The following is a 41,803-nucleotide window of genomic DNA, read 5'->3' as shown; positions in this document are numbered from 1 at the left end:
TCGTTGACGGCGCGTTCATAGGGGCCGACCATGGCCGAGGCACCGGTGGCGAGGGCGATGGTGGTGGCGAGTGCTGTGAGTGCGAGTTTCATGTCGTTTCCTTTCGGGTTGAAGTGATCGTGTTGGCGATCTGTTTTGATCTGTCCCCAAGATGCGCCTTGCCGGGGGCGAATTCAAAACACCTGCGATCACCGCGCCGTGCGCGGATGCGAGAGCGGCGCAGGATTGCGCCCTTGGCGGCCGGGAGTGTCGTTTTATGGTTTGGTATCAGGGGTTTGGCTGGCATCTGAAAGACGCCCTCTGAAACATCACTCACGGATCACGGCGCCGTTGGCGAAAACCATGCGAAACGTGATCGCCACGAGGTCGTGCGACCCCTCGTGCATGGCCGCCGTGGCCCGCCACGCTGTCCGGGGCGTGATCGGTGTTACAGGTTTCAGCGCCGAATCCGGGGTGGATTGTCGCCGCGGCGTGCTGCGCAAATCACCGGATGCGCGTTCGGATCGGTCGTGCATTTTTCCGTGCTATTCGAAAATGACCCGGCTCAAAAGCAAACCGGCTTTCGCGTGTCTGCGAAAGCCGGTTCCAATTCTCTCAAGGTATCTTTTCGGGCGCGCTTCAGGCGGCCTCGGCCTGTTCGGCGGCGGCGGCATGGCGGCGCTCGCTTTCCTCGCGCGAGAGTGCGACCGAGGTGCGCACCCCTTTGGACACGAACTCCATCAGACCCTTCACAACGCGCTCGTTGGGGTCGATCCCGGCACAGCTCAGCACCTCGCGGCCATCGCGCGAGCGGGCCCAGCGGGCGATTTGTTCCGGGCCGTTGCCATATTTCTTGTCATCGGCAATAGCATCATCCAGAGCAGCCAACACAACGGCTGCAAACAGTTTACGTGCACGGTTGCCTTGCTCGTTATTGAAGGCCGTGCCGTCAACGAAATCCTTCATGTTTCGTCCTTTTTATTGGTCTTGCAATTTTGGCGTGAGGCCCCTTATGACGGGTTTTTCTCGATTCGGATAGGCCGCAATCGCATACCTTCCATGTGAAATTTGCATGTCTCTTGCGCATACCACACGATATTTCGTCGCCTTGCCCTTCGCACCAGCCCCAGATATAGGTGCGGCCAAATTCCGATCAACCTTTTACCATGGTTTTGAAACAATGCCGAAGATCAACGGAAACGAGATTCGCCCGGGAAATGTTCTGGAACATAACGGTGGCCTTTGGGCCGCTGTGAAAGTGGACCATGTGAAACCGGGCAAGGGCGGTGCCTTTGCCCAGGTCGAGATGCGCAACCTGCGCAACGGGTCCAAGCTCAACGAGCGGTTCCGCAGTGCCGACAAGGTCGAACGTGTGCGGCTGGAACAAAAGGACCAACAGTTCCTTTATGAGAGCGACGGGATGCTGGTCTTCATGGATGCCGAGACCTATGAGCAGATCGAGCTTCCGGCCGAGATTCTGGGTGAGCGCCGACCGTTCCTGCAAGACGGGATGACCATTCAGGTCGAATTCTATGAGAACGAGGCGTTGAACGCCACGTTGCCGCAGAAAGTGACCTGCACGATCGAAGAGACCGAGCCGGTTGTGAAAGGTCAGACCGCGGCCAACAGCTTCAAGCCCGCGATCCTCGACAACGGTGTGAAGGTGATGGTGCCGCCATTCGTCGGGCAGGGCGAGGCCATCATCGTCAATACCGAGACGATGGAATATTCCGAACGGGCCTGAGCGACAGACCTGATTTGACAAGCCCCCGGGTAGCACAGGTGCCCGGGGGCTTTTTTATGGCCGGATGGTGAGTGGGCGGGAAAGAGTGCATGCTTTTCCCCTGACCTTTCGGTGGGAAAAACCGCAGTCTCGGATCAGTCCAACCGCCGGTTTCAACGTGTAGCAAGGAACGCGGTTTTCCAGTGTGACCGGGGTTGGCATGCGAACATGTCCCGGGTTTGATCGGGAACGCTAGGCTTCGTGGAAGAGGGTAGTGAGTATCTGGTTGTGTTCCACGAAGGCGGGGCCGGGGTGACCCGGTCCCGTTTTCGTGTCGCGGCGCACCGGGTTCAGGGGATGCCGACCCAAGGGTATGCACATGCCCGGGGCAGGCACATGCCCGGGCCGTGAACGAACCGGACGGATTGAACTCGATCAGTCGAGACTGGCCAAGATGTCAGTCCTTTATCCAAGTGACGGCGGTATCACCTGCCATGAGTCCGTCACCCGCCCGGTCAAAGCGCAGATAGGCAATCGCCTGATCGCCCGAAACGCTGTGAAGCTCTCCGGCGGGTTTGCCGTCGCGGGTGAGTGGCGTGCCGGGCTCGGCCGGGCCCGAGAGGCGCACACGGGCAAGGCCCTTGCGCAACTGGGTCTTGTGCTTCATCCGGGCGGTGACCTCTTGCCCGACATAGCAGCCCTTGCGGAAATCGACACCGTTCAGGCGTTCGAAACCGGCCTCGAGGATGAAGCTGTCCGGGGTAAGCTCGATCCCGGTTTCGGGGATGCAATGGGCGACGCGGCGGGCAGTCCAGTCGGTGTCATCATCCGTTTGCGGCGTGTCGCGATAGGCCCGCCAGCCCATGTCGGGATGGCGTGGATCGGCGAAGCCGTCCGGTGGGGGGGGGCCGGTGCCCCGATGCAGGTGCAGCGCGGTTTCCTCGATCTGCACGTCGGCGCGCAGGCGATACATCGACAGCCGCTGGATCGTCGGGGCGGCGATCGAGGCGTCGACGTCGAGAAGGACGGCGTTATCTGCCGGAATCAGGAAAAAATCGGCGATGTATTTTCCCTGTGGCGTGAGAAAGGCCGCATAGACCATGCCATCAGCGAGCTTCGCCACATCACTGGTGACGAGCCCTTGCAGAAAACTCTCCCGATCCGGTCCGGTGATGCGATAGATCGCGCGGGTCATGTTCCATCTCCTGTCCGTTCGTCCCCGCAATATATGCGCCGGCAGGTCGCTGAACAGGGGTCAATGCGAGAAGAGTCGTGCAAGTCGCCCGATCAGCCCCCGCTGCGGCGAGGTGAGGGCGGGTTTCCCGGCGCTTGATCTGGCCAGTTTGGCCTGGGCGACACTGTCGGCGGTGGGGCCGTCGGTCTTGAACTGGAGCGCGTGAAGCCGGGCATATATACCCCCGCGGGCAAGCAATTCGTCATGCGTGCCCTGATCAACGACGCGGCCCCGGTCCATCACCACGATCCGGTCGGCGTCGCGCACGGTCGAGAGCCTGTGGGCGATGACGATCGTGGTGCGCCCTTTGGCGAGTTTTTCCAGGGCTTCCTGAACCACGCTCTCGGATTCGGCATCGAGGGCCGATGTGGCCTCGTCCAGCAGCAGAATCGGCGTATCGCGCAGGAGCGCGCGGGCAATCGCCACGCGCTGGCGCTGGCCGCCCGAGAGATTCGAGCCGCGCGGGCCGACCGGCGAATCAAGCCCGTGGGCCAGCTTGGGCAGGAAATCCGAGACATGGGCGGCCTTGAGCACCTTGTCGAGCTGTGCGTCGGAGACATCGGTGCGGCCAAGAAGGATGTTTTCGCGCAGGGATTCGTCGAACAGCGCCGCGTCCTGGCTGACCACCGAGAAAAGATCGCGCAGGTCGCCAAGGGTCATGGCCGAGGCATCGACATTGCCGATCCGGACCTTGCCCTTCTGCGGGTCGACAAGCCGGGTGAGAATGTTGAACACGGTCGATTTCCCCGCGCCCGAGGCCCCCACGAGCGCGGTGGTCTTGCCCGGCTCGGCCATCAGGTCGAGCCCGCCCAGAACCGTGGTGTCGCCATAGGACAGGTGCACATCCGACAGGGCGATCCCGGGAACGCCGCTGGGCGGGGGCACCGGGTTTGCGGGCGAGACGAGCGTTGGCCTGGCGTCGTAGAGGTCTTTCACCCGTTCCAGCCCCGAGGCCGCGACCTGCCAGAGCCCGGCCATGGCGCCGATGCGGCGCAGCGGTTCGAAGGCAAGGCCGATGGCGGTGAAAAAGGACATGAATTCGCCGACCGTCTTTTGGCCTTCGATGATTTCGCGCCCGCCGAAATAGAGCACGCCGAAAAACCCGACCCCGGCCATGACATCGACAAGGCCGGGGATGGCGGCCGAGCCTGCCGTGGTGCGGACCTCGGTGCGGATGAGATCGCGCGACAGCGACTTGTAACGGTTGGATTGATAGGCTTCGAGGCGGTTCAGCTTCACCGGGATGATCCCGTGAAACACCTCGTCCAGCCGCGTGGCAAGTCGTGCGCCCAGATCGCGGGCCTCGCGCGCGCGGGCGCGCACGAAGCGTTGCACAAGCTGGCTCGGCGCGATCAGCAGGGGCGCGCCGATCATGGCCACGAGCGTCCATTTCCAATCGACCGAGAGCGCCACCCCGATCAGCACGACAAGCGAGATGAGATCACGCCCCAGCCCGGTCATGAGCTTGGGCCAGACGTTGTTGACGGTGGTCACGTCGGTCTGCACCCGCTGGATCAGGAAGCCGGGCGGGTGGGATTGGTGAAAGCCGCCGTCCTGCGTCATGATCCCGTCAAGCAGGTTGCAGCGCATGTCGGCGGCCGTATGCTGGGCGATGTAGGACAGGGCGGTTTTCTGGCCCACGCCCGCCACGGCACGGACGGTGAAGATGCCCAGCACCGCAAAGCCGACCCAGATGAGCGCGCCCTGATCGCCGGCAACGAAGACATCGTCGAACATCGGCCGCATCATCAGGGCGAGCGCCCCCTGCATCGCGCCTTCGAGGGCCATGAAGCAGAAGGCCAGGAAGATCACGGCCCAATGCCGGCGCAGGAAATCGCGCCAGATCCACGTGATCAATTCGCGGCTGCGCGTGCCGCTTGGCAGGGCGGAGTCGTGTTCCTGGGGGGACGCGTGATCGCTCATCTCGGGGTCACCTTGTTGTCGAACCCGGCCTGAAGGGCGTCGGCGTCATACTCGGTGGCCACCCACTCGGCGAAGCCGATCGGCGCGCGGGCGGTGCGCGCCTCATAAGTGTCGAGCATGTAATCGAGAATTCCCGTTTTCGTCCATTTGAAATGAATGAAACGGGGGCTGAGCATCTTGCGGGCCTGCGCGATGCTCGCCCCCTCCTGGGTCAGAAGCCAGATGACCGAGGCGAGGCTGGCCCGGTCGGCGCCGGATTTGCAATGCATGAGAAAGGGTTTTTCCAGCGTTGGAAAGGTCTCGATCAGGTCCATGAGCCTTTCGCGCTTGGGGGCCGAGCGGGCCGAGAGGCTGCGCTCGACCAGAGTGAGGCCGAGTGCCGCGCAGTTTTCCCTGGCAAAGAGATAAGGCGGGACGGGCGATGTGGCGCGCAGGAACAGGATCGTCTTGATGCCGCGCGCCGCGTATCTTTCGAGCCGCGCGCGGGTCGGTTGGTTCGAACGATAGACGCCGGGTGCGACCTGCGCAAAGTTGGCCCAGGGGATGCGCAGGATCTCGTGGTCGATCCAGAGCATGTAGCGGTGGGCCTTGCGGCGGTCTTCGGCGGTGGCGAGGGTATTGACCTTGAGACCATCGCGCAGGTTTCGACGCCAGGTGTGGAATTTTGCGATCGGCGTCATGCGCGGCGTTCCGTCCATTCATTGGCCAAGTGTCGGCCCCGGTCAGGCCCCATGTAGACAAGGGGCGGCGATGTGGCAAGGCAGGCCGTCGCGACGATGGATCGGGGGTGGATCGGGATTGACGCCGGTCGGGCAGCGGCTAATGTCGCGCGGCATATCAGGAGAATCCCAAGATGTCAGATACTGGTGGTCGTGAATACCTTGCCATTCCAGGGCCTTCGGTGATGCCTGACAGGGTGCTTGCCGCGATGCACCGTCCGGCGCCGAACATCTATGAGGGCGCGCTGCACGAGATGACGGCCACGCTTATCCCCGATCTGAAATACGTGGCGCGGACCGAAGGCCACGCGGCGATCTATATCTCGAACGGCCATGGCGCGTGGGAGGCGGCGTTGGCCAATGTGCTCAATCCGGGCGACCGGGTGCTGATGCCTGCGACCGGGCGTTTTGGCCATGGTTGGGCCGAAATGGCCGAGGGGCTGGGTGCCGGGGTCGAGATGATTGATTTTGGAACCTCTCGCCCGCTTGATCCGAACCGGGTGGAAGAGGCGCTGCGCGCCGATCATGAGGGCCGGATCAAGGCGGTGATCGCGACCCACGTGGACACTTCGTCAAGCGTTCGCAACGACATGGCGGGTTTGCGCGCAGCGATTGACGCGGCGGGGCATGGTGCGATCCTGATGGCCGATTGTATCGCCTCGATGGGGTGTGACCGGTTCGAGATGGACGACTGGGGCGTCGATGTGGCCGTGACAGCGAGCCAGAAGGGGCTGATGGTGCCGCCGGGACTGGGGTTCGTGTTCTTCAATGACCGCGCCATCAAGGCGCGGGCGCGGGTCGAGCGGGTCAGCCGGTATTGGGATTGGGGGCCACGGGCGAATCCCGAGATCTATTACCAGTATTTCGGCGGCACCGCGCCGACGCATCACCTCTTTGCATTGCGCGAGGCGCTGAACATGATTCGCGAGGAGGGGATCGAGGCGATCTGGGCCCGGCATGCGCGCAATGCGCGCGCGATCTGGGCGGCCTGTGAAGCCTGGGGGCAGGAGGGGCCGCTCACCCTCAACATCCGTGACCGGGCGCATCGGTCGCATGCGGTCACGGCCTTGCGTATCGGCCTGCCACACGGGCCGCGCTTGCGCCGATGGGTTCAGGATCATGCGGGGCTGACGCTGGGCATTGGTCTGGGCATGTCGGAGCCGGGGGACGAGAAGGGCGAGGGCTTTTTCCGGATGGGCCATATGGGCCATGTGAATACGCAGATGATCATGGGCCTTTTGGGCGGGGTCGAGGCTGGTTTTGCGGCGCTGGACATTCCGCGCGGCGGCGGGGCGCTTGCGGCGGCGGCGGCGGAATTGGCACGGGTGGAGGGCTGACTCCGCTTTGGTCCTGCGCGCAGGGGGGCGGGGATTCGAGTATTTTTCCCAAGAAAGAGGCGTGGTCAGTTCGTGGGATCGTCAGCCCGTCGCGTGCGATGATGGCCCAGCCGGGAAATCAGGTAGTTCAGCAGCACCGCAAGAACGAGCACGGCGGGCAAGCCGAGGCTGGCCCAGATCAGCATGAAGGACCACAGGAGATTGACCAGCGCCATGACGAGCGCGGGGGTGGAGTAGTCCGGTGCTGCGCGGTTGGCGTTCTGCATCGCGATTCCTTTCCCGGGCAGTGTAGCGCGGAAAAGACAAACAGGCGGTAAAGATCGTGTCAGCCCCGGGCGGCGGCGAGGGCCTTGGGCAGGGTTTCTTCGAGCAGGGCCAGGTCGGCGGGGCGGCCGCAGCTTATCCGGATGCAGCGGTTGCCGGGGGCGGCGAAGGGCATGCGCACGAAGATGCCCCGCGCGACGAGCTGATCCAGAACCGATTTGGCGAAGGCACCGTCGGCGCCGCAATCGACGGCCACGAAATTGGTGGCCGAGGGCAACGCGGTGAGCCCGTTCGCGGTGGCGATACGGGTGATTTCATCCCGGGCATGGGCCACGTCGGCAATGGTCTGGGCGAGGTATTGCGGATCGTCGAGCGCGGCCAGCGCGCCCGCCTGTGCGGTGCGGTTCATGCCGAAATGATTGCGGATCTTGTTGAAGGAATTGATCAAGGGGGCAGCCCCCATCGCATAGCCAACGCGCGCCCCGGCCATGCCGTAAGCCTTTGAAAAGGTGCGCATCCGCACGACGCGCGGATCGTCGATGTCGATCCGTGGCGCGATTCCGGCGGGGGCGAATTCGACATAGGCCTCGTCGAGGATCAGGAGCGTGCCCTCGGGGGTCGAATCGAGCGCGGCCTCGATCTCGGCCCCCTCGGTCCAGGTGCCCATCGGGTTGTCGGGATTGGCGAAATAGACCAGTTTCGCCTGTGTCTCGGCGGCCTTTTCGAGCAGGGCGGGCAGGTCTTCGCGATCGTCGCGATAGGGGAGTTTGACAAGCTCACCACCGAAACCTGCAACGTGGTAGTTGAACGTGGGGTAGGCGCCGTCGGAGGTGATGACGCGGTCGCCGGACTCAATCGTGAGGCGGGCGAGATAGCCCAGAAGCCCGTCAATGCCTTCGCCGACCATGATGTTTTCGGGTGTCACGCCGTGGTGACGGGCGAGTGCTGCGCGCAGGTCATGGCTTTCGGGATCGCCATACATCCAGATTTCACTGGCTGTACGCTGCATGGCTTTGATCGCCTTGGGTGAGGGGCCGAAAACGTTTTCATTGGCACCGATGCGCGCGGCGAATGCGGCACCGCGGGTGCGTTCCTGCGCCTCGGGGCCAACAAAGGGCACAGTGGCGGGCAGGGATTGGGCAAGGCGGGTCAGGCGCGGTCCATGTGTCATGGCGCGAGTTAACCCGGATGCGCCGGGCACGGCAAGATGGGGAATGCGGCCCGGGTGGCGCAGAGTATGGCGCCAAGGTGTTACCAAAGGCTTGACGGGTGGGGCGGACGGGGTGTGCCGCAGGGTCAGGGGTTCTCAGCCGGGGGCGGGCGGGGCAATCTGGCGCGGAAATCCAGGGAGGAATGCCGATGGCTCGCGTGACAACGGAAATCAGGGATCATGTCGCCCATGTGACGCTCACGCGGGGGGAGAAGATGAACGGGGTTGATGCCGCGATGGCCGAGGCGATCGTGGCGGCGGGTGAGGCGCTGTGTGATGACGCGGATATCCGTGCCGTGGTGCTGTCGGGCGAGGGTCGGGCGTTCTGTGCCGGGCTCGATGTGGCGAGCTTTGCGGCACTTGCTGGAGGTGACCCGGAAGCCGCGATCATGCCGCGGCTGGAGGGGAAAAACACCAATCTTTATCAGGAGGTTGCACTGGTCTGGCGGCGGGTGCCGGTGCCGGTGATCGCGGCGCTTCACGGGGTGGTTTTCGGGGCCGGGTTGCAACTGGCGTTGGGGGCGGATTTGCGGGTGGCGCATCCGGGGACGCGGTTGTCGGTGATGGAGATGAAATGGGGGCTGGTGCCGGATATGGGGGGCATGGTGTTGATGCCGCGCCTGATGCGCTCGGACGTGATCCGGCGGCTGACCTATACCGGCGAGGAGGTGACGGCGGATCAGGCATTGGGCTGGGGAATGGTCAGCGAGATTGCCGATGATCCGTTGACGCAGGCGCGGCAAATGGCTGAACTGATTGCGAAAAAGAGCCCGAGCGCGATCCGCGCGGCCAAGCGGTTGATCGCCGTGGCCGAGGGGGATGCGGGCGAGGATGCGGTGCTTCTGGCCGAGAGCCGGGAGCAGGCGGACCTGATCGGCAAGCCGCACCAGATGGAGGTGATCGCGGCCAACATGGCCCGGCGCGACCCGAAATTCACCTGACCGCGCGGTGGGGTTAACGCGGGGTTTCACCCGGAAAATCGGGGGGTGAATCCCGGCTGTTGTCCGGCTGCCAGGCGTGCACCCCCTGTGGGCGGTGCCGGGGGGCCCGGAAATCCGTTAACGCACCGTGCGTTGCGTGACCGGTCGGGCAGGACCGGGGGTTTCACACCCCCGGACCCCCGTGGAGTATTTCCGGCAAGATGAAGCCCGGGTGTCAGTCCAGTTCCGCGAGCCGCTGCATGGCCGATTTGAGGGTCGCCTCTTCCTCCTGCCTTGCGCGGAGGTTGTCGCGGGCTTCCTCGACCACCTCTTCGGGGGCGTTCTCGGCGAATTTGGGGTTGTTGAGCCGCCCCTGAAGGCCGCCGATTTCCTTGGCGAGCTTGTCGAGCGTCTTTTGCAGCCGGGCCTTTTCCGCGTCCACGTCGATGATGTCGGCGAGCGGCAGGCCGAACTCGCCGCCCTCGACCGGAATCGTGATGGTGCCCTTGGGGAAATCATCCGCCTCGCTGAGGCTTTCGATACGGGCGAGGCGCTTGATCATCACCTCGTTGCGCGCCCATGCGGTGCGGCCCGCGTCGTCGAGCGTGCGTTGCAGCATCGGCAGGTGCAGACCGGCGGGGACGTGCATCTGTTGGCGGGCGCTGCGGATCTCCTCGATCAGGGCGATCACCCAGTTCATTTCGCGGTCGGCGGCGGGGTCGATGAGGCTCGCGCCGTAATCGGGCCAGTCGGTGAGCATCAGCTGGCCGTCGCGTTTGGCGGTCTGTTGCCAGAGTTCCTCGGTGATGAAGGGCATGATCGGGTGCAGCAGGATCAGTGTCTGGTCGATCACCCAGCGCATGGTGGCGCGGGTTTCATCCCGGGCGGTGGCGTCGTCGCCTTGCAGGAGGGGTTTGGAAAACTCGACATACCAGTCGCAAAGCTTGCCCCATGTGAAGGCATAGAGCGCGTTGGCGGCGTCGTTGAAGCGATAGTCGGCGAGCGCCGCATCGACGGTTTCACGGGTGCGCGCGACCTCGCCCACGATCCACGTGTTGACCGTGGCCTGCGGGGTGGGGATGCCGTCCGGGGCGGGGATTTCGTAAACCCCGTTCATCTCGGCGAAGCGGACGGCGTTCCAGATCTTGGTGCCGAAATTGCGATAGCCCTTGATCCGGTCGGTCGAGAGCTTGAGCACGCCGCCGAGGGCTGCCATCTGCGCCATGGTGAAGCGCAGCGCGTCGGCGCCGTATTCGCCCACGATTTCGAGCGGGTCGACCACGTTGCCACGGGTTTTCGCCATTTTCTGGCCCTTCTCGTCGCGGACCAGTTGATGCAGGTAGACGGTGTGGAAGGGTTCGCGCTCGACCACGGCGAGTTGCATCATCATCATCCGCGCGACCCAGAAGAAGAGGATGTCGAAACCGGTGACCAGCACATCGGTGGGGAAGTATTTCTTCAACTCGTCGGTGTCGTCCGGCCAGCCCAGCGTGCCGATGGGCCAGAGGCCCGAGGAAAACCACGTGTCGAGCACATCCGCGTCGCGCCAGAGCGGGTAGACCAGCTTGGTCGGGTCCCGCGTCGCCTCGTATTCGGCAAAACCTTCGGCCATTTCGTGAATGGCACTGGCGCGGTCCGCGACCTCGATGATGCGCATGTGGTTGAGCGGTGTGGGCAGGGTGGCGAGCACGTCCTGGAAGCCCGCCTTGACGTGGTCGAAATCGGGGGCGGCGTGGTGGCGTTCCTCGCCGATGAGCATGTGCTGGCGCGACAGGAAGCGCGACATTTCCACGAGGTCGAGCGCGCCGTCGCCTTCATCGTCCTTGAACCCGTGCGACGAGAGGTCGAGCCCGTACCAGACCGGGATCTGGTGACCCCACCAGAGTTGGCGGCTGATGCACCATGGTTCGATGTTTTCGAGCCAGTGGTAATAGGTCTTCTCGCCCGCTTCGGGGATGATCTTGGTGCGCCCTTCGCGCACCGCGTCGAGCGCGGGGCCGACGATCTTTTGGGCATCGACGAACCACTGGTCGGTGAGCATCGGTTCGATCACGACCTGCGAGCGGTCGCCGAAGGGCTGCATGATGGGTTTGGATTCGACGAGGGGCACGATCTTGTCGGCGCCTTCGGTGTCGGGTTTGAGCGCGGTGGTGCCAAGGCGCGGATCATCCGCGCGGGTCATCACGGCAAGGCCCTCGGCGGTGATTTCCTCGATCACTTTTTCCCGCGCCTCGAACCGGTTGAGCCCACGCAGGTGGTCGGGGACGAGGTTGATCGCGTCGATCTCGGTCTCGGTGAAGGGGGTGCCGCGGGCATAATCCTGTGCCGCCGCGGCCTCGTCTGCGTAGGGGCGGCCATCGGCGCGCATGTGGCCCCTGGTGTCCATCAGACGGTAGCAGGGGATGGCGCCGCGTTTGGCCACGGCGTAGTCGTTGAAATCATGCGCACCGGTGATCTTGACCGCGCCCGAGCCGAAATCGGGATCGGGATAGTCGTCGGTGATGATCGGGATCTGGCGGCGGTGGTCCTTGGGCCCCACGGGAATCTCGCACAGCTTGCCCACGATGGGGGCATAGCGGGTGTCGGAGGGATGAACCGCGACCGCGCCGTCGCCCAGCATGGTTTCGGGCCGGGTGGTGGCGATCGAGATATAGTCGCGTTCCTCCTCGAGGATCACGTTGCCGTCTTCGTCTTTTTCCACGTAGGTATAGGTTTCGCCCCCCGCGAGCGGGTATTTGAAGTGCCACATGTGGCCCGGGGTCTCGATATTCTCGACTTCGAGGTCGGAAATGGCGGTCTCGAAATGCGGGTCCCAGTTCACCAGCCGCTTGCCGCGGTAGATGTAGCCCTGGTTGTACATCTCGACGAAGACCTTGATGACCGCGTCGTGAAAATTCGGCGAATTTTCGTGGCCCGTTCGCGGATCGCCCGGGGCGCCGGCCATGGTGAAGGCGTTGCGCGACCAGTCGCAGGAGCAGCCGAGGCGTTTCAGCTGGTCGATGATGGTGTAGGCGTATTCGCTCTTCCACTCCCAGACCTTTTCGAGGAACTTCTCGCGCCCCAACTCGCGGCGGCCGGGTTGCTGGGTCTGCATCAGCATCTTTTCGACCTGAAGCTGGGTGGCGATGCCGGCATGGTCCTGGCCGGGCTGCCAGAGCGTGTCGAAGCCGCGCATCCGGTGCCAGCGGATCAGCACGTCCTGAAGCGTGTTGTTGAAGGCGTGGCCGACATGCAGCGCGCCGGTCACGTTGGGCGGCGGGATCATGATGCAGAAGGTTTCACTGCGCGAGGCATTGGCGCCCGCCTTGAAGGCGCCGGCGTCGTCCCATGCCTGGTAGATGCGGGCTTCGGCCTCGGCGGCGTTGAATGTCTTGTCCATTGCCATGATGAATGGTCCTGCTTGATCCGGGTGCGGTTTCGGTTTCCTCTATCTAATGAGGGCGCAAAGGGAAAGCGGGAAGGGCCTTTTTGCCCGCGGAAAGGAAGGCAGGCGATGAGCGACAGAGTGGCACTCCGGCTCGACGGGCGGGGCGGGGCGGAGGAGATCGCCTTTCCCGAGGTTATCGCGGATGCGGCTGGTGAGGGGGTTCTGTGGCTGCACCTTTCGGGGCTGGCGGGCGAGATCGACGGTTGGGTCAAGGCGTCGGGGCTTGACCCGCTGGCGGTGGCGGCGCTGACCGCCGAGGAGACGCGGCCGCGCTGCACGGTGCACGAGGATACGATCCTTTTGAACCTGCGGGGGGTGAATCTCACGCCCGGGGCGGAGCCCGAGGACATGGTGTCGCTGCGCAGCTACCTGTCGGAGCGGCTTGTCGTCACGCTTCAGCGTCGCCCGCTTTACGCGATGCGCGACATCGTGACGGAGCACCAGGGTGGACAGGCGGCGGACAGCCCCGGCGAATTGATCGCGCGGATCGCGCTGCGGCTGGCCGACCGGGCCGAGCCGGTGGTGATGGCGCTCAATGAGCGGATCGACGACCTGGAGGATCAGGTGCTCGTGGGGCAGGACCACGTGCAACGCGGCGACCTGGCCGATGTGCGGCGGATGGCGATCGTGCTCCGCCGCTACATGTTCCCGCAGCGCGATGCCTTGACCACGCTCGAGATCGAGGATGCGCCGTGGCTGCACCGGGCCGGGCGGGGGCGGCTGCGCGAGGCGACCGAGCGGGTGACCCGGCTGGCCGAGGAACTCGACGCGATTCGCGACCGGGCGCAGGTGGTGCATGACCAGATCATGGACGCGCGCGCCGAGGCGATGAACCGGCAGATGCTGATCCTGTCGGTGGTGGCGGCGCTTTTCCTGCCGCTGGGGCTGATTACCGGGCTGTTGGGGATCAACGTGGGCGGCATTCCGGGGGCGGAAACCGGCTGGGCCTTCTGGGCGGTGTGCGGGTTCCTGGGCGTGGTCGTGGCGTTCCAGTTGTGGCTGTTCCGGCGGATGGGGTTGATCGGGAAGGGCCGGGGGAAGGCGTCCGGTTTGCCGTGACGTTCCGCCGGGGGCGCGTGACTAGATGTTTACGGTTCGGGGAGGGGCATGCTTAGCTATGCCCAACCGAAGGGAGAGCGACATGGACGAGATCATCAGGTGGAGTGCGGTGGAGACCGCGAAGGCGCTGGCCAAGGGCGATGTGAAGGTGGCCGAGGTGACGCGGGCGCATCTGGACCGGGTGGCGGACTGCGAGCCGGGGCTGCGCGCGGTTGTCGATCCGCTGGACGAGGCGGCGATGGCGCAGGCCGAGGAGATGGACGCCAACCGGCCAAAGGACTTGCCCGCGCTCTGGGGGCTGCCGGTGACGATCAAGACCAATGTCGATTTCGAGGGGCACACCAACCCCAACGGGATTCCGGCGCTGAACGAGGCGATTTGCGAACGCGATGCGCCGGTGGTGCGCAACATGCGTGCGGGCGGCGCGGTGGTGATCGGGCGGACATCGACGCCGGAATTCAGCCTGCGGTTCTTTACCTCCAACCCGATCTGGGGGCGCACGCTCAACCCGTGGGACAAGGGGCTGACCTCGGGCGGATCGTCCGGCGGGGCCTCGTCGGCGGTGGCCTGTGGCATGGGGGTGATGGCGCACGGCAACGACCTGGGCGGGAGCCTGCGTTATCCGGCCTATTGCGTGGGGGGTGCAACGCTGCGCCCGTCGATGGGGCGGGTGCCCGCGTTCAACCCGTCGGCCCCGGCCGAGCGCCCGCCGCTGTTGCAGTCGATGAGCGTTCAGGGCGTGATCGCGCGCAGCATGGGTGATGTGCGCCTTTCGTATGACGTGTTGCGGCGGCGCTCATCGGATGATCCGCTGTGGAACGCGGCCCCCGACAGCGGGCGGGCGCGCGAGGACAGCCCGCGGCGGGTCGGCTGGTGTGTCGATCCGTTCGGCGACGGGGTTGATTCCGATGTGGCCCGCGCGGTCGAGGCCGCGGTGGGCGCGGCGAAACAGGCAGGATACGAGCCGGTCGAGGTCACGCCGCCGATGGCCGCCGAGGCCGCTCAGACCTGGGGCCTGCTGCTCAACACCGAGATCAAGGTGATGATGCTTGAGAGCATCCGCAAGATGGGGTCCGAGGCGGTCAACGGGTTGATCGACACGATGCTGGAGCTTTATCCGCCGCAGGATGTTGCGGGGCTTTTGCAGGCGCAGGCGCGGCGGTTGACCATTCAGCGCGAATGGGCGCGGATGTTCGATTATGTCGATGCGTTGATCATGCCGGTTTCGAGCCTGCCGCCGATGCGGGCGGACCAGGATTTCGAGGAGCCCGAATCCGTGCCCGGGATCATGAAGGCGCAGCGGTTCATGCATGTCGGCAACCTCCTGGGTCTGCCCGCGGCGACGGTGCGCACGCTGGACGCGGCGCCGATCCCGCTCGGGGTGCAGGTGGTCGGCGACCGGATGGATGACGTGATCTGCCTCGATGTGGCCGAAGCGATCGAGCGGGAGCTGGCGCTTGATCTTGGGCCGATTGATCCGCGCTAAAACGGGCCTTGCCTTGTCGAACCTATCCCGTCCGGGGCGCATTGCGGCCCGGGCAGCGCAGACGCGAACCCGGAAAAGAACCGCAAATACTAACGCCGCCGGTCGATCTTGGTCGAAAGGTGAACGAGGCTTTCGGAGCCACGCACGCCCTTGGCTTCGGCGATGCGGTCGAGCGTGTCATCAAGCTCTTCCGTGGTGGTGGCGGTGAGCGTCGCGATGAGGTCGAACCGGCCTGACGTGGTGTGGACCTCGATCACCGCCGGAAGCGATCTGAGCCGTGCCAGCACCTCGGGCTGGCGGCGTGGCTCGATCATGATGAGGGCCGTGGCGCGGATCATCGGGCGGGCCTCGCGTCCGCGGCGCAGGGTGTAACCCGCGATCACGCCCGCATTTTCCAGCCGGTCGAGCCGGGCCTGAACGGTGGTGCGCGCGATCCCGAGGCGGCGCGCGAGCATGGCCACGGGCAGGCGGGCATTGTCGGCAAGCAGCGCAAGAAGCGCTTCGTCTGTTTCGTCAGTTTGCATGAGATGATTGTCGATATGACGAAAGAAAGAGTCAATCCCGCCGTATTGACGCGCGATTCCGGGTTGGCGCCTGCACATACTGGGTGAAAACAACCCATGAGGCGCGCGATGTATCCACAGGCTTCCCATAGCGATCCGGCATTGTACCTGGCCCGCACCCGGCCCGACCACCCGGTGATGTTCTTCGATCCGGCGCGGCTTGGAGCCACGGCGCGGCGGTTTCTGCGCGGCTTTCCCGGGATGGTGACCTATGCGGTCAAGGCCAACCCGTCGCGCGAGGTTCTGGATAACCTGGTGGCTTCGGGTGTGCGCGGGTTCGACGTGGCGAGCCCGGCCGAGATCGCATTGGTGCGCGATGCGGGTGCGGGCCTTGATCTGCATTACAACAACCCGGTGCGTTCGCGTGGCGAGGTGGCCGAGGGGGTGCGCGCGGGCGTGGCCTCGTGGTCGGTCGATTGCCTGTCGGAACTGGACAAGCTCGGCGCGCCGCGGGTCGCGGGCGAAGAGGTGGCGGTGCGCCTGGCCCTGCCGGTGAAGGGCGCGCATTACGATTTCGGTGAGAAGTTCGGGCTCGCCCCCGCGCCGGCCGCGGCGCTGTTGGCCGAGGTGGCGCGGCGCGGTTTTCAGCCCGCGATCTGCTTTCACCCGGGCACGCAATGCGCCGATCCCGAGGCCTGGGCCGCCTATATCGGCGCGGCGGCGGATGTGGCGCGACAGGCGGGTGTGCGCCTTGCCCGGCTCAACGTGGGTGGCGGATTCGCGTCGCATCGCGACGGGGCGGCGCCGGACCTTGAGGCGATTTTCGCGCGGATCGGGGGGATGGCCGATGCGGCCTTTGATGTGCCGCCGGGCCTTGTTTGCGAGCCGGGGCGGGCGATGGTGGCCGAGAGTTTCACGCTTGGTCTGCGGATCAAGGCGATTCGCGGGGACGGATCGGTGTTTCTCAATGACGGGCTTTATGGCGGGCTGGCCGAGCTGCGCGATATCGGGCCGAACACGCGGTTGCGGGTTCTCGCGCCGGACGGGCAGCCCCGTGAGGCTGCGCCGTGCCCGCGCGTGGGGTTTGGCCCGACCTGTGACAGTCTCGACCGGTTGCCCGAGCCGCTGAACCTGCCGGGGGATGTGCAGGAGGGCGATTTCGTGCTGATCGAGGGCATGGGGGCCTATTCGCTGGCCATTGCGACACGGTTCAACGGCTATGGCGTGGGGGAGGTGGTGACGCTTGCCACGCCGGGGGCGCAAGGCTGACGCGGCGCGCATTTGGGCAACGTTGCGTTTTTGAGTATTTTTCCCAAGAAAGAACCGGGGGTTGCTTGTCTGTCTGCCTTTGGCCGCTAGGGTGTGCCGCGCGAGATACGAGGCGGAGGCAGCCATGGAAAAGTTTGGACGCAGTCAATCGGTGCGGCGGGTCGAGGACCTGCGGTTTCTGACCGGGGAGGGGCGCTATGTCGATGACATCGCGCCCGAGGGGGCGCTTCACTTGCATTTCCTGCGCTCGGACGTGGCGCATGGGGTGTTGGCGCCGATCGACCTTGCCGAGGCGCGGGCGGTGCCGGGGGTTCATCTGGTGCTCGATGCCGCGGCGCTGACCGAGGCGGGGGTGAGTCGCGGCCTGCCGGCGGTGACGGTGAAGAACCGCGATGGCAGCGACGGTGCCGCGCCCAAGCGGCCGCTTCTGGCCGAGGGACGGGTGCGATACGTGGGCGAGCCGATCGCGATGATCGTGGCCGAGAGCATCGAGGCGGCGCGCGATGCGGCCGAAATGATCTGGCCCGAGATCGAGGACCTGCCCGCGATGATGGCGCGTGGGCCGGGCGAGATCGACCTGCACGAAGGGGTGCCGGACAACCGCGCCTATGACTGGGGCATCGGCGATCAGGACGCGACCGAGGCGGCCTTTGCCGAGGCGGCGCATGTGGTCGAGATGGAGGTCGAGGACAACCGGATCATCGTCGCCTCGATGGAGCCGCGCGGCGCCTATGCCGAGATGGAAGGCGAACGGCTGCACCTCGCGGTCAATGCGCAGGGCGTCTGGGTGCCCAAACGGGTGCTGGCCGAGATCCTGGAAATGGATGCGGACATGATCCGGGTGACCAACCCCGATACCGGCGGCGGTTTTGGCATGAAGGGCCAGCCGCATCCCGAACAGGTGCTGGTGGCGCAGGCGGCGCGGATGCTCAACCGGCCGGTGCGCTGGATGTCGACGCGCAGCGAGGCGATGGTTTCGGATGCGGGCGGGCGCGATCTGCGCCACCGCGCGGCACTGGCCTTTGACGGTGATCTGCGGATCACGGGATACCGGGTGGAGAGTGATTGCAACCTTGGCGCCTATAATTCGCAGTTCGGGCAGATCATCCAGTCGACACTGTTTTCGCGGGTGCTGACCGGGGTTTATGACATCGGGGCGGCGTGGCTCAACACGCGGGCGTGGTACAGCAACACCACGCCGGTCGATGCCTATCGCGGCGCGGGGCGTCCCGAGGCGATTTACCTGATCGAGAGGTTGATGGACCGGGCGGCGCGGGAACTCGGGGTCGATCCTCTGGAGCTGCGGCGGCGCAATTTCATCGCGGTCGAGAAGTTCCCCTATTCCAGCCTCACCGGCGAGACGATTGATGTGGGCGATTTCGCCCGGGTTCTGGCGCGGGGCGAGGATTTTGCCGATCTTGCGGGGTTCGAGGCGCGGCGTGCGGCGAGCGAAAAGCGCGGCAAGTTGCGCGGCTTGGGCCTGTGTTACTATATCGAAAGCATTCTGGGCGATCCTAGTGAAGGTGCGAAGGTTGTGTTTGACGAGGATGGCACGGTGACGATTTACGTCGGGACGCAGTCGAACGGGCAGGGGCATGAGACGGTTTATGCCGTCTTCCTGTCCGATCAGACCGGCATCCCGATGGAGCGTATCAGGGTTGTGCAGGGTGATAGTGACCTTATCGCGCAGGGTGGTGGCACCGGGGGCTCTCGGTCTGTCACCACCCAATCGCATGCCACGCTGGCCACGGTCGAGGCGATGATCGCCGCCTTCAAGCCCTATCTGGCCGAGAAGATGGGGGTTGATGAGGACGAGGTGTCGTTCGATGACGAGCGGTTCCGCGCGCCGGGGTCGAACCTGACGCCGACCCTGATCGAGGCGGCGGAGATGGCGCGGGCCGAGGGCCGCAGGGATCTTCTGACCCATGAAAAGCGCGCCAAGCTGCCGGGGCGGTCCTTTCCCAACGGGGCGCATTTCGCCGAGGTCGAGGTCGACCCCGAGACCGGCAAGACCGACCTGGTGCGGTATCGGGTGGTGGATGACTTCGGCAATCTCATCAACCCGATGCTGGCCGAGGGGCAGGTGCATGGCGGCGTGGCGCAGGGTGCCGGGCAGGCGCTGATGGAGCGGGTCGTGCATGACGAGAGCGGTCAGATTCTCACGGCGAGTTTCATGGACTACGCGCTTCCGAGGGCCGATGATTTGCCCATGATCGGATTCGAGACCGAGCCGGTGCCGTCAACCGCCAACCCGATGGGGATGAAGGGCTGTGGCGAGGCCGGGACCGTGGGTGCGATGGCGGCGGTGAGCAACGCCGTGGGTGATGCGCTTTGGCAAAAGGGCGTGCGGCAGGCCGATATGCCGTTCACGCCGGAACGTGTGTGGAAGATGATGCAGGATGTGGAGGCAGGGGTTTAAGACATTCGCCGGGCTGTTTCGGCCCGGTTTTGGCAGGGGACACTCGGCCAAGACCCGGCACCGTGGGCCGGTCGATCACGTGATCATCCTTGATGGCACCATGTCCTCGCTCGCGCCGGGGTGCGAATCGAATGCCGGGCTGACCTACAAGCTTTTGTCGCGGACGGGCATGTCGGTCTTTTACGAGGCGGGGGCGCAATGGGCCGAATGGCGCTCGGTCTGGGGGGTGGTGATGGGGCGCGGCATCAACAGCCAGATCCGGCGCGCCTATGGCTATCTCGCCTCGCGTTATCGGCCCGGCGACCGGATTTTCCTTCTGGGCTATTCGCGCGGGGCCTTCGCGGTACGCTCGCTGGCCGGGGTGATCGACCGGATCGGGCTGCTTCGGCCCGAATGCGCGACCGAGCGCAATGTCACCACCGCCTATCGCCATTACCGCAACCCGCCGGGGAGTGCCGCCGCGCGCGCCTTTCGGGCGCATCATTGCCATGACTGGGTCGAGATCGAGATGCTGGGCGTCTGGGACACGGTCAAGGCGCTGGGCATGCACCTGCCGCTGCTGTGGCGTTGGACCGGGGCCGCGCACGAGTTTCACAATCATCAACCGAGTGCGATCGTGCGGCACGGGTTTCATGCGCTGGCCCGTGACGAGACGCGGCGTGCCTTTGCGCCCGAGATGTGGGAGGTGCCCGAGGAGCTGGCCGGGCGGGTCGAACAGGTCTGGTTCCCCGGTGCGCATGGCGATGTCGGGGGCCATCTGGCCGGGTTCGAGCCGGCCCGGCCGCTGGCCAATATCCCGCTGGTGTGGATGTTGGAAAAGCTCGAGGAACGCGGGGTTGTGCTGCCCGAGGATTGGCGGGCGGCGTTTCCCACCGATCCGCATGCACCGGCGGTGGGCACGTGGCATGGGCTGGGAAAGCTGTTCCTGATTCGCAGGCCAAGGGTGATCGGACGTGATCGCACCGAGCGCCTGCATGAAAGTGTGCACCTGCGGGCGCAGGGGCGGAGCAGCGGCCAGATGCCCGAGCCCGCCGGGTCGGCGGTCGGTCAGTCGGTCAATTCGCGCGGCACGATGAAATCGACCACCTCGCCCGAGTGAAAGGCGGCGTCTTCCCAGCTCTCGACCGGCAGGTCCACCACCAGCGTTGCGCCGGTGGGATAGTCGAAAAACGCATCGTGGTCATGCGGCGAGGTGACGATCCGGTCGGCGAAATCGGCACAGCCGGGGTTGTGGGTCAGCAAGAGCACGCATTTGCCCGCGCCATGCTGGTGCAGCGTGTCGAGAATCACCCCGGTCGACGCGTGATAGAGCGCGTCGGGATATTTCACCGGCAGGACGCCGAGCTTGAGCCCTTCGAAGGTCTCGCGGGTGCGCGTGGCCGGGGAGCAGAGCACGGTATCGGGCAAATACTCCTTTTCGGCCAGCCACTTGCCGAGCGCACGGGCGGACCGGATGCCGCGCGTGTTGAGCGGGCGGTCACGGTCGGGCAGCGTGGGGTCGTCCCAGCTCGATTTCGCGTGGCGCATCAGGATCAGGCGTCGGGTCAATGAAAGGCCCTCATGTGAAAGGCGGATTGCGCGTCGAGCCTGCCATAGCTTTGACTGACCGGGCAAGCGCGGCGCGCGGCACAGCCCTGCGACATGCAATCCTGCCCGGGGGCGCTGGACAGGAACGCGCGGCAGGCGGGCACGTCATAGCCCGTGGGCGAGAGCGCGCTGACCGGGCAGGCCGAGCGGCAGGGTTGCTCCTTGCAGGTCAGGCAGGGGTTGGCGGCGGGGGCGGGCAGGGGCAGGTGGCCGGGCAGCCGCACCGCGCCGCGAAAGCTGATCATCAGCCCAGCATGGTCATGCACCAGCATCCCCACCGGCGAGACGAAGGCCCGCCCCGAGCGCAGGGCCCAATCCTGAAACGGGGGATAGGGCGGGCCGTCCGAGGGAAAGACCGCCATGCCGCCCCAGGCGGAGGCCAGCGCGCCGATCGCCCGTTTCGACCAGCGGTCGAGCGGATCGGACAAGCCGTCGGCATATTCGGGCTGGGCGGTGAAATGCGCCCAGAACCCCGGCTCGTGGGGCCCGAGCAGGAGCACCGTGTCGGCCCCGTCATGCAGCATGCCCATGATGGCCAGCGCGTGGGTTTCCGGGTCCGGGTTCATTTGCGCCCGAAGGGCAGCCACAGGCTCCAACCCAGCCGCGAGGGGCGATCATCCTGCCATTCAAGGCCGATGGTCATGCCGTCATGGCCTTCGCCGGGCTGGGCAACATAGGTGCGAAACATCCGGTCCCAGATCGAGAGCGAGAAGCCATAATTGCTGTCATGCTCGTGGCGATGGACCGAATGATGCACCCGGTGCATGTCGGGCGTGACCAGCACCAGTCGCAGCCAGCGGTCAAGCCAGAGCGGCATGCGCAGGTTGGCGTGGTTGAACATGGCGGTGCCGTTCAAGATGATCTCGAACAGCACCACGGCCAGCGCCGCTGGCCCCATGAGATAGACAAGCCCGATCTTGAACAGCATGGAAAGCGCGATCTCGACCGGGTGAAAGCGGATCGCGGTGGTCACGTCGAAATCGCGGTCGGCGTGATGCACCCGGTGCAGCCGCCACAGGATCGGCACCTTGTGGGTGATGAGATGCTGCGCCCAGATCGCGAAATCGAGGATCAGCACGGCCAGCGTGATCTCGATCCAGGTTGGCCAGTCGAGATGGTTGAAGAGGCCCCAGCCGTTCGCGCCCGCATCGACCGCCGCGCCCACCGCCAGCAATGGCAGGAACACCGCCAGCGCGCGCAGGGTCAGCGTGTCGATCAGGACGATCCCCCAGTTGGTGAACCAGCGGGTGCTGCGCGGCTGGCTGCGCGGGCGGCGCGGTGCCCATGCTTCGAGCGTGGCGAAGAACGCGAAGAGGCCGAGAAAGACCGAAAGGCGGATGAGGGCTTCGTTTTCCATATGGCATTACATAAAGCGTTTCACGCACGCGCCAAGTCACGAAACCGCAACCGGACCGGCGGGCGCGCAAATGCCGCGCCCGCCGGTCCAAGGCATGCTTCAGATCCAGCTTATGTATTTCGAGTTGCGTGCGATGGCGACCTGCCAGGATCGAAGCCGGATGCCGCCGCAGGTCGGATTGGCGAGGTTGGTGCCGTCGCAGCAATGCCAGAGCCCGACCTTGTGACCCACCTCGTGCGGGATGCAGACCGGGTTGCGGCCCTCGACCGTGAGGTAATCGGTCAGCGGCCCAAGCGCGCACCCCGCCGTGGTGCCCGGGATGTCGCGCACGGCAAAGACCACGATCTGCGGTCGCACCGGGCCTATTCGCGACGTCGATCCGAGCGAGCAGTTGAACAGCGCGGCCCTCTGGAAATAGCTGCCGGTCAACCACAGGTCTTCGAGAACGGCGGCGCCGTCGCAATTCACATCGAGCGCATAGGTCGGCGACGGCGCGGCCACGGTATGGATGCCCGACACATGAACATGGACATTCGCCTCGCGCCGGAAGGTGGCCACGGTCTCGTCGAGAAAGGGTTGCAGGGTCGGTTGATCCGAAACCGGGTTGCCCTCTTCGTCGCGCAGGATGATGACGCAAAGCTCCATCCGCTTGAGCGGTCGGATTCCGATCAGGTCGAGCACCGCCGTGGGCAGATCGATAATCCTCTTGACGATGGTCACGATCAGGTTGCCCAGCATGTCGATGATGCGCCCGATCACCGGGATCGACTGGACCAGTTCGACCAGCCACGCGATCGGCAACAGGATGATTTCGACCAGCGCCCAGACAAGGCAGACCGTGGTGGTGATCACGGTCCAGGCCACGCAAACGAGGTTCGACACCCAGACCCAGGCTACGCAGACCATGTTCGACACCCAGACCCAGCCGACGCAGACCCATGAAATGAGCTTGCAACCCCAGGAGCAGGGCCACCAGTCGCAACAGCGGTCATCCCAATCGTCGCAGGCCTCGTATCCCTGGTCTTCCCAGCGGTCACAGGCCTCGTAGCCCTGATCCTCGTATTCGGCGCATTCCTGGAATTGTTCGGTGGCGGTTTCAAGACAGAGTCGCATCGTCTCGCCTCCTTACGCGCCGTGCACCGCGCAGCGCGCGGTGGGTTTTTCGGGGGGGAGTTCCTCGGGGCCGAAATGCTGTCGCAATTCGCCCACGGCCCGGCCGAGCCTGATCGCGGCGAAGCGTTTCCCGATGAGTTTTCCAAGGCTCGTGCCGATGGCGAACCCACCCAGCGCCCAAGCCGCGGCCCGCGCCGCACCGGCCCATCCCGCGTCCGCGCCGAGATGGGTGCTCCAGCCATGGGCGGCCCCGGCAATCAGCCCGACGATGCCCAGCACGGTCGCGGTTGCACAGCCGCAGGCGAAATATCCCCGGTTGATCTCGAGCGCGAGACGGTTTTGCCGTTCGCTGTCCATGCCCTTGATATCGAGCCTGAGTTGTCCGACCTGCCGACGCTTGTGCGTGCGCAGATCGCGTTCCAACGCGGCGACATCGTCGGATGTCGAGACGATGGTTGTTTTCCTGTCTTTTTTCATGGTTTTGTCCTGAAATTGAATATCTGAAAAAGGGCCCGCCGCCGCCGCGGCCGGGCATGCGTAATAGGCAAGTGGCAGGCGGCCTGCGCTCGCCGTCTGCATGTATTCATCCTAGCAGATTTCTTCTTATGGGTGAGGTCTGGTATTCCACCGCCCCGGTTGGGGGCGCGGGCCGGGGATCAGATCTCTTCGCGGATCAGGCTGCCTGCCCCGTGCTCGGTGTAAAGTTCGAGCAGCACTGCGTTGGGCACGCGACCATCGAGGATGACCACCCCGCGCACCCCGCCCTCGATCGCGGCTAGCGCGGTTTCGGTCTTGGGGATCATGCCGCCCGCGATGATGCCCTCGGCGGTCATTTCGCGAATCTGGTCGGCGGAAAGCGCGGTCAGAACCTCGCCCTCGGCGTTCTTGACGCCCTCGACATCGGTCAGAAGGAGCAGCCGGTCGGCCTTGAGCGCGCTTGCGATGGCGCCAGCGACGGTGTCACCGTTGATGTTGAAGGTTTCGCCCGCATCGCCCGCGCCCAGGGGGGCGATGACCGGGATCATGCCCGCCTCGAACATGGTGTGCAGGATCGCCGGGTCGACCTCTGACGGCGTGCCGACAAGGCCCAGCGCCGGATCGGTCCGGGTGCAGGTGATCAGGCCCGCATCCTTGCCCGACAGCCCCACGGCGCGCCCGCCCTGGCCGTTGATCGCCTGCACGATACGCTTGTTCACCCGGCCCGAGAGCACCATTTCGACCACGTCCATCGTGGCCGCGTCGGTCACCCGCTTGCCACCGACGAACGTGCTTTGGATGCCGAGCTTTTCCAGCATGGCATTGATCATCGGCCCGCCGCCATGGACGATCACCGGGTTGACGCCGACCTGCCGCATCAGCACCACGTCGCGGGCGAAAAGTTCCATCCCCTCGTCGCTGCCCATGGCGTGGCCGCCCAGCTTGATCACCACGATCGCGCCGGTATAGCGTTGCAGGTAGGGCAGGGCCTCGGAGAGGGTCCGGGCGGTGGCGATCCAGTCGCGGTTCATGGTCTGCTTTCTCATCGGGTTTCTTTCCTTGGCGCCCCTGATTAAGCGTTTCGTGCCCCGGTGCCAAGTCTTTGCATGCCGGGGAGGAATCGGGGTTGGCGCTGCGCCCCATTGCCGCCGCCGCGCGAGTTGATAGAGTTGCGCGGATCGAGCAGCAGGGGATAGGAACGATGACGCAGAAAACCATGCTTCTGACCGGAGCGAGCCGCGGGATCGGGCATTCCACGGTGCGGCAGTTCAACCGCGAAGGCTGGCGGGTGATCACCTGTTCACGTCAGCCCTTTCCGGCCGAATGCCCATGGGGCGGCGGGGCCGAGAACCATGTCGAGATCGACCTGGCAGATCCGAACGACACGATCCGCGCGGTCGAGGTGATCCGCGAGAAACTGGGCGGGCGGCTTGATGCGCTGGTCAACAATGCGGGGATTTCGCCCAAGGGCGCGGAGGGCGAGCGGCTCAACACGCTCGACACCGATCTCAAGACATGGGGGCATGTCTTTCACGTCAATTTCTTTGCCTCGGTGGTGCTGGCGCGCGGCCTCAAGGACGAGCTGGCCGCGGCAAAGGGCGCGATCGTGAACGTGACCTCGATCGCGGGCTACCGGGTGCATCCATTCGCCGGGGCCGCCTATGCCACCTCCAAGGCCGCGCTCAAGGCGCTGACCCGCGAGATGGCGCATGATTTCGGGCCACTGGGGGTGCGGGTCAACGCCATAGCGCCGGGCGAGATCGAAACCGCGATCCTGTCACCGGGCACCGACAAGATCGTCGAGCAGATCCCGCTGCGCCGTCTTGGCCAGACCGAGGAGGTGGCCCGGACGATCTTTTTCCTCTGTTCGGATGCCAGCAGCTATATCTCGGGCACGGAGATCGAGATCAACGGCGGGCAGCATGTCTGAGCCCCGGGTGAGGGGCCAGCCCCTCACACTCCCCGGAGTATTTCGGGCAAGATGAAGGATGGGCGCAGGATGTGGTCTTCATCTGACGAAAAATGCCTTGGGGGTTTGGGGGTGGAACCCCCAAGTGCGCCCGTGCAGTCAGATCAGACCAGATCGGCGATGATGGCACGCAAGGTGGGGATGCCTTCGCCCTTTTCGGCCGATGTCAGGACGATCTCTGGGAAGGCGGCGGGATGTTTTGAAAGCCTCTCGCGCACCTGGCCGAGAATCCGGTCACGCTCGCCCGCCTTGACCTTGTCGGATTTGGTCAGCACGCATTGGAAGGTGACGGCCGAGGTGTCGAGCCGTTTCATGATCTCTTCGTCCACGTCCTTGATGCCGTGGCGCGCGTCGATCAGCACGAAGGCGCGGCGCAGCGACTGGCGGCCCGAGAGATATTGCTTGAGCAGGCGTTGCCATTTCTCGACCACCGCGAGGGGCGCGTTGGCATAGCCGTATCCGGGCAGGTCGACGAGGTAATGATCCACCCCGGCGGTGAAGAAGTTGATTTCTTGCGTGCGTCCGGGCGTGTTCGAGGCCCGGGCCAGCCCCTTGCGCCCCGTGAGCGCGTTGATCAGCGTCGATTTGCCCACGTTCGAGCGGCCCGCGAAACAGACCTCGATCCGGTCGGCGGGGGGCAGGCCGGACATCGCCACCACGCCCTTGAGAAACTCGGTCTCGCCGGCAAAGAGCAGGCGGCCCTTTTCAAGCGCTTGCGGGTCGGGATCGGCGGCGATCGGGAAGGTCAGTTTCATGGCAGCACCTCGAATGTATCGCCTTCGGTCACCGGGCCGCCGGTCGTGACGCGGGCATAGACGCCGAAATCCTGGTGGCCGTATCCGTGGCGCAGGGTACCCAGCGTGTCGGCATCGCGCTGGCCGGTTTCGGGGTTGGCCTCGGTCATGCGGCAGCGGGTGATCGGTTCGACCACTTCCAGTTCGGCCGCGCCGAGTTTCAGGCGGCGGCCCACGAGGTCGAATTCTTCCCAGGGCGCGAGCCCCTCGATCAGGAGGTTTCCACGCCATCTGAGGGGGGAGAGCGGGCGACCGATCCGCTCTTCGAGTGCGCGGTGCGAGGCCAGGTTGATGAGCGAGATCGACGGGTAGTCGGTGTCGGTCATCGCCGTGTCCGGCACGCGCACCAACCGCGACGGCGGGAACTTTGCGCCCGGCGAGATCGGCGCCACCCACGCGATGAAGTCGCGGCCCTGGTCATCGTCGTTGGGGTCGATGGTGAGGGTCGGGCGGTCGGGATGAAAGAAGGTGAGGGTGCGGTGGGCCGGATCGGTCACGCATTCGATCTGTTGCAGCGTCGGCACCGAGGCCCCGCGCGAGAAATGGCCTGGCGGGGTCCATGCGGGGCGGTCGAGGTCGAAGCCGGAGCGTTCATGCGCCACCGCCCAGACCCTGTCCCAAGGCAGGGCGTGGCCCGTCTCCAGCGTGACCATGCCGATCCGTTCGCGGCCATGGGCCTTGACCGGGTGGCGCCAGATCTGGGCGAGGTGCGTGCTCATTTATCCCCGGATTTCGCCCCGCGCGAAAAGCTCGAGCGGATATTGCCGAACAGGTCGGGCTTGTAGCCGTGGCTGCGCATGATCGTGTATTGCTGGATGAAGGTGATGGTGTTGTTGGCGATCCAGTAGAGCACCAGCCCGCTTGCAAAGCTGCCCAGCATGAACATGAAGACCCAGGGCATCCAGGCGAAGATCATCTTTTGCGTGGCATCGGTGGGGGCGGGGTTGAGTTTCTGCTGGAGCCACATCGACACGCCGAGCGCGATCGGCATCACCCCGATGAACACGAGCGCGAGGATCGAACCGGGTTCGGGCGTGCCCCATGGCATGAGGCCGAACAGGTTCATGAGCGAGCTGGGATCGGGGGCCGAAAGGTCGCGAATCCAGCCGATCCAGGGTGCGTGGCGCAGTTCGAGCGTGACGAAGATCACCTTGTAGAGCGAGAAGAAGATCGGGATCTGCAACAGGATCGGCAGGCAGCCCGAGGCCGGGTTGACCTTTTCGCGCTTGTAGAGCGCCATCATTTCCTGCTGCATCTTCTGGCGGTCGTCGCCGCATTGCTCCTTGAGTTTCTCCATCTGTGGCTGAAGTTCGCGCATCTTGGCCATGGAGGCATAGGATTTGTAAGCCAGCGGGAACAGTACCAGCTTGATCACGAGGGTCAGGCCGATGATCGCCCAGCCCATGTTGCCGATCGCCCCGTTGAGCCAGTGCAGCAGCGCGAAGATCGGCTTGGTCAGGAAGAAGAACCAGCCCCAGTCGATCGAATCGAGAAACTTGACGACGCCGTCTTCGTTCTCGTAGGCGCGGATCGTGGCCCATTCCTTGGCCCCGGCGAAGAGCCGCGATTGCACATCGACCCGCTCGCCGGGGGCGAGTTGGCGCGTGTTCTGCACGGTTTCGGTTTGATAGATGTTGCGGCGCTCGTCGTATTTCACCACCGATTTGAACGCGTTGCCGCCATCGGGGATCAGCGTTGCCATCCAGTAGTGATCGGTAAAGCCGATCCAGCCGCTTTCCTGCACGCGCGTCACCTCGGCACGGGCCCCTTCGGCAGGGTCGAAGGCGTAATCGGTCACATCGTCATAATCGGTCTCGGTAAGCTGACCATCGGCGAAGCCGACGATACCCTCGTGCAGGATGAAGAAATTCTTCATGTCCTCGGGTTCGCCGTGGCGGGCGAGAACGCCATAGGGGGCCAGTGCGACCGTCGACCCACCGGTGTTCTCGACCGATTGGGTGACGGTGAACATGAATTTCTCGTCGATCGCGATCTCACGATGAAAGGTCAGCCCCGCGTCGTTGGCCCAGCTCAACTGGATCGGGCTTTGCGGGGTCAGCGTCTGGCCGCTTTCGAGTGTCCAGAGTGTCGTCGGCCCCGGCACCGCGTCGAGCCCGAGACCGGTCCCGGGGGCCCAGCCGTAAAGCGCGTAAAAGGCGTTGTCGCTGCCAAAGGGGGACAGCAGGCTGACGATATCCGCACCCTCGTCGAGGGATTCGCGGTAACCCTTGAGCGACAGTTGGTCGATCCGGCCGCCCAGAAGCGAGATCGAACCCTGGAGGTTGGGCGTGTCGATGGTGATGCGCGGCGCGTCGGCCAGATCGCCGATTGTTCCGGTCGCACCCGTCGTGTTGGCGACGTCGCCGGCCGGGGCATCGGCGGTGGGCGCACCTGCCACCGGGGCGTCGGTGCCCTGGATCGCGGTTTCGCCGGTGGTTTGCTCCTGCGGAGGTTCGGGAGGTGGGAACATGATCGCCCAACCGATGATCACCAGCATCGAGAGCACGACGGCAAGGATTAGATTCTTGTTCTGATCGTCCATTATGGGCCCACACGCTTGCATTTCGGTGGGGCAGGTTCAACAGAGACTGGGCGCAAAGGTCAAGCCGATAGTGGGACCGGGCCCGAGAAACGGGGCGCTTTGTCTTGTCGCGCGCTTTGCTGCGGGTTTCGCGTGATCGGGATCGTCATGCCCTTGGGGTCAGGGCCATGGGCGCCGGGGGCGGAGGTTCAGCCCGAGCCGCGCCCGATCCGGGGTGGCGTGCCAAGCCGTGCGGCATGGCCGCGCATCCAGTCGAGCGTCGCGTCGAACGGCATCGGCCGCCCGATCGCGAATCCCTGGACGTGACGGCATCCCAGTTGCGCCAGCATCGCGTGCTCGCCCGCAGTTTCGACCCCTTCGGCGAGGGTTTCTATCCCGAGGCGGTCGGCCATGGTCAGGATCGCGTTGACCATGCGCTGCTGTTCGGGGTCGCCATCGACATGGGTGATGAAACTGCGGTCGATCTTGATCCGACCGATTGCAAAGCGGCGCAGCGCGGCGAGCGAGGCGTGACCGGCGCCGAAATCATCGAGGTCGATACGGCAGCCCATTTCGGACAGGCGCGCGAGGTTGCGCGCGGTCATGTCCTCGGGTGCGCCGGCGACCACCGATTCCAGCACCTCGATGGTCAGCCGCCCGGGCGCGAGGTCGAACCGGTCCAGTTCCCACCGCATCCTGTCGGCCAGTTTCGGATTGCGCAGTTCCTCGCCGGTCATGTTGATCGCGATGGTCGGCACCGGGGCGCCCGCGGCGTCCCATGCGTTGACCGCCGTGAGCGCGCCATAGAGCATCACCTCGCCCAGCCGCTCGATCTGCCCGGCCTCATGCAGCACCGGCAGGAAATCGGCGGGCGGGATCAACCCGCGTTCGGGGTGAATCCAGCGTGCCAGTGTTTCGAACCCGGTGACATGGCCGGTATCGGTGGATATCTGCGGTTGAAACCAAGGCAGGATCTCGCCGTTTTCGAGCGCGATCAGCGCCTCGGTGCAGAGCGTGTCGCGCCGGTGGCGGATCTGGCCCATTTCGGGGCTGTAGGCGCGCACCGCCGAAGGGCCACTTCGCCGCGCCTCATCGAGTGCGATTCCGGCACATTCGACCAAGGCCGTGCCGCTGTCATCGGGGCTGCGGCTCGACAGGCAGAAGCCAAGGCCCGCCGAGAGATAGATCGTCCGCCCGTCATGCGCCAGCGGTTCCTCGATCGCGGTTTGCAGTCGCGTCGCCATCTGAATGCCGGTTTCAAGATCGAGACGCGGCATCGGTGGTAACACCACGCCGAACCGGGCCTCGCCCATGCGAAAGAGCCCGTCATCGTTGCGCAAGATGGTCTGAAGCCGGGTCGCGGACCGTGCAATCAGCGTTTCCGCGGCGCCGGGGCCGATACGTTCGGCGATGCGGCCGAACTCCTCGATCTCGATCACGAAACAGGCGGTCTTGAGCTTTGCGGCGGCGGCATGGGCCATCGACGCCTCGGCCATTTCGATCATCGCGTCGGATTGTGGCAGGCCGGTTGCAGCGTCATGCGTGCCCGCTCCGTGCGTACCTGCGCCCAAGGCCCCCGCGATCAGCACCAGAATCGGCATGCCCAGCGCCACCACGATCAGCGCCTCTTCGCCGCCGAGCCAGAACGCACCGAGCGCGAAGGCGGGCAGGAAGGCCAGTGCCTGTGGCCCGTTCAGCACCCGCGTGAGCGTATTGCGCAGGGTCTGTGGCAGGAATGCGTGGCGCCCGGCCATGGGCAAAGCTCCTCTGACGGTTTCAGAGGGCAGGCTAGGCGGGAGCGTCTGAAGATCCGTTTAACGCCGGTTCGCGGGTGGCGCGAAGATGGCTAAAACTCGATCTACTGACCGTCGCCGCCCCCGGCGGCGCGGGTCAGCCCGGCGAAATCGAACAGGCCGGGATCGAGCAGATGCGAGGGCCGCGCGTTCATCAGGGCGCGGAACATCACCTGTCGGCGGCCGGGGCTGTTCCTTTCCCATCCGTCGAGGATCGTCTTGACCTGCTGGCGTTGCAGCCCGTCCTGGCTACCGCAGAGATCGCAGGGGATGATCGGATAATCCATCGCCCGGGCGAACCGCTCGCAATCGGCCTCGGCGACATGGGCGAGCGGGCGATAGACGAAAAGATCACCCTCTTCATTGACCAGCTTCGGGGGCATCGTGGCCAGCCGCCCGCCGTGAAAGAGGTTCATGAAGAAGGTTTCGAGAATGTCGTCGCGGTGATGGCCGAGCACCACCGCCGAGCAGCCCTCTTCGCGGGCGATGCGATAGAGATTGCCGCGGCGCAGGCGCGAACAGAGCGCGCAGAAGGTCCGGCCCTGGGGGATCTTGTCCATGACGATCGAATAGGTGTCCTGGTATTCGATCCGGTGGGGCACCTGCATCTTTTCGAGAAACTCGGGCAGGACCGTCGCCGGGAAGCCCGGTTGCCCCTGATCGAGATTGCAGGCCAGGAGTTCGACCGGCAGAAGGCCGCGCCATTTCAACTCGTAGAGAATGGCCAGAAGGGTATAGCTGTCCTTGCCCCCCGAGAGACAGACCAGCCATTTCGCACCGGGTTCGATCATGCCGTATTGCTCGACCGCCTCGCGCACGTTCTGCACCAGACGCTTGCGGAGCTTGCGAAACTCCGTCGTCTTTGGTGCCCCGTGAAAGAGCGGGTGGATATCGTCGGCCTCATCAAGCATGGGGCGCGATATGCCATGTCGCGCGCGTCGGGGGAAGGGGGCGGTTGCGTTTTCGCCGTCGCCCCGGCATGCAGGCCCGCGCGCTTTCAGATCCGCCCCATGGCGTGCAGCTCCGCGCGCAGGTCCACGGCACGCGCGTCGCCCGCTTCGAGTGCATGGACAAAGGCATGGGTGAGGTAAAAGCCGCGCGCCACGTCGCTGGCCGCAGTGAGGGCGGCCTCGTGATAAAGCGCGATCAGCGCCGGGCCGTCGCCCGCGTCTTGCGCCGCGCGCATCCGGGCGTCGAGACCGTTCATTCCGCCGCGAGGCCCTGCTGCCGGTGCGTGGCAATCTTGCCCGCCACCCAGGCGTGAAACAGATGCGTCGGCCCGTCCATCGCGGGCGAGAAACGCCCGCCGTCGAAGCCGGGGGTGTGGCGGCCCTTTTGCATGCCCTCGACGACGAACACGTCCTCTTCGAAGACCTGTTTCCACTGTGCGGTGTTTTGGGCGCGCAGGGCATCGTCGGTCTCGGGGGTGGCATAGTAGAGATGAACATGCTCGACCGTCCGGTCGAGGGCCACGGGTTCGAGGATGATGGCGAAGGCATGATCGCGCTGCGCGCCGAAAAGCACGTTGGGATAGAGCGCCACGTATTCCGCGCCCGCGTCCCATTTCCGTGAAAGGCCCGGAAAATCGGGGAACACCGTGCCGTCATCGCCCCTGATCTGGCGATAGACATGGGTGCCCTGGCCAGAATAGCACCCCGGCGCCTCGATGTGGTAATGGTCTTCGAGCCGCGAATAGCTGTTGAGGCCCGGATGCACCCAGGGCAGGTGATAGCTTTCGCAGTAATTCTCGACCGCGAGTTTCCAGTTGGTGTTCACTTTGAGCGTGAAGCGGCTGTCGGTGCCGCCATGGTAATGCGGGCTGTCGAATTCGCGCCACCGATTCAAGAGGTCGGCATGAACATCCTCGAACGGGGCGGCATTGCCGTTGAGGTTGACGAAGATCACGTCGCGCCAGATATGGCTTGGCACTTCGACAAGGCCCAGAGCGTCGCGGTCGATCCCGTCATGGGTGTTCATGCCCGGCCCGCCGACATGGGGCGTGGCGACGAGGCGGCCGTCATGGGCATAGCACCAGGAATGATAGGGGCAGCGGATCGCGCCCTCGATCTTGCGCGGCTCGGAGACGAGGATCATGCCGCGGTGACGGCAGATGTTGTGAAACACCCGCACCAAATTGTCGCGCCCGCGCAACAGGAGGAGCGGCACCCCGAGGAACTCGACCGGTTTCGCATCGCCCGGTTCAGGCACATCGGCGGCCACGGCGAGCCCGGCCCATTCGTCGAACAGCAGGGCGGCGCGTTCCTCGGCGAAAACATCCGGGTCGGTGTAATGGGCATTGGGCAGCCCGTGGGCGCTGGCGATGGGGCGGATTACGGTCGAAAGGTCGGTGGTCATTTGTGGCACTCCACGATTCGAATGAATGAATCCTAGAGTGATTTGCCGTGACGGCTTGTCTCACCGCGACCAGCACCTGACGCAAGGCGACCCTCGGGTTGCGGTTCAGCCGTGGTGATCGTGATCGCAGCGCGGGTTCTGCCCGGCGTCATGCGCGGGGCCGGCACCGGGCACCGGATCGTAACCGCTCGCCCCCCAGGGATGACAGCGCAGGATTCGCCGCAGCGCCAGCCACCCGCCGCGGATCGCACCGTGACGCTCCAACGCGTCGAGCGCATAGGCGCTACAGGTGGGTTGATAGCGGCAGCCATGCCCGACCCATGGCGAGAACAGCAACCGGTAAGCGCGCACCGGCAGGGCAACGATATGGGCCAGTGGGCTCATGCGCCGTGAATCCGGTTGAGCGCGTGAACGAGATCGCCCTTGAGCGCCTCGAACGGTCGGTCGATCGTGGCCCCGGCCCGCCCGATCAGCACGTAGTCCCATCCCGGACGCCCGTGTTCCGGCAGCACCATGCGCGCGACTTCGCGCAGGCGGCGCTTGGCGCGGTTGCGCGCGACCGCGTTGCCGACCTTCTTGGAACAGGTGAAACCGACGCGGATCGGGCCATCCGGGTCGTCGGGACGCTGCCGGGCCTGCACCATCATTCCGCGCGTGCCCTGCCGCTGCGCGCGGGCGCAGGCAAGGAACTCGGATCGGGATTTGAGGATCTCGGGGGCGGGTGTCATGATCCGGCCTTATCCACAAACGCGGATATCGGACAAGCGAAAACCGCCCGGGCCTTGGCCCCGGCGGTCGCGGAAAGGGTCATCTGTGCAAATGCCCCCGGCGCAGGGATACGCCGGGCCGAACGCTTACGCGCTCAGGCTCTTGCGGCCACGCGCGCGGCGGGCGTTCAGGATCTTGCGGCCGGCCTTGGTTGCCATGCGGGCGCGAAACCCGTGGCGGCGCTTGCGAACCAGGTTCGAGGGTTGAAAGGTGCGTTTCATCGCTCCGTCTCCGTCGTTTGGGAACAGGCGCGGAATCGCGGATGTCCCGGAAATGCATCGAAGCCCGGTCTATAGGGCCGCGCGCACGGCCTGTCAAACAGCCAGTGCGGGGTTTTGCAACAAAACCGGGGTCGGGCGGGGCCAAATGTTACAATGCTGCGGTTTCGGCGGTAAATCCTCACGTTTCGCCGGTTTGCGTTCAACGCGACGTGAGAAACATGGGTTCCTTGCGGCGCGCGGCGCATTTTCATGCCAGACAAGGGCGTGAAGGAGCCACTATAAAGATGACCGATATGACACAACCTGGCGGAACAGAGCGAAAATCCGGCCTTTTGCGCGCCCTGCCGTTCCTGCTGATTCTGGCTATCGCGGCGGTGGGTGCCTTTGTCCTGCGCGACTGGCTGACATTCGAGACGCTGCGCGATCACCGCGCCGCGCTGCTGGAGTTTCGCGACGCCTATTATTGGCCTTCCGTCGCGGTGTTCATCGCCGCCTATGTGGTGATCGTGGCCTTTTCGCTGCCCGGCGCCACGGTGGCGACGCTGACCGGCGGGTTCCTGTTCGCCACATTTCCCGGGGCGCTTTACAATGTAGGTGCCGCGACCATCGGTGCGACGCTGATCTTCCTGGCTGCACGCTGGGGGTTTGGTGAACGCCTTTCGGCGCGAATCGAGGCGGGCGAAGGCACGATCAAACGCATCAAGCAGGGGATCAACGAGAATCAGTGGTCGATGCTGTTCCTGATCCGACTGGTGCCCGCGGTGCCGTTCTTCGTGGCCAACCTGCTCCCGGCCTTCCTAAACGTGCCGCTGCGGCGCTTCGTGATCTCGACCTTTCTGGGCATTATTCCCGGCGGGGTGGTCTATACCTCGGTCGGTGCCGGGTTGGGCGAGGTGTTCGAGCGTGGCGAAAGCCCGAATCTGGGCGTGATTTTCGAACCGCATATCCTGTTGCCGATCCTCGGGCTGTGTGCTTTGGCGCTGTTGCCCGTGATCCTCAGGGCGGTGCGCGGGAGGGCGTTGTGATGGAGCGGATCAAGGCCGATATCCTGGTCATCGGCGGTGGCTCGGGCGGGCTTTCGGTCGCCTCGGGAGCGGCGCAGATGGGCGCCGATGTCGTGCTTCTGGAAGGGCACAAGATGGGCGGGGATTGCCTCAACTATGGTTGCGTGCCCTCGAAGGCGCTGCTGGCGATGGGCAAACGCGCCCATGCCGGGACCGGAACCAACCATGCCGAGGCGCTGGATCATGTGCGCAAGGTCATTGCCACGATTGAACCTCATGACAGCGTCGAGCGGTTCGAGGGTCTGGGCGTGCGGGTCATTTCCGACTACGGCCATTTTGTCTCGCCCACCGAGGTCGAGGTGGGTGGAGCCCGCATCACCGCGCGGCGGATCGTGATCGCCACCGGCTCTTCGCCGCTGGTGCCGCCGATTCCCGGGCTGGACAAGGTGCCGTATGAGACCAACGAGACGATCTTCGACCTTGAGGAAACGCCCGGTCATCTGCTGATCATCGGCGGTGGGCCGATCGGGGTGGAAATGGCGCAGGCGCATCGGCGGCTGGGTTGTGACGTCACCGTGATCGAGGGCATGAAGGCGCTGGGCAAGGACGATCCCGAAGCGGCAGCGGTGGTGCTCGATGCGCTGCGGGGCGAGGGCATCGCCATCGAAGAGGATGCCATGGCCGACGAGGTGCGCGGCAAGCCGGGTGCGATCGAGGTCGAGGCCAAGGACGGGCGCATCTTCAAGGGCACGCATCTTCTGGTCGCGGTGGGGCGCAAGCCCAATATCGACCGGCTGAACCTTGAGGCCGCCGGAATCGAGACGACCCGGGCGGGCGTCAAGGTGGATGCGCGGCTCAGAACCACCAACCGGCGCGTCCTTGCCATTGGCGACGTGGCGGGTGGGCTGCAATTCACCCATGTCGCGGGCTATCACTCCGGGCTGGTGATCCGGCAGGCGCTGTTCGGCCTGCCCGCAAAGGCGCGGACCGACCATATCCCGTGGGCCACCTATACCGACCCCGAACTGGCACAGGTCGGGCTGACCGAGGCAGAGGCCCGCGAGGCGCATGGCGACCGGGTCGAGGTGGCGCGCTTCGACTATGCGGGCAACGACCGGGCCATCGCCGAGGGCAGGACCGTGGGGTTCGTCAAGGTGATGGTCGTCAAGGGGCGCCCGGTGGGCGCGACCATCGTCGGCCATCAGGCGGGCGAGCATATCAATCTCTGGGCATTGGCGCTGGCCAGCAAGCTCAAGATGAGCGCCATCGCGGGCATGGTGTCGCCCTATCCGTCGCTGGGCGAAATCAACAAGCGCGCGGCAGGCGCCTATTTCTCGCCCCGGCTTTTTGATAGCAAAGGTGTGAAACGGGTGGTTGGCTTCGTGCAACGCTGGCTGCCGTGAAGGGGTGAAGATGCTTCGGGTTGAACGGCCGATTTTTCAGGCAATCCGCTCGCTGGGCTGTGCGCGCGCCGTGTCCACCGTTAAGATGCGGGGGTGTGTGCCATGCTGAACACGCTTTCGGGCCGGTTCCTGATCCTGACGATCATTTTCGTGATGCTGGCCGAGGTTCTGATCTTCGTCCCTTCGATTGCGCGCTTTCGTGAGGATTTCCTGCTTTCGCGCCTCGAACGCGCCCAGATCGCCAGCCTCGCGTTGCTGGCCGATGACATGATCGACCCCGGGCTTGAGGAAGAACTGTTGCGCAATGCCGGGGTGTTCAACGTGGTGCTGCGCCGCAACGAGGCGCGGCAATTGATGCTGTCATCGCCGATGCCGCAGCCCGTGCATCAAACCTATGATCTGCGCGCGGCCACGGCGATGACCCTGATCCGTGACGCGGTGGCGCGGCTGGCCGATCCCGAACCGCGGGTCATTCGCGTGATCGGCAACCCGGTGCGAGAGGCGGGGCTGCTGATCGAGGTGTCGATGGAAACCGCCCCGCTGCGCGCGGCGATGATCGATTATGGATTGCGCATTCTCGTGCTGTCGGCGGTGATCTCGGTCATCACCGCGGCGCTGCTCTTTCTCGCGGTGCGCGCGATCCTGGTCAAACCGATCAAGCGGGTGGTGGCGCAGATGCAACGTTATGCCGCCGATCCCGAGGATTCGCGCCGCATCATCACCCCCACCGCGGGCGTGGTCGAACTGCGCGAGGCCGAAGAGGCGCTCAAATCGCTCGAAACGCAACTGACCGCGGCGCTCAAACAAAAGGAACGCCTTGCCCAACTGGGCGGCGCGGTGGCCAAGATCAGCCACGATCTGCGCAACATCCTGACCAGCGCCCAGCTTTTCACCGACCGGATCGAAATGAGCGAAGACCCTGCGGTGCAGCGCCTGGCGCCCAAGCTCGTCAATTCGATCACGAGGGCCGTCAACCTGTGCGAGACCACGCTCGCCTTCGGCAAGGCCGAAGAGCCCGAGCCCCGGCTTTCGCGGGTCATTCTGGCCGAACTGGTGGGCGACGTGGTCGCCAGCGAGCGGCTCGCCGTGGGCGAGGCCGATGTCAGTTTCGCTGAGGACGTGCCCGCCGGTTTGACCATACTGGCCGATCCCGAACAGCTTTACCGCGTGCTCTTCAACCTCGTGCGCAATGCGCGGCAGGCGATCACGGGCAGCGGGCAGGGCGGCGAGATCGCGGTCGCTGCGTATGAGGATGACAGCCACTGGATCATCACCGTGACCGATACCGGCCCCGGACTGCCGCCCAAGGCACAGGAACATCTCTTCACCGCGTTCCAGGGCGGGGCGCGCAAGGGCGGGTCGGGTCTGGGCCTTGCCATTTCGGCCGAGCTGGTGCGTGGGCATGGTGGCAAGCTGCTGCTCGAATACACCGGGCCTGGCGGCACGGCGTTCACGATCCGCCTGCCCCGGGGCGAAAGCGGTGCGGGCTGGTCGGAAGGGGCCGAAGCGGTCAACGGCGTGGCGGCGGAAAAATCCTGATTTGCCCCTTGCATTGCCCCATCCTTGGGGCTATCTCACGCCCCCACGGACCGATAGCTCAGCTGGATAGAGTACCTGACTACGAATCAGGGGGTCGGGGGTTCGAATCCTCCTCGGTCCGCCACTTCCCACTCTCAAGACGATGACCTGGCGGGGCAATTCGATTTCCCCGGGAGTCATGCCGTCAAAAGACGTGCCATTGTTGGCAAGTGGCCGTCGTGGCCCAGCAATGATTTCCGTTTCGCGCGCGACAGAGAGATCATGGCGAAGATCGCGCTTCATGTTGCGAAAAACATGGTCCCCCGCAAGGTAAGCGCCAGTCGAACGTTCTTCGACCGTGAACCGTATTGCCATGAAGCGATCGCGATAGGGCTTGCGGTGAATGAAGGGGCATTGAACCGAGAGGGGTTCGACATGGCCTTTGTATCAGGGGCCCTTTAACGCCAACAAGGTCGTTTCGGTGCATTCGATGGCCTGATGTAGCAGATCGGAAGCGGCACGCATGGCCTGGCTTCCGTCGGGGCGGAGGCGCGAGACGGCCTGAATGACACGCAGGGCGTGTTCCACCATCGCCAATCCGGTAAGGCCGGAAGACCCGAGTGCGGAGTGGATGGCTTCGCGCCTCTTCTGAGTGACGCCCGAGAGCAGGATTTGATCACGCAGGTTGCGGGCTTCGTCGAGTGCGCGCTTGGCGAGCGAGAGGGCGATCTCTTCGCCCATATCTTCGCGCAGTTCTTCAAAGAGGCTTTGGTTGAGGACCGCTGTGGGGCGCGGCTGTCTGGTGATCGGCGCGGGTTCGGCGAGAAGGGATGCCACGCGGCGACAGAGCATGTGCGAGCCGATAGGCTTTTCGATCATCGTTTCGATCCCGAGGGCATCGCAGGCTGCGCTCCAGTTTTCGCCCTGGTGACCGCTGAGGGCCACGATCCGGGGCATGGGTAGTGGGGTATCGTCCACATCTTCACGCAGCAGTAATCGGATAACCAGGGCAAACCCGTCGATATCCGGCATCTCGAGGTCGAGAAGCACGAGATCGTATTCCGCCGTCTTGGCGGTCAGAAGATCGAAGGCGTCTCTGCCTCCAGGGGCGACCGAAACCGCTGCGCCGACGTTGGAGAGACAACGTTCGAACAGGCTCCGGTTGACGTCGTTGTCCTCGACGACAAGTAGGCTGGCCCCGGCGAGAAGATCATCTGCCCGGTCCACCTCGGCCGGGTCTGCATCGTGTCCTGCCTCCGAGATGGCGAGGGGCAGCGAAAAATTGATGGTAAAACGCGAGCCTTTGCCTGGGCGGCTTTCAATTTGCAGCTTACCGTCGAGCGCGGCAATGGCCTGTTGAATGATGTGAGTCCCAATTCCCGTGCCGGAAAAAGGAAGCTTGCCAGTTTCTGTGTGGAAGGGGCTTGGGTAATATGCGTGACCGGTTTCAGAGATCCCGATGCCGGTATCCTGGACGATCAGGATAAAGGCGCGTCGCGTCGGATCGTCGGAGTGGGGGCGTTCGGTAAGGGCAACGCGAATGGTGCCGTCATGGGTGAACTTCGCTGCATTGCTGAGCAGGTTGGTTGTGAGCGCTTCAAGCGACGCGGCAGAGCCAAACACTCGCGGGCCATCCGGAGGATCGGCGATATCGGTGACGAGGACGTTCCCGTTTCGACGGGTGAGGGGGCTGAGCCGTGCAACGGTGTCGCGCAGGAGGGCGGCCACCGAAAAGTCGGTATCCTTCTGGGCGACAGGGCGATACTCGGTGCGGGCCTGGTCGAGAACCTCGGTGATGAGCGTGAGCGCTCGGCTGGCCGCACTGGATAGGCTGTCATGTAGAGGCGCATCGTCGGGTTCGGGCCTGCCTAGCATGTCGGCGGCTGCGACAATCGTTTGCAATTCAGTGCGGATATCATGAACCGCTTGGCCGAGGAGCCGCGCGCGTTCGGGTTCGTCCACGGGGGCTTGAAGCAAGAACAGGGCGTTCGCCCCTTCTCCGATCCGGCTGATAAGGATCTGGCGTGGGGGCGTGTAGCTCGAAGGCTCGATGGTGGGGCTGTCGATTGATCGATATAGAGCCGACACGGGTAACGCCGCCGGAGCAATCGGCGCAGCATCACGTAGCGAGGGCCAGTCTGCGAAAGCGAAGTGATGCGCGCCAACCTTCTCCCCGGCGGGGTTGGTGAGAAGCACACGTCCATCTGTGTCAAGCACCTGGCAAGGAGTGACGACAGCACTCAGCGACGCGGTGACAGTATCGGGAAGATATGTGCCGTCAGGGCCAGTCGTCGACGAGGTCATAAGGCTTCTTCGTGGTGTCTGTGTGCGGCACGGATTTTGCCCCTTCATAAACGCTGTGAGACCCGCAATTGCAAGGAGTTTCCCGTGTTTGCCGCTCTCGACGCCTGAGAAAGCAGGCGATTCGCCGATTCATGAGAGTTGTGCAGGCGATTGCGGGGCGGTTGTTTCCTGCTCCAAGCCAATGCGGGGGAAGTTTTTGAATTGTTCACCGGGGCCGCGTTGTCCGGATTTGTTCCGGTGGCAGGTTGGCTGCGGTTTTCAGTTATTTTCGTGATTTTCCGACTTTTTATCAGGGTATCCACCCGGAGTGATTGACAGGAAATACGAAAAGCTGGTTATACATACTAAAGGCCATAGTTATGCACCTTTGGGGCTGCCTTGCATCGATAGTTGAGATGTATGGTGGTGTAGCGCGATGGCTTTGATGCTGAACCGCTCGGTGGTGCGGTCGGGAGTCCGATCAAGCCCGTGGGCAAAAATCTGTGTTAAGGATCAGGAACCAAAGCTATGTCGACAAAAGTGCTGAAGGCTGAGAAGCCCACCGACTTTCAGATCAACGTCAAACGTGCCGATGTGGATAATTTCTTCCGCAGCGGTGATAACCTTGTGGTTCGTTTGAAGAATGGTGATCAGATTGTAATTGAAGATTTCTTCATTGTTGGACCCGATGGAGAGACGAGCAAGCTCTCACTCATCGATGGTCCCTACACTTTCGAAAGCGCAGATCTTGCCGGCGCCGAGGATGCAGCGGCTGGCGCTGGTTCAGGTCTGGCGGACGCGTTTGGTATGGGAGAGGAAGATCTTGCGGTAGCAGCCGCCGTCGGGGGAGGCGGTCTGCTCGCTGCGCTTGCCGGTGGCGACGATGACGATGATGGCGACGCGGATGCCGATGCGGATGCTGACGCCGATGCGGATGCAGATGCCGATGCGGATGCGGATGCGGATGCCGACGCGGATGCTGATGCCGACGCAGATGCTGATGCCGACGCGGATGCGGACGCTGCGGGTTTCAGTAATTCCCGGACAAGCATTTCAGTAATTTCCGGACACGCGTTTCGGTAAATCCCGGACAGTCATTTCGCTAATTCCCGGACAGCTCCGGGAGGGCTTTGGGCCGGTTGGTCATCGCCTGCGCCGTTACGGCATT

At 64.6% G+C, this 41,803-nt stretch carries 40 protein-coding genes and 1 tRNA gene; 15 read left to right on the top strand and 26 right to left on the bottom strand.

The window, feature by feature from the left end; translation table 11 throughout:
* Positions 1–308: 308 nt before the first annotated feature.
* Together FLO80_RS20155 and FLO80_RS20150 are read right to left on the bottom strand one after the other, a co-directional pair.
* Positions 309–515 carry a hypothetical protein gene (locus FLO80_RS20155; RefSeq protein ID WP_111367571.1) on the bottom strand — a complete coding sequence of 69 codons (207 nt, stop codon included), beginning with the start codon at positions 513–515 and terminating at the stop codon, positions 309–311.
* Between the two features lie 103 nt (positions 516–618).
* Positions 619–945 (bottom strand): DUF6280 family protein, encoded by a 327-nt coding sequence (locus FLO80_RS20150; protein WP_111367573.1) that lies wholly within the window; start codon positions 943–945, stop codon positions 619–621.
* Between the two features lie 214 nt (positions 946–1,159).
* Here FLO80_RS20150 and efp point away from each other — a divergent pair, with 214 nt between their 5' ends.
* The gene (gene efp, locus FLO80_RS20145) at positions 1,160–1,723 is read left to right on the top strand and encodes an elongation factor P (RefSeq protein WP_111367575.1); all 564 of its coding nucleotides are present in this window, start codon (positions 1,160–1,162) and stop codon (positions 1,721–1,723) included.
* Between the two features lie 436 nt (positions 1,724–2,159).
* On the opposite strand, the gene ygfZ is transcribed toward efp, so the two are convergent.
* Genes ygfZ through FLO80_RS20130 form a run of 3 tightly spaced genes read right to left on the bottom strand, consistent with a single transcriptional unit; the run spans position 2,160 to position 5,539 of the window.
* Positions 2,160–2,897 carry a CAF17-like 4Fe-4S cluster assembly/insertion protein YgfZ gene (ygfZ, locus tag FLO80_RS20140; protein WP_111367577.1) on the bottom strand — a complete coding sequence of 246 codons (738 nt, stop codon included), beginning with the start codon at positions 2,895–2,897 and terminating at the stop codon, positions 2,160–2,162.
* 60 nt (positions 2,898–2,957) lie between these two features.
* Positions 2,958–4,859 (bottom strand): ABC transporter ATP-binding protein, encoded by a 1,902-nt coding sequence (locus FLO80_RS20135; RefSeq protein ID WP_111367579.1) that lies wholly within the window; start codon positions 4,857–4,859, stop codon positions 2,958–2,960.
* Complete coding sequence (locus FLO80_RS20130; protein ID WP_111367820.1) at positions 4,856–5,539, bottom strand: fused DSP-PTPase phosphatase/NAD kinase-like protein; 684 nt, start codon at positions 5,537–5,539, stop codon at positions 4,856–4,858. Before FLO80_RS20130 ends, FLO80_RS20135 begins: the two co-directional genes overlap by 4 nt.
* A gap of 173 nt (positions 5,540–5,712) precedes the next feature.
* On the opposite strand from FLO80_RS20130, the gene FLO80_RS20125 reads away from it, so the two are divergent.
* The gene (locus FLO80_RS20125; RefSeq protein ID WP_111367581.1) at positions 5,713–6,915 is read left to right on the top strand and encodes a pyridoxal-phosphate-dependent aminotransferase family protein; all 1,203 of its coding nucleotides are present in this window, start codon (positions 5,713–5,715) and stop codon (positions 6,913–6,915) included.
* Between the two features lie 65 nt (positions 6,916–6,980).
* On the opposite strand, the gene FLO80_RS20120 is transcribed toward FLO80_RS20125, so the two are convergent.
* Positions 6,981–7,181: a histidinol phosphate aminotransferase gene (locus tag FLO80_RS20120; RefSeq protein ID WP_111367583.1), complete on the bottom strand. Its 201-nt coding sequence runs from the start codon at positions 7,179–7,181 to the stop codon at positions 6,981–6,983.
* Positions 7,182–7,240: 59 nt separating this feature from the next.
* Positions 7,241–8,350 carry a pyridoxal phosphate-dependent aminotransferase gene (locus FLO80_RS20115; protein WP_111367585.1) on the bottom strand — a complete coding sequence of 370 codons (1,110 nt, stop codon included), beginning with the start codon at positions 8,348–8,350 and terminating at the stop codon, positions 7,241–7,243.
* A gap of 188 nt (positions 8,351–8,538) precedes the next feature.
* Between FLO80_RS20115 and FLO80_RS20110 the strand changes: the two genes are divergently transcribed.
* Entirely contained in the window at positions 8,539–9,330 is a 792-nt protein-coding gene (locus FLO80_RS20110) for a crotonase/enoyl-CoA hydratase family protein (RefSeq protein WP_111367822.1), read from the top strand.
* A gap of 214 nt (positions 9,331–9,544) precedes the next feature.
* Here the strand turns inward: FLO80_RS20110 and FLO80_RS20105 are convergent, their stop codons facing one another.
* Complete coding sequence (locus FLO80_RS20105; RefSeq protein ID WP_111367587.1) at positions 9,545–12,694, bottom strand: valine--tRNA ligase; 3,150 nt, start codon at positions 12,692–12,694, stop codon at positions 9,545–9,547.
* 108 nt (positions 12,695–12,802) lie between these two features.
* On the opposite strand from FLO80_RS20105, the gene FLO80_RS20100 reads away from it, so the two are divergent.
* Positions 12,803–13,795, top strand: a complete 993-nt coding sequence (locus FLO80_RS20100) for a zinc transporter ZntB (protein ID WP_111367589.1) — start codon at positions 12,803–12,805, stop codon at positions 13,793–13,795.
* 82 nt (positions 13,796–13,877) lie between these two features.
* Entirely contained in the window at positions 13,878–15,281 is a 1,404-nt protein-coding gene (locus tag FLO80_RS20095) for an amidase (RefSeq protein WP_188078367.1), read from the top strand.
* 89 nt (positions 15,282–15,370) lie between these two features.
* Here FLO80_RS20095 and FLO80_RS20090 read toward each other — a convergent pair whose 3' ends face one another.
* A complete protein-coding gene (locus tag FLO80_RS20090) occupies positions 15,371–15,805 on the bottom strand; it encodes an Lrp/AsnC family transcriptional regulator (protein ID WP_111367824.1) in 435 nt (144 codons plus the stop codon).
* A gap of 108 nt (positions 15,806–15,913) precedes the next feature.
* Between FLO80_RS20090 and FLO80_RS20085 the strand changes: the two genes are divergently transcribed.
* The 3 genes from FLO80_RS20085 (at position 15,914) to FLO80_RS20075 (ending at position 20,571) form a co-directional block, all read left to right on the top strand.
* Positions 15,914–17,053: a type III PLP-dependent enzyme domain-containing protein gene (locus tag FLO80_RS20085; protein WP_111367593.1), complete on the top strand. Its 1,140-nt coding sequence runs from the start codon at positions 15,914–15,916 to the stop codon at positions 17,051–17,053.
* Between the two features lie 124 nt (positions 17,054–17,177).
* A complete protein-coding gene (locus FLO80_RS20080) occupies positions 17,178–19,472 on the top strand; it encodes a xanthine dehydrogenase family protein molybdopterin-binding subunit (protein WP_111367595.1) in 2,295 nt (764 codons plus the stop codon).
* Positions 19,453–20,571, top strand: a complete 1,119-nt coding sequence (locus FLO80_RS20075) for a T6SS phospholipase effector Tle1-like catalytic domain-containing protein (protein ID WP_111367597.1) — start codon at positions 19,453–19,455, stop codon at positions 20,569–20,571. Before FLO80_RS20080 ends, FLO80_RS20075 begins: the two co-directional genes overlap by 20 nt.
* Here the strand turns inward: FLO80_RS20075 and FLO80_RS20070 are convergent.
* The 6 genes from FLO80_RS20070 to argB all read right to left on the bottom strand — a co-directional run bounded on the left by FLO80_RS20070 (position 20,520) and on the right by argB (position 25,052).
* Positions 20,520–21,020 (bottom strand): SixA phosphatase family protein, encoded by a 501-nt coding sequence (locus FLO80_RS20070; RefSeq protein ID WP_111367599.1) that lies wholly within the window; start codon positions 21,018–21,020, stop codon positions 20,520–20,522. The genes FLO80_RS20075 and FLO80_RS20070 overlap by 52 nt on opposite strands.
* Positions 21,017–21,625 carry a ferredoxin gene (locus FLO80_RS20065; protein WP_246156756.1) on the bottom strand — a complete coding sequence of 203 codons (609 nt, stop codon included), beginning with the start codon at positions 21,623–21,625 and terminating at the stop codon, positions 21,017–21,019. The genes FLO80_RS20070 and FLO80_RS20065 overlap by 4 nt, the downstream gene beginning before the upstream one ends.
* Entirely contained in the window at positions 21,622–22,416 is a 795-nt protein-coding gene (locus FLO80_RS20060) for a sterol desaturase family protein (RefSeq protein WP_111367601.1), read from the bottom strand. Before FLO80_RS20060 ends, FLO80_RS20065 begins: the two co-directional genes overlap by 4 nt.
* Positions 22,417–22,515: 99 nt before the next feature.
* Positions 22,516–23,529 carry a hypothetical protein gene (locus FLO80_RS20055; protein ID WP_111367603.1) on the bottom strand — a complete coding sequence of 338 codons (1,014 nt, stop codon included), beginning with the start codon at positions 23,527–23,529 and terminating at the stop codon, positions 22,516–22,518.
* A 12-nt stretch (positions 23,530–23,541) separates the two neighbouring features.
* Positions 23,542–24,006, bottom strand: a complete 465-nt coding sequence (locus FLO80_RS20050; protein WP_146611049.1) for a hypothetical protein — start codon at positions 24,004–24,006, stop codon at positions 23,542–23,544.
* Positions 24,007–24,185: 179 nt separating this feature from the next.
* The gene (gene argB / locus FLO80_RS20045; protein WP_111367607.1) at positions 24,186–25,052 is read right to left on the bottom strand and encodes an acetylglutamate kinase; all 867 of its coding nucleotides are present in this window, start codon (positions 25,050–25,052) and stop codon (positions 24,186–24,188) included.
* A 155-nt stretch (positions 25,053–25,207) separates the two neighbouring features.
* Here argB and FLO80_RS20040 point away from each other — a divergent pair, with 155 nt between their 5' ends.
* Positions 25,208–25,936, top strand: a complete 729-nt coding sequence (locus FLO80_RS20040) for an SDR family NAD(P)-dependent oxidoreductase (protein ID WP_111367609.1) — start codon at positions 25,208–25,210, stop codon at positions 25,934–25,936.
* Positions 25,937–26,079: 143 nt separating this feature from the next.
* Here FLO80_RS20040 and yihA read toward each other — a convergent pair whose 3' ends face one another.
* From yihA to rpmH, 10 genes are all read right to left on the bottom strand, one after another.
* The gene (gene yihA / locus FLO80_RS20035; RefSeq protein WP_111367611.1) at positions 26,080–26,730 is read right to left on the bottom strand and encodes a ribosome biogenesis GTP-binding protein YihA/YsxC; all 651 of its coding nucleotides are present in this window, start codon (positions 26,728–26,730) and stop codon (positions 26,080–26,082) included.
* Positions 26,727–27,488: an MOSC domain-containing protein gene (locus FLO80_RS20030; RefSeq protein WP_111367613.1), complete on the bottom strand. Its 762-nt coding sequence runs from the start codon at positions 27,486–27,488 to the stop codon at positions 26,727–26,729. The genes yihA and FLO80_RS20030 overlap by 4 nt, the downstream gene beginning before the upstream one ends.
* A complete protein-coding gene (gene yidC, locus FLO80_RS20025) occupies positions 27,485–29,311 on the bottom strand; it encodes a membrane protein insertase YidC (RefSeq protein WP_111367615.1) in 1,827 nt (608 codons plus the stop codon). Before yidC ends, FLO80_RS20030 begins: the two co-directional genes overlap by 4 nt.
* A 188-nt stretch (positions 29,312–29,499) precedes the next feature.
* Positions 29,500–31,044 (bottom strand): putative bifunctional diguanylate cyclase/phosphodiesterase, encoded by a 1,545-nt coding sequence (locus FLO80_RS20020; protein WP_111367617.1) that lies wholly within the window; start codon positions 31,042–31,044, stop codon positions 29,500–29,502.
* A 104-nt stretch (positions 31,045–31,148) separates the two neighbouring features.
* The gene (gene ttcA / locus FLO80_RS20015) at positions 31,149–31,994 is read right to left on the bottom strand and encodes a tRNA 2-thiocytidine(32) synthetase TtcA (RefSeq protein ID WP_111367619.1); all 846 of its coding nucleotides are present in this window, start codon (positions 31,992–31,994) and stop codon (positions 31,149–31,151) included.
* 86 nt (positions 31,995–32,080) lie between these two features.
* Positions 32,081–32,290: a hypothetical protein gene (locus FLO80_RS20010; RefSeq protein ID WP_111367621.1), complete on the bottom strand. Its 210-nt coding sequence runs from the start codon at positions 32,288–32,290 to the stop codon at positions 32,081–32,083.
* A complete protein-coding gene (locus FLO80_RS20005) occupies positions 32,287–33,438 on the bottom strand; it encodes an aromatic ring-hydroxylating oxygenase subunit alpha (RefSeq protein ID WP_111367623.1) in 1,152 nt (383 codons plus the stop codon). The genes FLO80_RS20010 and FLO80_RS20005 overlap by 4 nt, the downstream gene beginning before the upstream one ends.
* A 105-nt stretch (positions 33,439–33,543) precedes the next feature.
* Positions 33,544–33,822, bottom strand: a complete 279-nt coding sequence (yidD, locus tag FLO80_RS20000; RefSeq protein ID WP_223145523.1) for a membrane protein insertion efficiency factor YidD — start codon at positions 33,820–33,822, stop codon at positions 33,544–33,546.
* Positions 33,819–34,166 carry a ribonuclease P protein component gene (gene rnpA, locus FLO80_RS19995; protein WP_111367627.1) on the bottom strand — a complete coding sequence of 116 codons (348 nt, stop codon included), beginning with the start codon at positions 34,164–34,166 and terminating at the stop codon, positions 33,819–33,821. Before rnpA ends, yidD begins: the two co-directional genes overlap by 4 nt.
* Before the next feature lie 126 nt (positions 34,167–34,292).
* Positions 34,293–34,427, bottom strand: a complete 135-nt coding sequence (gene rpmH / locus FLO80_RS19990) for a 50S ribosomal protein L34 (protein WP_012177012.1) — start codon at positions 34,425–34,427, stop codon at positions 34,293–34,295.
* Between the two features lie 284 nt (positions 34,428–34,711).
* On the opposite strand from rpmH, the gene FLO80_RS19985 reads away from it, so the two are divergent.
* From FLO80_RS19985 to FLO80_RS19965, 5 genes are all read left to right on the top strand, one after another.
* The gene (locus FLO80_RS19985; RefSeq protein WP_111367629.1) at positions 34,712–35,452 is read left to right on the top strand and encodes a TVP38/TMEM64 family protein; all 741 of its coding nucleotides are present in this window, start codon (positions 34,712–34,714) and stop codon (positions 35,450–35,452) included.
* On the top strand, positions 35,452–36,834 hold the full coding sequence (locus tag FLO80_RS19980; RefSeq protein ID WP_111367631.1) for a dihydrolipoyl dehydrogenase family protein: 1,383 nt from the start codon (positions 35,452–35,454) through the stop codon (positions 36,832–36,834). Before FLO80_RS19985 ends, FLO80_RS19980 begins: the two co-directional genes overlap by 1 nt.
* A 102-nt stretch (positions 36,835–36,936) precedes the next feature.
* On the top strand, positions 36,937–38,373 hold the full coding sequence (locus FLO80_RS19975; protein WP_111367633.1) for a sensor histidine kinase: 1,437 nt from the start codon (positions 36,937–36,939) through the stop codon (positions 38,371–38,373).
* 47 nt (positions 38,374–38,420) lie between these two features.
* Positions 38,421–38,497: transfer RNA gene (locus FLO80_RS19970), tRNA-Arg, on the top strand.
* A 137-nt stretch (positions 38,498–38,634) separates the two neighbouring features.
* A complete protein-coding gene (locus tag FLO80_RS19965) occupies positions 38,635–38,814 on the top strand; it encodes a hypothetical protein (RefSeq protein ID WP_111367635.1) in 180 nt (59 codons plus the stop codon).
* Here FLO80_RS19965 and FLO80_RS19960 read toward each other — a convergent pair.
* On the bottom strand, positions 38,800–40,548 hold the full coding sequence (locus tag FLO80_RS19960) for an ATP-binding response regulator (RefSeq protein WP_188078366.1): 1,749 nt from the start codon (positions 40,546–40,548) through the stop codon (positions 38,800–38,802). The genes FLO80_RS19965 and FLO80_RS19960 overlap by 15 nt on opposite strands.
* A 615-nt stretch (positions 40,549–41,163) precedes the next feature.
* Here FLO80_RS19960 and FLO80_RS19955 point away from each other — a divergent pair.
* A complete protein-coding gene (locus FLO80_RS19955) occupies positions 41,164–41,718 on the top strand; it encodes a BapA/Bap/LapF family prefix-like domain-containing protein (protein ID WP_149187089.1) in 555 nt (184 codons plus the stop codon).
* Positions 41,719–41,803 lie beyond the last annotated feature (85 nt).

This window comes from Aquicoccus porphyridii, assembly GCF_008369105.1.
Lineage (GTDB): Bacteria > Pseudomonadota > Alphaproteobacteria > Rhodobacterales > Rhodobacteraceae > Aquicoccus > Aquicoccus porphyridii.
This window is presented reverse-complemented; position numbering and strand designations above follow the sequence as displayed.

Bases quoted from the DNA above. Each gene is read 5' to 3' on its own strand.
- FLO80_RS20030 (WP_111367613.1), bottom strand. From the start codon at position 27,488: ATGAGCACGCACCTCGCCCAGATCTGGCGCCACCCGGTCAAGGCCCAT.
- FLO80_RS20115 (WP_111367585.1), bottom strand. From the start codon at position 8,350: ATGACACATGGACCGCGCCTGACCCGCCTTGCCCAATCCCTGCCCGCC.
- FLO80_RS20040 (WP_111367609.1), top strand. From the start codon at position 25,208: ATGACGCAGAAAACCATGCTTCTGACCGGAGCGAGCCGCGGGATCGGG.
- FLO80_RS20125 (WP_111367581.1), top strand. From the start codon at position 5,713: ATGTCAGATACTGGTGGTCGTGAATACCTTGCCATTCCAGGGCCTTCG.
- rnpA (WP_111367627.1), bottom strand. From the start codon at position 34,166: ATGACACCCGCCCCCGAGATCCTCAAATCCCGATCCGAGTTCCTTGCC.
- FLO80_RS20065 (WP_246156756.1), bottom strand. From the start codon at position 21,625: ATGAACCCGGACCCGGAAACCCACGCGCTGGCCATCATGGGCATGCTG.
- FLO80_RS20080 (WP_111367595.1), top strand. From the start codon at position 17,178: ATGGAAAAGTTTGGACGCAGTCAATCGGTGCGGCGGGTCGAGGACCTG.
- argB (WP_111367607.1), bottom strand. From the start codon at position 25,052: ATGAGAAAGCAGACCATGAACCGCGACTGGATCGCCACCGCCCGGACC.
- FLO80_RS20020 (WP_111367617.1), bottom strand. From the start codon at position 31,044: ATGGCCGGGCGCCACGCATTCCTGCCACAGACCCTGCGCAATACGCTC.
- FLO80_RS19965 (WP_111367635.1), top strand. From the start codon at position 38,635: ATGGCGAAGATCGCGCTTCATGTTGCGAAAAACATGGTCCCCCGCAAG.
- yidC (WP_111367615.1), bottom strand. From the start codon at position 29,311: ATGGACGATCAGAACAAGAATCTAATCCTTGCCGTCGTGCTCTCGATG.
- FLO80_RS20155 (WP_111367571.1), bottom strand. From the start codon at position 515: ATGCACGACCGATCCGAACGCGCATCCGGTGATTTGCGCAGCACGCCG.
- FLO80_RS20010 (WP_111367621.1), bottom strand. From the start codon at position 32,290: ATGAACGGTCTCGACGCCCGGATGCGCGCGGCGCAAGACGCGGGCGAC.
- FLO80_RS19980 (WP_111367631.1), top strand. From the start codon at position 35,452: ATGGAGCGGATCAAGGCCGATATCCTGGTCATCGGCGGTGGCTCGGGC.
- FLO80_RS20075 (WP_111367597.1), top strand. From the start codon at position 19,453: ATGTGGAGGCAGGGGTTTAAGACATTCGCCGGGCTGTTTCGGCCCGGT.
- FLO80_RS20055 (WP_111367603.1), bottom strand. From the start codon at position 23,529: ATGCGACTCTGTCTTGAAACCGCCACCGAACAATTCCAGGAATGCGCC.
- ttcA (WP_111367619.1), bottom strand. From the start codon at position 31,994: ATGCTTGATGAGGCCGACGATATCCACCCGCTCTTTCACGGGGCACCA.
- FLO80_RS20100 (WP_111367589.1), top strand. From the start codon at position 12,803: ATGAGCGACAGAGTGGCACTCCGGCTCGACGGGCGGGGCGGGGCGGAG.
- FLO80_RS20005 (WP_111367623.1), bottom strand. From the start codon at position 33,438: ATGACCACCGACCTTTCGACCGTAATCCGCCCCATCGCCAGCGCCCAC.
- FLO80_RS20105 (WP_111367587.1), bottom strand. From the start codon at position 12,694: ATGGCAATGGACAAGACATTCAACGCCGCCGAGGCCGAAGCCCGCATC.
- FLO80_RS20110 (WP_111367822.1), top strand. From the start codon at position 8,539: ATGGCTCGCGTGACAACGGAAATCAGGGATCATGTCGCCCATGTGACG.
- FLO80_RS20095 (WP_188078367.1), top strand. From the start codon at position 13,878: ATGGACGAGATCATCAGGTGGAGTGCGGTGGAGACCGCGAAGGCGCTG.
- FLO80_RS20150 (WP_111367573.1), bottom strand. From the start codon at position 945: ATGAAGGATTTCGTTGACGGCACGGCCTTCAATAACGAGCAAGGCAAC.
- FLO80_RS19955 (WP_149187089.1), top strand. From the start codon at position 41,164: ATGTCGACAAAAGTGCTGAAGGCTGAGAAGCCCACCGACTTTCAGATC.
- FLO80_RS20135 (WP_111367579.1), bottom strand. From the start codon at position 4,859: ATGAGCGATCACGCGTCCCCCCAGGAACACGACTCCGCCCTGCCAAGC.
- FLO80_RS20050 (WP_146611049.1), bottom strand. From the start codon at position 24,006: ATGAAAAAAGACAGGAAAACAACCATCGTCTCGACATCCGACGATGTC.
- FLO80_RS19975 (WP_111367633.1), top strand. From the start codon at position 36,937: ATGCTGAACACGCTTTCGGGCCGGTTCCTGATCCTGACGATCATTTTC.
- yidD (WP_223145523.1), bottom strand. From the start codon at position 33,822: ATGAGCCCACTGGCCCATATCGTTGCCCTGCCGGTGCGCGCTTACCGG.
- FLO80_RS19985 (WP_111367629.1), top strand. From the start codon at position 34,712: ATGACCGATATGACACAACCTGGCGGAACAGAGCGAAAATCCGGCCTT.
- FLO80_RS20120 (WP_111367583.1), bottom strand. From the start codon at position 7,181: ATGCAGAACGCCAACCGCGCAGCACCGGACTACTCCACCCCCGCGCTC.
- FLO80_RS20090 (WP_111367824.1), bottom strand. From the start codon at position 15,805: ATGCAAACTGACGAAACAGACGAAGCGCTTCTTGCGCTGCTTGCCGAC.
- yihA (WP_111367611.1), bottom strand. From the start codon at position 26,730: ATGAAACTGACCTTCCCGATCGCCGCCGATCCCGACCCGCAAGCGCTT.
- efp (WP_111367575.1), top strand. From the start codon at position 1,160: ATGCCGAAGATCAACGGAAACGAGATTCGCCCGGGAAATGTTCTGGAA.
- FLO80_RS20130 (WP_111367820.1), bottom strand. From the start codon at position 5,539: ATGACGCCGATCGCAAAATTCCACACCTGGCGTCGAAACCTGCGCGAT.
- rpmH (WP_012177012.1), bottom strand. From the start codon at position 34,427: ATGAAACGCACCTTTCAACCCTCGAACCTGGTTCGCAAGCGCCGCCAC.
- FLO80_RS20060 (WP_111367601.1), bottom strand. From the start codon at position 22,416: ATGGAAAACGAAGCCCTCATCCGCCTTTCGGTCTTTCTCGGCCTCTTC.
- ygfZ (WP_111367577.1), bottom strand. From the start codon at position 2,897: ATGACCCGCGCGATCTATCGCATCACCGGACCGGATCGGGAGAGTTTT.
- FLO80_RS20085 (WP_111367593.1), top strand. From the start codon at position 15,914: ATGTATCCACAGGCTTCCCATAGCGATCCGGCATTGTACCTGGCCCGC.